The organism is Telluria sp. LT2P34, from assembly GCF_059685915.1.
In genome coordinates this window covers 113,110-169,660 of record NZ_JCASIN010000006.1, presented here as the reverse complement: position 1 = coordinate 169,660, position 56,551 = coordinate 113,110, and the positions used below count along the sequence as shown (strand labels likewise).

Sequence of the window (56,551 nt, the reverse complement as noted above, 5' to 3'; positions counted from 1 at the left end):
TCGACCTGGAGGCGTTGCCGTTTCTGTTCGATCAGGGGTGCGACCATTTCCACCGCCCGCTTGACGACCTCGCCGACCTCGACACGTTCCTTGCGCAATTCCACCTTGCCGCGGGTGATGCGCGACACATCCAGCAAATCGTCCACCAGGCGCGTCAGGTGACTGACCTGGCGCCGGATCACGACCTGCTCGCGCTCGGTGGAGCTGTCGCGCATGCGCATCAGTTCCAGCGCGGTGACGATCGGCGCCAGCGGATTGCGCAGCTCATGCCCCAGCAGCGCCAGGAACTCATCCTTGGCGCTGGCCGCCGCCCGCAGTTCCGTGTTCAGCCGTTCGACCTGGTCGCGCGCCTCGACCTGCACGGTGATATCGACGGCAATCACCATCAGCCCGTAGACCTTGCCCTCCAGGGTGCGCAGAGGCGACAGGTTATAGGTGAAGTAACGGTCGTCGAGGGCGCCGCCGTTGCGATGGATCTGGACCAGGGTCGGCAGCGAGATGAACGGTTCGCCGGCGCGGTAGGTTTCCTTGAATTTTTCATGGACGGGCGAGCCGCGCAGTTCGGGAAACACCTCGACGAAAGGCTTGCCGACCATCGCCTCGGCCGTGCGTCCGCTGACCATCGCGTAGATCGCATTGACCAGGTGATACTCAAGGTCCTCGCCGACCATCACGGCGGCGCCCACGGGAGCGTCGAGCAGCAGCCGGTCACGTTCGGCCTCGACGATCAGGCGGCGCGCTTCGCTGTCGATGCGGTGGCGCGCCGCCGCGACCAGCAGCGTGCATTGTTCCAGGAACAGGCGGTAAGCGCCGTCCAGCGGCAGCTTCGGCGACAGCTCGTAGGCGACGGCGAGGTCGACATCGACACCGACCTCGTGCGCGGCAATCTGCATCCGCGTGGCTGTTTCCGATCCCGGGGCGGCGCCCGCTTTCAAGGGCAGCGGCGCGAGGGCGGCGCCAGGCAAGTCGTGCGGATTGGCGTGCACCGCCGACGCCAGCGCAGCAGCCAGCGCTGCGTCGGAATCGACGCCCGCGGTCAGCTGGCGCAGCAAATTCAGGGTCTCCTGGCGCCGGGCGGCGAGCACGCGTGCGGTGGTCTCGGTCGAGATCACCAGCACTCCGCGGATGGTGCCGGCGTCGTCCCGGGTGGGCGTGAACGAGTAAGTCCAGTAGGTTTCTTCGACGCGCCCGTTGCGGCCGATATCGACCGGAAAATCCTCATAGCCCGTCGAGGGTTGCCCGGCCAGCACCAGCTCCACCTGCGGGCCGATCGCCGCCCAGCTGAGTTCCCAGTCCTCGCGCGCCGGCTGCCCGAGCGCGGAGCGGCGCCCCCTGGTTTCAAGCCGTGGCGCGTAGGCGTCGTTATAGATCTGGCGCAGGTCGCTGCCCCACCAGACCACCATCGCCTGGGCCGAATCGAGCATCAGGCTGACGATCGTCTTCAGGCTAGCGGGCCAACCCGCCATCGGGCCGAGCGGCGTCGCCGCCCAGTCGTGGTTTTCGATGAGAGAGCGCATCCTGCCTCCTTCAAGGGAAGGCCGGGAAGCAGCGCCGCTGTCGGATTCAATGGCAGGCAGGTGCGGGGAAAGGGGCATCGTGACGGTTTTTCAAACTGAATTGCGCGCTGACGCCGGCGGTAATGCCGGGCAATCGCGACTAATTGTACCTTTCCCTCAAGATTTACGAGAAACGCCAGCCACGAGCTGCCAACGAAGCGCCCGCCTTCAGAACAAAGCCAGCTGCCCCGCCCCCTTCGCGCTCTTCTTCCCTAGCGCCGCCGGCACCACCAGCCGGCGCCGGAACTGCGTCGTATCGAGCCGCTCGAAACGGCCTTCCAGCCGGCCCAGGCCAAGCTTCTCGACGGTTTTATGGAAGCGCTGGCGGATCAGGTCGGCCCAGACGCCCTCCCCGTGCATGCGTTTCGCAAAATCGCTGTCGTAGTCTTTGCCGCCGCGCATTTCGCGCACCCGGTTCATGACCCGCGCCGCCCGTTCCGGGAAATGGGTTTCCAGCCACTCCTGGAACAGCGGGTTGACTTCGAAGGGCAGGCGCAGCACCGAGTAATGGGCGCTGACGGCGCCGGCGTCGCGCGCCGCCTCCAGGATGCGTTCGATTTCCGGTTCGGTAACGAACGGGATGATCGGCGCCACGCTGACGCTGACCGGGATGCCGGCGTCGGTCAGGGTGCGGATGGTGCGCAGACGCCGGGCCGGCGCGGCGGCGCGCGGCTCGAGGGTGCGCGAGATGTCGGAGTCGAGCGTGGTCAGCGTGATCGCCGCGCAGGCCTGGCGTTTGGCTGCCATGGGCGCGAGCAGGTCGATGTCGCGCTCGATCAGCGAGGACTTGGTGATCATGCCGACCGGGTGCTGGCATTCGCTCAATACCTCGAGCACCTGGCGCGTCAGGCGGTACTCGCGCTCGCAGGGCTGGTAGGCGTCGGTATTGACGCCGATGGCGATGTGCTCGGGCTTGTACGACGGGTGCGCCAGTTCGCGCCGCAGCAGTTCGGCCGCGTTGACCTTGGCGAACAGGCGGCTTTCGAAGTCGAGCCCGGGCGAGAGGCCGAGATAGCTGTGGCTCGGGCGCGCGAAACAATAAATGCAGCCGTGCTCGCAGCCCCGGTAGGGATTGAGCGACACCTTGAACGGAATGTCGGGCGAGGCGTTGCGCGACAGGATGCTTTTTGCGAATTCGTCGCTGACCTGGGTCTTGAAGGCGGGCGTGTCCAGACCCGCGTCCACGCTCCAACCGTCGTCGAAGCCTTCGCGCCCGTGCACTTCATGGCGGCCCTGGATGTTCGACACCGCGCCGCGGCCCTTGCGCGCGGCGAGCGGACGCGGCGGCAACATCGGCTGCCCGGCACTGTATTCCCGGTCAATTGTTCGCTGTAGCTGATCCATGGCGCACCTGTACTGTATATTTATACAGTAGTGTACGCGCCTATTCCGGCGAATTCAAGCGCGGCACGCGTGCGGCCTGCTCGTCCACGAATCCGTCGAAGGCCTCGAACAGGGGCCGCAAGCGCGCCACATCGCCCTCGATTTGCCCCAGCGCATGGGCGCTTGCCTCGAGAGTGGAGAGCTGGTCGGGGGCATGCGCCTTGCGGATGCGGTAGGTCGAGGGCGGCATGTCGCGCAGGGCGAGGCGGGGCAAGCGCTGCAGCGCGGGATTCAGATACAGCATCTTGCGACTTTTGCGCCACGTTGCATCAAGCACGACGAGGCGCAAGCCGGTGGAAGGCGGCAAGCACGGTGCAGCCGGCGCATCGGCGTCTTCCGGGTAGAGCAGCACGGGGACACGGCCGTCCGCATGCAGCAGGGTCTCCAGCGCCGCCGGATCGAACGCTTCTCCCACCGCCAGCACGCTGCCCGCCACGCACAGGTGCAGCAGGCGCGCGCTGTTCTTCGCATTGGCGACCTCGAGCGGGTGCTGCAGGATCAACAAGGCCGCATCAAGCCGCACCGGCCTCACCCAGCGGCAGATGCAGGCCGACTGCGCGCGCAGGCAGGCGGCGCAGGTGGCGCGGCGGGGAGTCGGGAAAAGCGTCATCGGGGAAGGCAGGGAAAGGCGCGATTGTAGCAGCCGGTTTTTTCCCGTCGCGCCCTGCCCTCGCAGCCGCCCGAGCTGTCTCGACAATACCACGCGTTTTCCGCCTTGCCCTTCCACCAATATTGTCGCTTCAAAAACAGGAAAAGCGGGCTCGACGAGGCGTCGGCGCCTGTTCCTTATCGATGTGAATAAGCATCTTGACCACACGCGAAAATTAACTTGGGGAGTTGCCGATTCGGATATTGCTCTGCGGTTTATACGTGCCTAGAATAAATTATTCCATGCAGCAATTCTGTCGCAGTTGGCCAATTGGCCGGCAGGCACTCCAGAGTCTCCCATGTTTAGAGTTCGCCCAACGCTCCGCACCTGTTTCGCCGCCCTGCTGGCCAGCCTGGCCATGCTGCCCCGTGTCGCCATCGAGCAAGAGCTGCAGCTCGACCACCGGATGAACGAACGCATCGTCCAGGTTCCGGCGGCCGAGGGCCAGGCGATGCTCGAGACGACCGTGTTCCAGCCGAACGGGCCGGGGCCCTTCCCGCTGCTCATCATCAACCACGGCAAGGATCCGGGCCGCCCGAGTTCGCAGTCGCGCGACCGCTTCTATCACATGGCCAGCGCCTTCGTGAAGCGCGGGTATGCGGTGATGGTGCCGATGCGCCAGGGTTTCGCCAACTCGACCGGCCGCTACCGCGACCGTGGCTGCAACATGACCGCGAATGGCTACCTGCAAGCCGACGACATCCGCTCGACGCTGGAGTACGCACGCACCCAGCGATGGGTCGATGCCGGGCATGTGGTGGTGGCCGGCCAGTCGTATGGCGGCCTGGCGACGATGGCGCTCGGCACCCAGGAACTGGCGGGCGTCAGGGGCCTGATCAATTTTGCCGGCGGCCTGCGCGACGACAGCGACCGCTGTGCCTGGCGCTCGGCGCTGGTGTCGGCCTTTGCCGAGTATGGCGCCAAGAGCCGTATTCCGAGCCTGTGGATGTACGGCGAGAACGATTCGCTCTTCGGCCCGGACCTGGCGAACCGCCTGCTCGAGGCCTACCAGCAGGCCGGCGGCCGCGCGCGCCTGGTCGAATTCCCTTCGTTCAAGCGCGACGCCCACGGCATGCTCGCCAGCCGCGACGGCGAGAAAGTCTGGCTGGCCGACACCATGCAATTTCTGAACAGCATCGGCATGCCGACCGCCGTCCTGCACACGGTGCCGGCGCCGCCGACGCCGCCGCGTACCGAGTTCGCGCTCCTCGAGGACGTCGACGCGGTGCCCTTCCTGTCGGAAAACGGCCGCCTCGCCTACGCCGATTACCTGACCAAGATGACGCCGCGCGCCTTCGCGGTCTCGCCCAGCGGCGCCTGGACCTGGGCCGAGGAAGGCGAAGCGCCCGAAGCGCGGGCGCTGGCCACCTGCTCGGCCAAGAGCAGCGAGCCGTGCAAGCTGTATTCGATCGACGATTACGTGGTCTGGAACGGCAGCCGCATCGATGCCGCCGAGAAGGCCAGCATGACCGCCTCGATCGCGGCGCCGGCGGATGCGAACGCCCCGGGTGCGGTCGGCAGCACCGTGCCGGCGGCGCCTGCGGCTTCCAAGGCACACTAATTCGATACGTCAAGCCGTCAGCGCACCATTCTAGTGCGCTGACGGCGTGTTTTACGCGTATATCCGACATTGCGCAAACCCGAAGCAGGCCTGCGCTCCGACAATAAGAAGCCCGCCACCCCTCGGAGTGTTCTTCATGCCGCAGCCGCTACGGATCCTGAGCGCCATGCTTGCGCTGCTGCTGGCGCTGCTGCCGGCACTGTGGCCGACCTCCGCGCGCGCCGCCAACAACGATCCCATCCTGCTGGTGCACGGCTTTCTCGGCTTCGGTCCCGACCAGTTTCCGCGCAGCGGCTTCCTGTACTGGGGCGGCTATGCCAATATCGCCACCCACTTGCAGCTCTACAAGGGCCCGCGCACCGTCTTCACCGCCACCGTCGGCTCGATCGCCACCAACCGCGAGCGCGCCGCCGAACTGTATGCGCAGATCAAGGGCGGCTGCGTCGACTATGGGCTCAGCCATGCGTCTGGGGAGATCAAATGCTGGGCCGCCGACCCGGCCAGCAACCCGCTCGGCCACCCGCTTGCGCTGTATCCGGCCTGGGACGCGCGCCGCCCGCTGCACATGATCGGCCACAGCCAGGGCGGGACGACCATCCGGGCCCTGATCGAACTGCTGGAACACGGCGCGCCCGGCGAAGGCGATGGCGACTTGTACCGCGGCGGCAAGGTCGGCTGGGTGCGCAGCGCCACCACCATTTCCAGCCCGCACAACGGCACCACCCTGCGCGACGCCGTGCTCGACATCCTGCCCCAGCTGAGTTCGCCCCTGCGCGACTGGCTCGAGCACGACCTGCGCAACTGGGAAATGGCGCCCGACGGCGCGCGCAGCTTCAACGCCTGGGCGCGCACTTCGCCGCATGTCTATTATTTTTCGGTCGGCACGCTGGCGACCGAGGCCGGCGCCTGGTGCTGCAACGGCACCGACCGGGCCATCGCCCCGATCCAGAGCGCGCGCTACCAGTATCCGCGCGCCGACATGTTCGCCTATTACAAGGCCTATGCCGGCGAATGGATCCTACCGTCGATGTTCCAGCACGGCATCGGCGGCTACACCCAGAATGCGCCTGGCCGCGTGCGCATCGACAGCGAATGGTTCGCCAACGACGGCGTCGTCAACACGGCCAGCATGCGCGCACCGCATGGGCATCCGGTGCGCGACTTCGACGGCACCCCGGTCAGGGGCGCCTGGAATTTCCTCGGGAATTACCGCGGCTACGACCACTTCGACGTCCTGAACTGGCCGAACAAGGGGCCGTCCGCCAATCCGATTTACGACCGCATCAGCGACATCCTGTTTGCGCTGTAGCGCGCCGATGCGCGCAGAAACGCCAGGCTCCGGCGCTTGACGTTTCTGCCTGCGCTGTCAGCGCTGTGCCAGCGTCGTGGAACTGGTCAGCACGACCTGGGCCAGGCCAGCGCCGGGTACATAGCTCATCAACATGTCCTCGCCCTCGCTGCCGCGGTTGAACTCCATGGCAACCGTGCCGTCTGGCGAGGCGAACTTGTAGGGAGCGACCGACAGCAGGCGCAATGGTTGCGCGTTGTCGATACTGGCGTCGATGTGACGCGTGCCGGTACGCACGCGCAGGTGCCAGCCGTTCGACATGGCATACGATCCGCCGATTTTTTCAGCCTGGAAATCCCTGATCCGGACCGTTCCGGCAGCGGCCGTCACCTGGACGGTCGACATCGATGGATCTTCGGCCTGGCGAGTGGGCATGGTCTGGGCGGCCGCGCTGGAGGCCAGCAGCAGCGCGCAGGCGGGAAACAGCAGGGTTGAGGGGCGCATGATCATTCCTTCACAAAGCGGGAAAGGCCAGCGGCCGGCGTCAAGCCTGACCTGCGCAATGCGCGGCCGCCGGGCTGCCGCAATGCCGGCGCTGCGCGGGACAGGCGGCGTGCATGGCGGATAACTCAGTCTAGGGCGGCGCCACCGGGTCACAAGGGCCGCCGGCGGTGCATCACGAAACAATCTCAATTCGCCCGGAGTCAGAACGACGCGCAATGAGGGCGCGCCGGCAGCCTATTGCAGGCGGATCGCCATGTCGAAGATCCAGGTGCGGCGAATTTCGATGACATCGTACTGGCGCGCCAGCGCCGGGGGGAAGGCGCCATACGGGGCCTGGCTGGCGATCACCTTGCGCACCGCTTCGTCGATCGCCGGCACGCCGCTCGACACAACGAAGCTCACCTTTTCCACCGAGCCGTCGGCCCGGATCGCCATCGTCACGATCGGCGCCGTGTGCGCCTGTTTCACCGCTTCGCGCACCGTGTCGAAGGTCATGTTCAGTTCGATCTTGCGGCTCATGGCCTGCGCGTACAGGACCAGGTCGGCGTTCGGATCGGCGCGGCCGAACAGCCAGCCGCGGCGCAGGGTGCTGGCCGTGGGTTGCTGCGCCGCTTCCTTGTCGAGTTGCCTGCCGATGGCGCGCAGCCGCTCCTCACGCTGGGCGGCTTCCTGTCGGGCCGTTTCCTGTTTTGCCGCCGCCTGCCGCTCTGCTTCCTGGTTGGCTGCATCCCTGCGCGCTGCTTCCTGGCGGGCTGCTTCCTGGCGGGCTGCTTCCTGCTGCGCCTGGCGCGCCGATTCGCGCTGGGCGGCATCGCGCTGGGCCGCTTCGCGCTGAGCCGATTCGCGTTGCGCAGCTTCCCGCTGCGCGGCTTCTCGTTGCGCCACTTCGCGCTGGGCGGCATCCCGCTGCGCCGCTTCACGTTGGCTTGCTTCCCTGCGGGCTGCGTCCAGCCGCGCGGCCTCGGCACGCTGCGCCTCCTGGCGGCTCGCCTCGAGCTGGGCCTGACGTGCCTGATCCTGACGTGCCTGATCCTGGCGTACCGTTTCGGCGCGTGCGAGTTCCTGGCGGGCGGCGTCGTCCTGCGCCTGCCGCGCCTGTTCCAGGCGTGCAGCCTCCTTCTGTGCAGCGTCGCGCTGGGCGGCCTGCCGCTCTGCGGCTTCTCGCTGCGCCAGCTCGGCGCGCGCGGCTTCCTGGCGCACTTGCTCCTGCCGCGTCGCTTCCTGCGCTTGTGCCATCAATTCCGCCTGACGCAGGCGTTCCGCGCTCTGCGCCTCGCGTTCGAGCATGATTTTCTCGAGCGCCCTCGCCGCCTGTTCCTGCTCGATCTGCGCCCGCTGCTTCGCCACGGTATCCCCGGGCGCGCCCGGCACCAATGCATCAGGGGCCAGCACAGGCGGCGCAGGCGCCGTCACGGCCGGCGCCGGTGGGGATGCGGGCGCCGGCGCTGGGGGAGGAGCCGGCGCAGCCACTGGCGCGGGCGCCGGTACTGGCGCGGCGACGGGTGGAGGCGCGGCGACCGGGGCAGGCGCGGGCGCGGGCTCAGGTGGCGGCGCCGTCCGGAAGCCGCTCGACGGTCCGGTGTCTTGCTGGCGGCGGGCGGCGACGACCGGCGTGGCGCGGGTCGCAGGCGGAGCCGTCAGGGCTGGCGCTGGCACTGGCATTGGCGCCGGCGCCAGCACGATGTTCAGGTCGTCAGCGCCAAGACGCCTTTCTTTCCAGGGCAGGTTCAGCCCCGGCAAGCCGAACGAATGTCCGCCCAGGCTCACGCTCAACAGCAGGCCGTGCGCCAGCAAGGAAACCAGTAGCGCGGTGTGCAGGCGCGAAGGCGCACGCTGAAAATACGCGGCGGCGCTCAAGAGCCGGGGCCTTTATGCAATGGCAGTTGCCGCAGCTGGGCATCCCAGGCCTGCAACTGCGCCACAGTCGCGGTCGCGCCGCCGCAGACGATCGCCAGCACATTGTCGAAGCCGCCGAGGCGCTCGCCGGCCTCATACCCCAGCGCCAGCGCCGCGCCGCAGGCAGGCTCGACCACGATGCGGTGGTCGTCCATGAAGCGCAGGCAAGCCGCGACCGCCTCGGCATCGCTGACGACGCTCGAGGTGATCGGATGTTCGCCGGCCAGTGCAAACGCGTGGTCCGATACCTTGCGCGCGCCGAGCGAGGTGGCGATGCTGGCGATGCCGGGCAGTTCGATGCGTTCGCCGGCCGCCAGCGACTGCGCGTATGAATCCGCCCCCAGCGTCTCGACGGCGATCACCGGCACCTCGTTCCAGCCCTGGCGCCGCAGGCCGGCGACCACGCCGCTGAGCAAGCCGCCGCCACCGACCGCCAGCACCACGCAATCGGGCCGCAGGCCGCTGGCCGCGACTTCGTCGATCATGCCGGCATGGCCTTCCCACAGCAGCGGATCGTCGAAGGGATGGATGAAGGCGTCGGTGGGTTCCAGCAGGGACTGCGCGTGGGCGTTCGCTTCCTGGAACGACAGCCCGTGCACCAGTACGCCGGCGCCTTCGCGCGCGAGCAGTTCGCGCGCACGTTCGCTCGTCGTTTCGGGCACCACCACCAGTACCGGCACACCGAGGCGGCGGCCGGCATAGGAGGCTGCCAGCCCGGCATTGCCGCCGCTTGAGGACACGATGCGGCGCGCGCCGGCCGCCACGCGCGTCGCGCAGGCGTGGCCGATCCCGCGCAGCTTGAACGAGCCGCTCGGCTGCAGGGCCTCCATTTTCAGCCAGACGCGCTGGCCCGGGCGGCAGGCAAAGGCGAGCGACTCGATCAGGGGGGTCTCGATGAAGAGGGGGGTACCGGGCTGCATTCGTGCGTCCCCGTCAGGCCGCCGTGCGCAGCGCGCGCGCCAGGTCCGACAGGCGGTAGGGCTTGTTCACGAAGGCGAAGTCGTGCAGGTTGGCGGGATCGAGCTTCAGGGCCGGCAGTGGATAGCCCGACGCGAGGATGATCTTCACCTCCGGATAATTTTCCCGAGTAAAGGTAGCCAGCTCGACGCCGTTCATGCCGTCGGGCATGATGATGTCGGTGAACAGGATGTCGATGTCGTGGCTGGCCAGCAGGTTCAGCGCTTCCTTGGCATTGGCGGCGGTCACGACTTCATAGCCCATGCTGATGTACAGCGCCGAGGCCACGTCCATCAGGTCGGGTTCGTCCTCGACGATCAGCACCAGCTCGCTGGCCTCGTGCGGGTCGGCCTGCTCCTGTCCCGGCGCGGCCGGCAGGAAGATGCTGATCGCCGTGCCTTCGCCGGGCGCCGTGCCGATCACGACCTCGCCGCCCGACTGCTTGATGAAACCGTACACCTGCGACAGGCCCAGGCCGGTGCCCTTGCCGACTTCCTTGGTCGTATAGAACGGCTCGAAGGCGCGCATGGCGGTTTCGGGCGACATGCCGGTGCCGGTGTCGGTGACGGTCACGCGCACGTAGGCCCCCGGCGCCAGCCCGCGCACTTCGTGGGTGACCAGGTCGACGTTGGCCGTTTCGATCTGCACGCTGCCGCCTTCGGGCATGGCGTCGCGCGCATTCACCACCAGGTTCAGCAGGGCCGACTCGAAACGCGCACTGTCGATGACGGTGTTGCGGATGTGCGGGTCGAGCCGCAGCGCGAAGTCGATGGAAGCGTTGACGCCGCGCCGCAGCACCGATTCAAAGCCGGAAATGAGTCGGTTCACGCTGCGCGTCTCGGCCTGTAGCGGCTGCTGGCGCGCAAACGCCAGCAGTTGCTGGGTGAGCGTGGCGCCGCGGTCGATGGCGCGCCGCATGCTGTCGAGCGTCTTGCCGTCGGTGCCGACCCCGCGTTTCAAGGCAATCACCTCCAGGCCGCTGGCCAGCACCGACAGCAGGTTGTTGAAGTCGTGCGCGATGCCGCCGGTGAGCTGGCCGATCGATTCCATCTTCTGCGACTGGAACAGCGCCGCATTCGCTTCGGCCAGCGCATCGGCGGCGGCCTTCTTCTCGGTCAGGTCGCGCGTGATTTTCGCAAAGCCGATCAGGTTGCCATGGTCGTCGCGGATGGCGTCGATCACGACGTGGGCCCAGAAGCGCGTGCCGTCCTTGCGCAGGCGCCAGCCTTCGGCCTCGTAGCGGCCCTCGCTCTCGGCGGTAGCGAGCGCACGCCGCGGCAGGCCGTCGACCCGGTCTTCCTCGGTATAGAAGCGCGAGAAATGCTGGCCCACGATTTCGTCGGCCATATAGCCCTTGATGCGTTCGGCGCCGACGTTCCAGTTGCTGACCTCGCCCTGGGGCGAAAGCATGTAGATGGCATAGTCGGTGACGCCCTGCACCAGCAGGCGGAAGCGCTCTTCGCTGGCGCGCAAGGCCCGCTCCGCCTCGTGCCTGGCCGTGATGTCGCGCGTGATCTTGCCGTAGCCGAGCAGGGAATGATGTTCGTCGTAGATCGGGTCGATCACGACATGGGCCCAGAAGCGGGTGCCGTCCTTGCGCATGCGCCAGCCTTCGGCTTCGTACTTGCCCTCGGCCAGCGCGGTGGCCAGGGCGCGTGCCGGCAGGTTCGTTTCGCGGTCTTCGGGCGTATAGAATTGCGAGAAATGCCGCCCCAGGATTTCCGGCGCCTTGTAGCCCTTGAAGCGCTGGGCGCCGGCGTTCCAGCTGCTGACATGGCCGTCGGTATCGAGCATGTAGATCGCATAGTCGCTGATGCCCGAGATCAGGTAGTGGAAGCGCTGTTCTTCGGTCAGCTCTGGTCTGGCTTCTACGCGGTAGTTCATGGCAATAAGCGGTCGTGTGGCGGATAACACTTCATCATAACTCCAAAGTCGCCAGGCAGACCACGCGTCTGTTTCTCATGCGCACCAAGCCTTTCCCGAGGCGTCAAGCACCGATCGGCCCAAATACCTGACAATCCGTTCTCGACGGCGCGGCCCGGTTTTGCACTGCGCCGGCGGCCTGCTTTCGGGCTAAAATGTCGCCTTTGAAACCCAGCCGTTTCGACGCCTGCGCACCATGATTCCTGTTCCATCCGCACCGCTCGACCTGTCCAGTTGCGACAGCGAACCGATCCGCACGCCTGGCAGCATCCAGCCGCACGGGTTCCTGCTGACCCTGTCGCAAGCAGCGGGCGGCGCGGCGCCCGTCCTGCAGGCCAGTGCCAACCTGGGCGACATTGCCGGCATCAGGGCGGGGGCCGCGATCGGCCTGTCGCTGGCGGACGTACTTGGTAGCACCGGGGCAGCGCAACTCGAGGCGGAAATGGCGGCCCATCCGCTGGGCGAGCGTCCGCAGTACATCGACACCGTCGCCAGCGCCGACGGCCGCCGCTTCGACGTGCTCGGCCACCTGTGGGATGGCCTCCTCATCCTCGAGTTCGAGCCCGTGGAGCGCGCCGGCCCGCCCGACTTCCGCCACCTGTACGCGCAACTCGGCGACTTCCTCCTGAAGATCGACCAGACCCAGACGGTCGAATCGATCGCCGCGCTGGCGGCGCACCATGTGCGCATGGTGACCGGTTTCGGCCGCGTGATGGTCTACCAGTTCGACCGCGACGGCCACGGCCACGTGCTGGCCGAGTCGAAGGAAGACGCCTACCACTCCTATATGAACCAGCGCTTCCCGGCCTCGGACATCCCGGTGCAGGCGCGCGAGCTGTATGCGCTGTCGCGCATCCGCCTGATCCAGGACGCGAACTATGTGCCGGCGCCGCTGGTGCCGCCCGCAAATCCGGTCACCGGGCAGCGCAACGACCTGTCGTTTGCCGCCCTGCGCAGCGTCTCGCCGGTGCACCTGGAATACATGCGCAATATGGGGACCATGGCCTCGATGTCGGTGTCGCTGATGGTCAAGGGCCGGCTCTGGGGCCTGGTCTCCTGCCACAACGAGGCGCCCTGCCCGCTGCCTTTCGAGAAGCGCAGTGCCTGCGAGCAGCTGGGCCAGGTGCTGGCGCTGTGCATCGAGTCGCGCGAAGATGCCGGCGACCTGCAATTCCGGCTCGAGGTGCGGCGCATGATGGTCGCGATGCTGGGCAACCTGACCAAGGGCGCCGACATCATCGACAACATGGGCTCGGTCTTCCCCGAGTTGCTGCGCTTCGCCCGCGCCGGCGGGGTCGCCATCGTCGCCGACGAGCGCGTGCTGGCCTACGGCGACACGCCCGAGGTGCCGGCCATCGAGGCGCTCGTGTCCTGGCTCGAGCTGCAGGGCCATGGCGGCGAGGTGTTCCATACCGACGGGTTGTCAAACCTGTATCCGGCCGGCGAGGCCATCACGCGCAACGCCAGCGGCGTGCTGGCGATGTCGATCTCGCGCGTCCACAGGCATTACCTGCTGTGGTTCCGCCCCGAGGTGGTGCATACCATCGAGTGGGCCGGCAACCCCCACGAAAAGGAAGCGATGACGCCCGCTGGCCTGCCCACGCAGCTGAGCCCGCGCACCTCGTTCGCCACCTGGCGCGAGACCATCCACGGCGTGAGCCTGCCATGGCACGCGGCCGAGATCGAACTGACCGCCGAGTTCCGCTCTGCCCTGCTCGGCATTGCGCTGGAGCGCGCGGAACAGATGGCCGGCCTGGCCGAAGAGCTGGGGCGGGCCAACAAGGAGCTCGAAGCGTTTTCGTATTCGGTCTCGCACGACCTGCGCGCGCCGCTGCGCCACATCGTCGGCTTTTCCGACCTGCTGCTTGAATCGGCCGGCAGCGAAGACACCACCATGCGCCAGCGCTTCCTCACCAACATCAAGGAGTCCGCGCACCTGGCCGGCAAGCTGGTCGACGACCTGCTGAGCTTTTCGCAGATGGGCCGCGCCGCCCTGCGCCCGGTCGAGGTGGACATGTCGCGGCTGGTGGCCTCGTGCATCGACAAGCTCTCGCTCGACACCGCCGGGCGCAACATCGAGTGGGACATCGCGCCGCTGCCACGCATCAAGGCCGACCCGACTTTCCTGCACCTGGCCGTGCAGAACCTGCTCTCGAATGCCGTCAAGTTCACCGGCCAGGTCGACCCCGCAAGGATTCGCGTGTGGTCCGAGCAGGGCGGGCAGGACACCATCTTCCATATCGCCGACAACGGCGCCGGCTTCAACATGGATTACGTCCACAAGCTCTTCGGCGTGTTCCAGCGCCTGCACCGGATGGAAGACTTCCAGGGCACCGGCATTGGTCTTGCCAACGTGCGCCGCATCGTCGAGCGCCATGGCGGACGCACCTGGGCCGAGTCAGTCCAGGGCCAGGGCGCCACCTTCTCTTTCAGTATTCCCCGAAAACTCGCCTTTTAACGGGCCAGGAACAGTCACTATGCTAAAACCCATTCTGCTGGTCGAAGACAACCCGCATGACCTTGAACTGACGCTGGTGGCGCTGGCCAAAAGCCAGCTCGCCAACGAAGTCATCGTCGTGCGCGACGGCGCCGACGCGCTCGACTACCTGCTGCGGCGCGGCGAATTTGCGGAGCGCCAGGAAGGCAACCCTGCCGTCACCCTGCTCGACCTGAAGCTGCCAAAGGTCGACGGGCTGGAAGTGCTGGAAAAAATCCGCGCCACGCCAAGCCTGAAATCGATGCCGGTGGTGATGCTGACCTCGTCGAAAGAGGAACAGGACCTGGTGCGCAGCTACGAGCTGGGCGTGAACGCGTATGTCGTGAAGCCGGTGGATTTCAAGGAATTCGTGCGCGCGATCGCCGATCTCGGGATCTTCTGGGCGGTGCTGAACGAGCCGCCTCCGGGCTCGCACCGCTACGTGCCGCCGGCCTGAACAGCAGTCATTACGCATGGAGTCGGGAGCGGTTCGCCGCCCGCTCCACCCTAGGCCGGCACCACCGGCTCCGGCTTGCCGGCCACTCCCGCGCCACGCGCGCGGCGCAGCAGGTGGCGGATGCGGGCGCTGAGCGCATCGGGATGATAAGGTTTCTGCAGCAGGTGCACCGAGGCGCTGACTTTGCCCTCGTGCGCCAGCACGCCTTCGGCATAGCCCGAGGTATACAGCAGCTGCGCCTGCGGCAGGTGCTCGCGCACCGTTTCACCCAGTTGCAGGCTGCTGACCGGGCCCGGCATCACTACGTCGGAGAACACCAGGTCGATATGGCGCCCGCTTTCGACGAGTGCGATCGCACCGGCCGCGTCGCAGGCTTCCAGCACCTCGTAGCCGAGCGCGGACAGGATCCCGCAGGTGGCATTGCGCACGTCTTCCTCGTCTTCCACCACCAGGATCGTTTCCAGGCCGCCGTAGAGCGGCGCGTCCGTCGCTTTTTCCGGCGCTGGCGCCTCCATGCTGCTCCTGGGCAGGAAAATACGCACGCTGGTGCCGCGGCCCACTTCGCTCTCGAGCACGATGTCGCCGCCGGACTGCTTCACGAAACCGTAGGCCATCGACAGTCCGAGTCCCGTTCCCTGCCCGACCGGCTTGGTGGTGAAGAAGGGTTCGAAAGCGCGCTGCAGCACCTCGGGCGCCATGCCCTTGCCGGTGTCGGCCACTTCGATCATCACGTATTCGCCCGGCGCAATGCCTGGCGGCAGAGGGGCGCCAGGCGTGCCGGCATTGCTTGCCCGGATAAGCAGGGTGCCACTCCCGCCCATCGCGTCGCGCGCGTTGATGGCCAGGTTCAGCAGCACGTTGTTGAGCTGGTGGGGATCCGCGACCGTGCTCCACAGCGCGGGATCGATGTCGGTGACGATGCGCGCGTTCGGGCCCAGCACGCGGCGCATCATGTCATCCATGTCGCGCAGCAGGTGGCCCGGATTGAGCACCACCGCTTGCAGCGGCTGGCGCCGCGCGAAGGCCAGCAGGTGGGCCGACAGCCTGGCGCCGCGCTCGACGCCGGTCAGCGCCATGTCGACGCGGCTGCGTGCGGACTCGTTCAGGCCGCCGACCAGTTTCAGCAGCTGCAGGTTGCCACCGATGATCTGCAGCACGTTGTTGAAGTCATGGGCGACGCCGCCGGTCAGCTGCCCGATCGCGTCCATTTTCTGGGCCTGGTGCAGCGCCGATTCGCTCGCCGCCAGTTGCTGCTGGCTCACGCGCAGCGAAGCAAAGGCGGCATCGCGCTCGCGGCGGGCGACGCAGGCGTCGCTGTGGTACTGGACGCGCGCCACCAGCTCGCGCGGATCGGGCCACTTGACCATGTAGTCGTTGGCGCCGGCGGCGAAGGCCATCGCCTTGACCTCGGGATCGTCTTCCGAAGAAAGCATGATGATGGGGATGTGTTCGGTGTCCGGGCTGGCGCGCATGCGGCGCGTGAACTCGAAGCCGTCGAGCTCGGGCATGCGCAGGTCGACCAGCACCACGGTAACCTGCATCTCGCCAGCCAGGGCAACGGCGCGCGCAGCATCGGACTCGTAGACCAGGGCATGCTTGACACAGGTCTTGAGCGCGTGCTCGATGATTTGCTGTGCAAAAGGCTCGTCGTCGATCAGGAGGATCGAACAGGTGCTGGAATCGTCGTCGATCATCGTATCGAGACCCCATTTAACAGTATCAACGAGGCCATGTTGCATTTGTGAAGCACTAATTCTACACGATGTCCTTTGGAAATCCATCAATTCGCAATCGTGCGCGCCCCGTGGGCCTTGTACTGACAGCCCGCGCCACCACCTCCAATGCATCACGGTTTTTTTCGGACGAAGGCGATGCAGGACACAATTTGCCCGCTATGCGGGCGCGAACTGGGCACGGTCAACATCGACCGCCACCACCTTGTGCCGAAGACCTTCAAGGGCAAGGAGCAGTTTCCGATCCACAAGATCTGCCACCGCAAGATCCACTCGGCATTCACCGAGCGCGAACTGCTGCGCAGCTACCATACCTGGGACGCCCTGCGCGGGCACGAGGAGATCCGCGCCTTCATCGAGTGGGTGGCGCGCAAACCGGCCGATTTCTATACGCGTACGTATACGTCGAACGACAAGAAACGGCGGAAGTAAAACCGCATCAGGCCAGCAAAGCCGCGATCGCATCGCCCATCTGCACCGTCGTCGCCGCCCCGCCCAGGTCCCCCGTGCGCGGGCCTTCGCGCAGCACCTGCTCGATGGCCGCGAGGATTGCATCATGCGCCGCGCGGCAGCCTGGCGGCGCGTCCGGCGCATCGGCCAGGAAGCCCAGCATCATCGCCCCCGACCAGATCATCGCCACCGGGTTGGCAATCCCCTTGCCGGCGATATCCGGCGCCGAACCGTGCACCGGCTCGAACAGCGAGGGGAAATTGCGTTCCGGGTTCAGGTTGGCCGATGGCGCCAGCCCGATCGTGCCGGTGCAGGCCGGCCCGAGATCGGACAGGATGTCGCCGAACAGGTTCGAGGCCACCACCACGTCGAAGCGCTGCGGCTGCAGCACGAAGCGCGCGCACAGGATATCGATGTGCTGCTTGTCGACCGCCACTTCCGGATAGCCCTCGGCCATGGCATCGGCGCGCCCGTCCCACCAGGGCATGCTGATGGCGACGCCGTTCGACTTGGTCGCCACGGTCAGGTGCTTGCGCGCACGCGAGCGCGCAAGCTCGAACGCATACTTCAGCACGCGGTCGGTACCGATGCGGGAAAACACCGATTCCTGGATCACGATCTCGCGCTCGGTACCCGGGAACATGATGCCGCCGAGGTTCGTGTATTCGCCTTCGGTATTTTCACGCACCACGTAAAAATCGATGTCGCCCGGTTTGCGGTTGGCCAGCGGGCAGGGCACGCCCTCGAACAGGCGCACCGGGCGCAGGTTGATGTACTGGTCGAACTCGCGCCGGAATTTCAGCAGCGAGCCCCACAGCGAAATGTGGTCCGGCACCGTCGCCGGCCAGCCGACCGCGCCGAAATAGATCGCGTCCATGCCGGAGAGCTGCTCTTTCCAGTCGGGCGGCATCATGGCGCCGGTTTTCAGGTAGTAGTCGCAGCTGGCCCATTCGACATGGGTGAATTCGAATGTGATGTCGAAACGGCGCGCGGCCGCTTCCAGCACTTTCAATCCTTCAGGGAGGACTTCCTTGCCGATACCGTCGCCGGCGATGGCTGCGATCTTGAATACGCGTGTCATGGAGCACCTGTGGCAAACGAAAACCGATCGTAGCAGGCTTTGATTGACCGTGCAGAACGCAAAAAAGGCCGCGTTTGACCGCGGCCTTTCGATACTGCTTGTTCTGGCTCCCCGACCTGGACTCGAACCAGGGACCTGCGGATTAACAGTCCGTCGCTCTACCAACTGAGCTATCAGGGAATTGAGGCAACATTATAGCGGGCGGATCCGGATTTGGCGAGCCCCGCGAAAAAAAGGCGTGTCCTGCACGCCGTGACGCGCCGCGCTATAGTGCGAAGTCCCGCCGCGCGCCGGCCATCCTGGACTTCGTCATGCCCCCTACCCACGCTCTCGGCACCCCGCTCTCCCCTTCGGCCACGCGCGTCATGCTGCTCGGCTCGGGCGAACTCGGCAAGGAAGTCATCATTTCCCTGCAGCGCCTCGGTGTCGAAACCGTCGCGGTGGACCGCTATCCCGACGCGCCCGGCCACCAGGTCGCCCACCGCTCCCACGTGATCGACATGACCGACGCGGCCGCATTGGCGGCATTGATCGAGCGCGAACGGCCGCACCTGGTCATTCCAGAAATCGAGGCGATCGCCACCGACAAGCTGGCCGAGCTGGAAGCGGCCGGCCTGATCACCTGCATTCCGACCGCGCGCGCGGTGCAGCTGACCATGAACCGCGAAGGCATCCGCTGCCTCGCCGCGGAAGAACTCGGCCTGGCGACCTCGCCCTATCGTTTCGCCAGCAGCCTGGCCGAACTCGAACAGGCCTGCGCCGCGGTGGGCTTTCCCTGCGTGGTCAAACCGGTGATGTCGTCCTCGGGCAAGGGCCAGTCAAAGCTCGACAGCGCCGCCGACGTGCGCGCCGCCTGGGAGTACGCGGCCGCCGGCGGGCGGGTCGACGCCGGCCGCGTCATCGCCGAAGGCTTCATCGACTTCGACTACGAAATCACGCTGCTGACGTTACGCTCGCGCGGCGCCGATGGCGCGACCGTCACCGGCTTTTGCGAACCGATCGGCCACAAGCAGGTACAAGGCGATTACGTCGAATCCTGGCAGCCCCATCCCATGACGCCGCTGGCCCTGGAGCGCTCGCGCGCCATTGCGGCGACGGTGACGGCCAGCCTCGGCGGCCTGGGCGTATTCGGGGTCGAATTGTTCGTCAAGGACGACATGGTGTGGTTCTCGGAAGTGAGCCCGCGGCCCCACGATACGGGGATGGTCACGATGGTCACGCAAGTACAAAGCGAATTCGAGCTGCATGCCAAAGCCGTGCTGGGCCTGCCGGTCGATACGTCCCTGCGCACCCCCGGCGCCTCGGCCGTGATTTATGGCCAGCTCGATGCAAAGGGAATTGCCTTCGAGGGGGTGGCCGAGGCATTGTCGATCCCCGGCACCGACATTCGCCTGTTCGGCAAGCCGGAATCGTTTGCACGCAGGCGCATGGGCGTGGCGCTGGCCAGCGCGGCCGATATCGATACGGCACGGCAACGTGCACGCGAGGCGGCGGCCAAGGTGCGGCCGGTAGCGGGACGGGAATAAAATGAAAAAGGCCGCGTTTGAACGCGGCCTTTCGATACTGCTTGTTCTGGCTCCCCGACCTGGACTCGAACCAGGGACCTGCGGATTAACAGTCCGTCGCTCTACCAACTGAGCTATCAGGGAATTGAGCCTGGCATTATAACTGCTCAGCAATAATGCGCAAGGGGTGGACGGCAGTTGTGCTCGCCCAACGAAGAAAGGAGTACCGGTCACCCGGCACTCCTTTTCGTATTCTGGCTCCCCGACCTGGACTCGAACCAGGGACCTGCGGATTAACAGTCCGTCGCTCTACCAACTGAGCTATCAGGGAATTGTGCTGCAAAGAGCCAAGATTTTAGAGGACTTTGGCGATGGCGTCAACGACGAGATCGATATTCTTCGAGTTCAGCGCGGCGACGCAGATGCGGCCGGTATCGACCGCATAAATCGATTCTTCGCGCAGCTTGCCCACCTGATCCTTGGTCAGGCCCGAATACGAAAACATGCCGACCTGTCGGCGGACAAACGCGAAGTCGCGGCCAGGCGCGCGCTCGGCCAGTTTCTGCACCAGCGCCTCGCGCATCTCCTTGATGCGCACACGCATGCCGGCCAGCTCGGTTTCCCATTCCTGGCGCAGCTCCGGCGTGCTCAATACGGTGGCGACGACCTTGCCTGCGTGCAGCGGCGGGCTCGAGTAATTGGTGCGGATCACGCGCTTGAGTTGCGACAGCAGGCGCGCCGCCTCGTCGGCACTGTCGGCCACGACCGACAGCGCACCGACGCGCTCGCCGTACAGGGAAAACGATTTCGAGAACGAATTCGATACCAGCATTGGACCGCCCGCTTCCACGAAACGAGCGACCACCGCGCCATCTTCCTGGATGCCGGCGCCAAAGCCCTGGTAGGCCATGTCGAGGAAGGGAATCAGGCCGCCTTCCCTGACCGCGGCAATCACCTGCCCCCACTGCTCCTGCGTCAGGTCGGCGCCGGTCGGGTTATGGCAGCAGGCGTGCAGCACGACGATCGAGCCGGGCGCCATGCTGCGCAGCGAGGCCAGCATGCCCTCGAAGTTGACGCCGTGGGTAATGGGATCGTAATAGGTGTAATGGTTGACGATGAAACCGGCGCTCTCGAACAGGGCGCGGTGGTTTTCCCAGCTCGGGTCGCTGATGAATACTTGCGATTGCGGCGAAAACCGCTTGAGGAAATCGGCGCCGATTTTAAGCGCGCCGGTGCCGCCGATGGCCTGGACGGTGACCGCACGCTTCTCTTGAATAACCGCGCTGCCGGCCCCAAATACAAGCTCCTGCACCGCTTTGTCGTACGCCGCCAGCCCTTCGATGGGCAAATAAGTGCGTGGCGACAACTGCTCAATCAATTTCGCTTCGGCCTTCTGGACGCACTGCAGCAAAGGCACCTTGCCGGCATCGTCGTAGTAAACACCGACACCCAGGTTGATCTTCGCCGGGTTGGTGTCGGCGTTGAATGCTTCAGTGATGCCCAGGATCGGGTCGCGTGGCGCCATGTCGATGGCGCCGAAGAGGCTGGCTGAGGCTGTGGAAGTCATCGTGATAAACTGGATTTGTCGGTGGGTTTGCAGCAGTGCACAAACGAATACCCATTTTAGCAAAGGTCTCGAAACATGGCTGATGTATCAATCGCAACCGGTCCGGAACCGACGGTCATCACTTTCCCGAACTCCCCATTCAAGCTGCACCAGCCCTTCGCGCCCGCCGGCGACCAGCCGACGGCGATCGCCGGCCTGGTCGAGGGCATCGACGACGGCCTGATGTACCAGACCCTGCTCGGCGTGACGGGTTCCGGTAAAACCTACACGATGGCCAACGTGATTGCCCGTGCCGGCCGGCCGGCGATCATCTTCGCGCCGAACAAAACCCTGGCCGCCCAGCTGTATTCGGAATTCCGCGAATTCTTTCCGCATAACGCGGTCGAGTATTTCGTGTCCTACTACGATTACTACCAGCCGGAAGCCTATGTGCCGCAGCGCGACCTGTTCATCGAAAAGGACTCGTCGATCAACGAGCACATCGAGCAGATGCGCCTGTCGTGCACCAAATCGCTGATGGAACGGCGCGACGTGGTGATTGTCGCTACCGTCTCGGCCATCTACGGTATCGGTAACCCGAACGAATACCACAAGATGATCCTGACGCTGCGCCACAAGGATAAAGTGGCCCAGCGCGACATCATCGCGCGCCTGATCCAGATGCAATACTCGCGCAACGAGATGGACTTCGGCCGCGGCACCTTCCGCGTGCGCGGCGATACCATCGACATCTTCCCGGCCGAGCACGCCGAACTGGCGATCCGCGTCGAGATGTTCGACGACGAAATCGAGTCGCTGCAACTGTTCGACCCGCTGACCGGCCGCGTGCGCCAGAAAATCCCGCGCTTTACCGTCTATCCGGGTTCGCACTACGTCACGCCGCGCTCGACCGTGCTGCGCGCGGTCGAATCGATCAAGGCCGAACTGAAAGACCGCCTCGAGGAATTCCGCCAGCAAAACAAGCTGATCGAAGAGCAGCGCCTGGAACAGCGCACCCGCTTCGACCTGGAAATGATGGCCGAAATCGGTTTTACTAAAGGCATCGAGAACTATTCGCGCCACCTGTCGGGCGCCATGCCGGGCGAGCCGCCGCCGACCCTGGTCGATTACCTGCCGAAGGACGCGCTGATGTTCATGGACGAGTCGCACGTGCTGGTCGGGCAGCTGTCCGCAATGTACAACGGCGACCGTTCGCGGAAAACCAACCTGGTCGATTACGGCTTCCGCCTGCCCTCGGCGCTGGACAACCGGCCGCTGAAATTCGAGGAATTCGAAGGCAAGATGCGCCAGACGATTTTTGTCTCGGCCACCCCGGCCGAGTACGAAAATTCGCATGCCGACAATGTCGTCGAGCAGGTGGTGCGCCCGACCGGCCTGGTCGACCCGGTCATCATCGTGCGCCCTGCCCTGTCGCAGGTGGACGATGTGATGAGCGAGATTAACGACCGCGTCGCGAAAAACGAGCGCGTCCTGATCACCACGCTGACCAAGCGCATGGCCGAGCAGCTGACGGAATACCTGTCCGACCACGGCATCAAGGTGCGCTACCTGCACAGCGATATCGAAACCGTGGAGCGCGTGGAAATCCTGCGCGACCTGCGCCTGGGCACTTTTGACGTCCTGATCGGCATTAACCTGCTGCGCGAGGGCCTGGACTTGCCGGAAGTGTCGCTGGTGGCGGTGCTGGACGCCGACAAGGAAGGTTTCCTGCGCTCCGAGCGCTCGCTGATCCAGACCATCGGCCGCGCCGCGCGTAACCTGAACGGCGTGGCGATCCTGTACGCCGACCGCATCACCGACTCGATGCGCCGCGCCATCGACGAAACCGAACGCCGCCGCACCAAGCAGATCGCCTTCAACCTCGCCAACGGCATCACCCCGGTGGGCGTGCAGAAGAAGATCAAGGAACTGATCGACGGCGTCTACAGCAATGCCGCGCAAAAGGCGATGCTGGAAGGCGCGCAGGGCCTGGAGAATGCAGCGGCGATCGCCAAGGTCGAGTCGATGAGCGAGAAGCAGATCGGCAAGGAGATCAAGCGCCTCGAGAAGCTCATGGTCGATCACGCGAAGAACCTCGAGTTCGAAAAGGCGGCGCAAGTGCGCGACCAGCTGCATGTGCTCAAGCAGCAGGCCTTCGGGGCGCCGGGGGCGGACAATGTGGTGTCGATGTTGGGGAAATAAGAGGGGCACGGGTGTTCGGGCGGTGACGGGGGTGTTCGTAGGGTGGGCTCCGCCCACGCGGTCTCACCGCCAGCAAACCGGCACGGATGCTCCACCGCTGAGGCTTGAGTGTCCACGAAAAAAAACGGCCCGCGGGCCGTTTCGTGTTTTCGCGTTTCCGATTACTTCACGTCGAGCAGCTCGACGTCGAAAATCAGGTTCGAGTTCGGCGGGATCGGGCCGACGCCGCGGGCGCCGTAGCCGAGTTCCGCGGGAATGATGATGGTGCGCTTGCCGCCGACCTTCATGCCGGCCACGCCCTGGTCCCAGCCCTTGATGACGGCGCCGCCACCGAGCGGGAAGCTGAACGGCTCGCCGCCGACCGAGGAATCGAATTGCTTGCCGCGGCCCTTGGGCGACTTCGGCGCATGCAGCCAGCCGGTGTAGTTGACGGTGACGTTGGCGCCGGCGATGGCTTCCTTGCCTTTGCCGACGACGGTGTCGATTTTCTGGAGCTGCGGCGCGCGTGCGACCGTTGCGGCCGGGGCGGCTGGAGCGGCGGCGGCGGTGCCGGCAGCCAGGAACACGGCCAGGCCGAGTGCGGTGAATGATGATTTCATTGTTTTACCTTGGAAAGATTGAGTCGGCTGTGCGCCGTATATTAGCGCAGCGTGTGCCGGGTGTCGGCAAAAATCTGCATGACCTGGTCGAGGTGGGCCGGTTTCACGAGGTGATGATCGAAACCGGCCTCCTCGGCCAGCCTGCGGTCCTCGATCTGGCCATAACCGGTCAGCGCGATCAGGGTGGCGCCGCGCAGTTCGGGGATGGCGCGCAACTGGCGCGCCAGGGCGTAGCCGTCGGTGTCGGGCAGGCCGATATCGAGCAGCATGATCTGCGGCCGTTCCAGGCGCGCCCGCTGCAGCGCGCCGCGGCCGTCGTATTCGACCGACACCGTATGCCCCTGCACTTCCAGCAGCGTCGCCAGCATCTGGGCGGCGTCCTCGTTGTCGTCGACCACCATCACGCGCAGGGCCGTCGTTTCTGCCGAATCGTCCTCGCCGGCGGCGGCATCGGCGGCAGCGGCAACGTCATCGACCCGCGGCAGCCGGATCTCGAATTCGCTGCCCGAGGCGGGCGCCCTGCTGCGCGCGTCGACCGTGCCGCCATGCAGCGCGACCAGGCTTTTTACCAGCGCGAGACCAATCCCGAGGCCGCCCTGGGAGCGGTCCGGCGTGCGCTCGGCCTGGGTGAACAGTTCGAAGATATACGGCAGCACATCCGGCTCGATTCCGATTCCATTGTCGGTGATGGTGACCACCACCTCATCAACAGGCGCGCAGACGCGCAAGACGATCTGGCCGCCGGCCGGCGTGTACTTGGCGGCGTTGTTGAGGATGTTCGACAGCACCTGCACCAGGCGCGTGCGGTCGCCCAGCACGTGCACCGGTTCGCCCGAGAGCTCCATCGTCAGCGAATGGCGTTTCGATTCGATCAGCGGTCGCACCTGTTCCAGCGCGCCGGCCACGACCACGTTCAGGTCGAGCTCCTCCTTCTCGATAGACACCAGGCCGCGCGTCACGCGCGACACGTCCAGTAAATCATTCACCAGGTCGGTCATGTGCTCGGCCTGGCGCGCGATGATGTCGCTGGCGGTGCGCACCGCCTTGGCGTCGAGGTGGCCGAGTTTCAGCAGATGGGCGGCGGTCGTGATCGGCGCCAGCGGATTGCGCAGCTCGTGCGCCAGCATCGCCAGGAACTGGTCTTTCTGGCGATTCGCCGCGCGCAGTTCGTCCTCGACCTGCTTGCGCACCGTGACGTCGCTGCCCTCGACGAAAATCCCGGCCACGTCGCCCTGTGCGTCGCGGATCGGCTGGTAGACGAAGTCGAGATAGCGCCGCTCGAGCGGCGCGCCCGGTTCGCGCGCCACGTCCAGCGGCAGCGAGTGGCCGACGAAGGGTGCGCCGCTGGTGTAGACCTGGTCGAGCAGCTCGAAGAAGCCCTGCCCTTCGACTTCAGGCAAAGCGACACGCGCGGCTTTGCCAATCAGGTCGCTGCGCCCAATCATTTGCATGTAACTCTTGTTCGTGATCTCGAACACGTGCTCGGGACCTCGCAAGACCGCGATGATCCCCGGCGCCTGCTCGAACAGGGTCACGAGCCGCTTGTTTTCCTCGTCGCGATAGCGTTCGGCCAGCACCTGGCCGGTGACTTCGACGCAGGCGCAGTGCACGCCCGCCACGTCGCCGTTGTCGTCGCGCGCGGGGGAGTAGGAAAAGGTGAACCAGGTCTGTTCGTCGTAGCCGTGGCGATGCATCAGCAGCGGCAGCTTTTCCATATAGGTCGCTTCGCCGCCGAGCGCGTGTTCGATCAGCGGATAGATGTCGGTCCAGATCTCGGACCAGACCTCCTGGAAGGGCGCGCCCAGCGATGCCGGGTGCTTGTCGCCCAGGATGTCGCGATAGGCTTCGTTGTACAGAAAGGCCAGGTCCTTGCCCCAGGCGCAGAACATCGGGAACTTTGAACCCAGCATCAGCGACACGATGGTGCGCAGCGCCGGCGGCCAGCCGGCGGGGTCGCCCAGGGGCGAGCGCGACCAGTCGTGCGAGCGCATCAACGCGCCGACCCCGCCGCCGCCGCTGAGGAAGCGCAGTTCCTGCTGTAGTGTCGCCGCCGCGCCGGGAGTGCTCATCTCAGAGGGTCTTCACGAATTCGCGGATACCGCCGAGCAGCATCTCGATCGACATCGCCGTCAGGATCAGGCCCATCAGGCGCTCGAAGGCCGTCATCACCTGCGGCCCCAGCTTTTTCTGCAGGCGCTCGGCGCTCAGGAAAACGGCCAGCCACACCACGGCGACTGCCGCCAGGGCGGCCACGTGCACCATGGTCTCGGACAGGGTGTTCGCGCTGAACAGCAGCACGGTCGCCAGCGCCGACGGCCCGGCCAGCGCGGGAATCGCCAGCGGCACGATGAAGGGTTCGCCATGCTCGCTCTTGCCGAGCACCCCATCCGGGTGCGGGAAGATCATGCGGATCGCGATGATCAGCAGGATGACGGCGCCGCCGATGCGCAGGGCGACCGGGGACAGGTGCAGCGCGGCCAGGAAGTGCTGGCCGAAGAACATGAAGACCAGGAGCAGCAAAAAGGCGATCGCGCACTCGCGCACGACGATGCGCGGACGGCGCTGGACCGGGGTGTCCTTCAGCGCGGTGGCGAACAGGGGCACGTTGCCGAAGGGGTCAGTGACGAGGATGAGCAGGATGAAGGTCTGGAAAAAACTTTGGGTCATGGTTATTGTTGCTGGTTTCCTGGCTAACGGCTGCTCCAGCGATCTTAACTGATTCGCTTGCAAGCTGCCGATTCGCGCCGCTCAAGAAAAAAGACCAGAACGCGCTGCGTCTGGCCTTCCGTGTACTTCCCGACTGCTCGGGTGTGGATTACTTCTCGAACTTCTTCATCCACGCCGACAGTTGATGCGGACGCAAACCGTCGTAGTCCTCGAAGGGCTGGTGGATCCACGGGTTGTGCGGCAGGTCGTCGATGTGGTAGTCCGGCTTGAAGGCCGAGGTACCCTTGACCCAGATGACAGCCGAACGGACTTCGGTGACATCGGCGTAGTTCTCGGTCAGGTGCTCGCGCACCTTCTGCAGGGTCACGCCGGAGTCGGCCAGGTCGTCGACCAGCAGGATCCGGCCGGCCAGCGGGCCCTTGGTCATCGTCATGTACTTGGCGATGTCGAGGTTGCCCTGCTTGGTGCCGGATTCTTCGCGGTAGGAGCTGGTCGACAGGATCGCCAGCGGTACGTCGAAAATGCGCGAGATCACATCGCCCGGACGCACGCCGCCGCGGGCCAGGCACAGCACCATGTCGAACTTCCAGTTCGAATCGTAGACTTGCAGGGCCAGACGCTCGACCAGGCGGTTGTACTCGTCCCAGGATACCCAGAGGTCTTTGTCGGTTCTTGGAGGGGTGGTCATTTTAAAGTAACTCCTATTATTCTCTTATGCTGCGAACGGGTGGCGCAGGACGATCGTCTCTTCGCGGTCCGGACCGGTCGATACCATGTCGATCGGGATGCCGACCAGTTCTTCGATGCGCTGGATGTAAGCGCGGGCGGCGGCCGGCAGCTCGTCCATCGACTTGGCGCCGACGGTGGTCTCGGTCCAGCCCGGCATCTCTTCGTAGACCGGCTCGCACAGGGCGGCTTCTTCGGCGCCGACCGGGAAGATGTCGACATTGCGGCCGTCGATCTTGTAGCCGGTGCACAGCTTCAGGGTCTCGAGGCCGTCCAGCACGTCGAGCTTGGTCAGGCACATGCCCGAGACGCCATTGATCTGTACCGAGCGGCGCAGCAGCGCGGCGTCGAACCAGCCGCAGCGGCGCGCGCGGCCGGTCACGGTGCCGAATTCATGGCCAACGCGCGACAGGTGCTCGCCGACGCCGGCGTCGGTCGGCAGTTCGGCCGGGAACGGGCCCGAGCCGACACGCGTCGTGTAGGCCTTGGTAATGCCCAGGATGTAGTGCAGCATGTTCGGGCCGACGCCGGCGCCGGCGGCGGCATTGCCGGCCACGCAGTTCGACGAGGTCACGAACGGATAGGTGCCGTGGTCGACGTCGAGCAGCGAACCTTGCGCGCCTTCGAACAGCAGCTTGCCGCCGGCTTTGTGGGCGGCGTACAGGGCGGACGAAACGTCACCGACCATCGGGCGCAGGCGCGGCACCAGGGCCATGGCGTCGTCGAAGGTCTTCTGGAAGTCGATCGCGGTGCCGCCCAGGTAATTGGTCAGCACGAAGTTGTGGTACTCGAGGTTTTCGCGCAGCTTCTCGGCGAAACGGGTCTCGTTGAGCATGTCGGCGATACGGATCGCGCGGCGTGCGACCTTGTCTTCATAGGCCGGGCCGATGCCCTTGCCGGTGGTGCCGATCTTGTTGACGCCACGCTTGGCTTCGCGCGCCACGTCGATGGCGACGTGGTAAGGCAGGATCGCCGGGCAGGCTTCCGAGATCTTCAGGCGCGACACGACTTCGATGCCGGCCGCCTGCAGCTTGTCGATCTCGCGCATCACGTCCGGTACCGAGACGACCACGCCGTTGCCGATGTAGCAGGCCACGCCTTCGCGCATGATGCCCGAAGGGATCAGCTGCAAGGCCGTTTTCTGGCCCTTGATGACCAGCGTATGGCCGGCGTTATGGCCGCCCTGGAAACGGACCACGCCCGCTGCGTGATCGGTCAACCAGTCGACGATCTTGCCCTTGCCTTCATCGCCCCACTGGGTGCCGATGACAACGACGTTCTTTGCCACGTTTGTATTTGACATCACTTAACCTAAGTTTTTGAGAATCCAATTTGCGTCTTCGAGGACGAGCACGCGGTCGCACTCGAACTCGTCCTGAACATTGTCGTGACCCGGCATGGACTGGATCACGACTTCGCCTGCCTTGCGCAGGTCAGCGATTTTTTCGCGCAGCTCCGGGGCATTGCCCCAGGGAGCGCGCACAGAGTGCTTGCGTTCGGCCGTCGGCAGCAGCCTGGCCAGTTCGCGCAGGTCGAGCGAGAAGCCGGTGGCCGGACGCGCGCGCCCGAAGGCTTCGCCCACGTGGTCGTAGCGCCCGCCCCTGGCCACCGCGTTCGGCAGGCCCGGCACATACAGCGCGAACATGACGCCGCTTTCGTACTGGTAGCCGCGCAGGTCGGCCAGGTCGATGGCGACGTCCGCACGGCCGATGGCGCCCGCGGCCAGCGCGGCCAGTTCGGCCAATGCACGCGTGATGCCCGGCAGCGGCGGCAGCACTTCCCTCGCGCGCGCCAGTACGTCGATGTCGCCGTACAGGTTCGGCAGGGCCAGCAGCGCGGCGCGCGTGGACGGCAGGTAGTCGCGGGTCAGCTCGTCCAGGCCTGGCGTGTCCTTGCAACGCAGGAGCGCCGTGATCTGGGTTTCGTCGCGCGCGGCCGCCGGGTCTTCGTTCAGGAGCGCGCGCAGCACGCCGACGTGGGCCATGTCGAGGCGCACGTCGAGAAAGCCGGCCAGCGCAACCGAGGCCAGGGCCAGTTCCTGGATTTCCGCATCGGCCTCGAGTCCGGCATGGCCGTAGATCTCGGCGCCGATCTGGAGCGGCTCGCGCGTGGCGTGCAGGCCCGACGGACGGGTATGCAGCACGCTGCCGGCGTAGCACAGGCGGGTGACCGACTCGCGATTGAGCAGGTGGGCGTCGATGCGCGCGACCTGGGTCGTCATGTCAGCGCGCAGGCCGAGCAGGCGTCCGGATAGCTGGTCGACCAGCTTGAAGGTGCGCAGGTCGGTGTCCTGCCCGGCGCCGGCCAGCAGCGACTCGACGTATTCGAGCATCGGCGGCATCACCAGCTCGTAGCCGTACAGGCGGAAGGTGTCGAGCATCTTGCGGCGCAGGTCTTCGATCTTGCGCGCTTCCGACGGCAGTACGTCGGCGATATTCTCAGGCAAAAGCCAGTTCGGCATGGGCAACAGCTAATTTGTTAGAAATGAAGCAACATGGCGCACGCCTGCATGACGAAGCGCGCGCCGAATCGGCAATTTTACCCGAAAATGGGGCGGGACTGGGGGCGATGATGGTGGATGGGTGGCGATCAAAAAAAAACGCCGCGGATGAGCGCGGCGCTTTCGATGTGCTTCGGTGTTATTTGCTGCCCGGACTCTTGAAATACTTGAAGAACTCCGAATTCGCATCGATCACCATCACGTCGCCCTTGGACTTGAAGCTGGCGCGGTAGGCTTCCAGGGACCGGTAGAACTTGTAGAACTCGGGATTCTTGCCGAAGGCGCCGGCGTAGATGGCGGAGGCCTTGGCGTCGCCCTCGCCCTTGATCTTCTCGGCTTCGCGGAAGGCTTCGGCCAGGATCACGGTGCGCTGGCGGTCGGCGTCGGCGCGGATCTTTTCGCTTTCGGCCGAACCGGTCGAACGCAGCTCGTTCGCCACGCGGACACGCTCGGCGCGCATGCGGTCGTAGACCGACGCGTTGATCTGCTCGATGTAGTCGACACGTTTCAGGCGCACGTCGACGATGCCGACGCCGATCTGCTTGGCCTCGGCCACGACCTTGTTCTGCACCGCCTGCATCACGGCGCCGCGCTCGCCGGAAATCACTTCGCGCACGGTGCGCTTGGTGATTTCGTCGTTCAGGGCTGCCTTGATGATCTGCGACATGCGGTTGGTGGCGGCGCGCTCGTCGCCGCTGAAGCTGACGTAATACAGGCGCGGCTCGACGATGCGCCACTTCACGAAGGCGTCGACCAGGATGTTCTTCTTCTCGGCCGTGATGAAGCGGTCGGCGTCGGGCGTATCCAGGGTCAGGATGCGCTTTTCGAGATAGATCACATTCTGGAACGGCGGCGGCAGCTTGAAGTGCAGGCCCGGTTCGGCGATGACTTCACGCACTTCGCCGAGGGCGAAGACGATGGCGAAGCGGCGCTGGTCGACGACGAAGACGGTCGACGACAGCAGCATCAGGGCAATGAAGCCCGCCACGAAGATGGTTACGAGGCGGTTCATTAACGGCTCTCCCTGTCACGTGAGGTTTCGCGGTTGCGGCTGTCGCGCTGGCGCACCTGCTCGATGGTTTGCATGACTTCCTGCGACGGCGTCGCGGCAGCTCCGGCGCCCGGTTCCTGCGGCAGCTGGATCGCGCCCGAACGGGCGCCGCTGGCGGCGTCGTTTGCCGCCACCTGGGCGATCAGTTTATCGAGCGGCAGGTAGAGCATGTTGGAGCCGGACTTGGCGTCGACCATCACCTTGTTGGTGGTGCTGAAGATGTCCTGCATGGCGTCGATGTACATGCGGTCGCGGGTCACGCCCGGCGCCTTCGAGTACTCGGTCACGACCTGGCTGAAGCGCGCAGCGTTACCGGTGGCGTTTTCGACCACCATCGAGCGGTAGGCTTCGGCGTCCTGCAGCAGGCGGAAGGCGGCGCCGCGGGCACGCGGGATCACGTCGTTGGCATAGGCCTCGCCTTCGTTACGGGCACGGGCGCGGTCCTGGCCGGCCTTGACGGCGTCATCAAAAGCGCTCTGCACCTGCTCCGGCGGCTGCACGGCCTGCATGGTCACGTTGGTGACCAGGGCGCCGAGCTTGTAGCGGTCGACGATCTGCTGGATCATGTTCTGCACGTCGAGCGCGACTTTCTCGCGGCCTTCGTACAGCACGAAGTCCATCTTGTTGCGGCCGACGACTTCGCGGATCGCGGTCTCGGCAACCTGGCGCACGGTCACTTCCTGGTCGCGGTTGTTGAAGACCCAGGCCACCGGATCCTTCAGCGTGTATTGCACGGCGAACTGGATGTCGATGATGTTTTCGTCGTCGGTCAGCATCAGGGCCTCGGCGGCCTGCTTGTTGCGCACGTTGTCGCGGTAGCCGACTTCGGCGGTACGCACCTGCGAGACGTTGACCGTTTCGTGGGACTGGATCGGGGCCGGCCAGCGCCAGTTGAAGCCGGCGCCGGTCGTGTGCGACAGGCGGCCGAAGGTGGTCACCACGCCGACCTGCCCTTCCTGCACGATGAAGGCGCCGGAAGCCAACCAGATCAGCAGGACGATGAAGCCGATGACGGACGCGGTAATGCCCGCGCCACGGCCTTCGCCGCGGTACGGACCACCAGCGTCGCCGCCATTGTTGCCGCGGTTGCCGAACAGGCGGTTCAGGCGCGCATTAAAATCGCGCCACATCTGATCGAGGTCGGGTGGACCCTCACCCGGACGGCGGCCCTCCTGGGCCTTGTGGTCACCCTCTGGGTTCTTGCCCCAGCGGGGATCGTTCAGCGAGAGTTTAACGCCGAAACGTTTCAATAAAGATACAAGCATAGGCTTCTATTCTGGCCCGACATGGGTGGAGGTTGGATTACTTTCGCCGTCTTCCTCAAAGAAGTCGTCCGGCGCTGCATCGTCCTGCTCTTGATTCTTGGGGCTCAAGCCGGGGGCCGCACGGGCTTGCACCGTGGCTGCCTCGACAATCGCTTCGCGCAGCAGGTCCAGGCCTGCGCCGCTCCTGGCGCTGATAAAAACGCGGCTGATTTTATCATATTCATCACGCTCGACCCCGGGCTGGAGGTCGGCCATATCAATCTTGTTCCAGACCAGGATCTGCGGAATATGGTCGGCACCGATTTCGCGCAATACTTCGTTGACCTGTTCGATCTGTTCCATGCGGGTCGGCGAGGAGCCGTCGACCACGTGCAACAGCACGTCGGCGTGGATGGTTTCCTCGAGCGTGGCGCGGAAAGCGGCCACCAGCTGGTGCGGCAGTTCCCGGACAAAACCGACGGTGTCGGAGATGACGACGCTGCCGGTCTGGTCGCCCAGATAGAGGCGGCGGCTGGTCGTGTCCAGGGTGGCGAACAGCTGGTTTGCGACGTACACGCCGGCTTTCGTCAGCGTGTTGAACAGGGTCGACTTGCCGGCGTTGGTATAGCCGACCAGCGAGACCGAGAAAGTATTGTTGCGCCCGCGCTGGCGGCGCTGGGTTTCGTGTTGCTTGCGCAGCTTGGTCAGGCGCGCACGCAGGGCCTTGACGCGCTCGCCGATCAGGCGGCGGTCGGTCTCGAGCTGGGTTTCGCCGGGACCGCGCAGGCCGATACCACCCTTCTGGCGTTCGAGGTGGGTCCAGCCGCGGATCAGGCGCGTGGCCAGGTGCTGCAGCTGAGCAAGCTCCACCTGCAGCTTGCCCTCGTGGCTTTGCGCACGCTGCGCGAAGATGTCGAGGATCAGGCTGGTACGGTCGATGATGCGCATCTCGAGGCGGCGCTCGAGGTTGCGCTGCTGCGCCGGCGACAATGCATGGTTGAAGATGACGAGTTCGGCGCCGGCGGCTTTCGCCGCAACCCCGATTTCATCGGCCTTGCCGCTGCCGACGAAATAGGCCGAATCCGGCGCGCTGCGCTTTGCCGTGATCGTATCGACTGGCTCGGCGCCGGCCGAACTGGCCAACAGGCCCAGCTCTTCAAGGCTTGCCGTGAAATCGACCGCGCCGAAATCGACGCCGACGAGGACGGCGCGCATGGTTGGAGTGCCGGGGGCGTCAGCCATCGGCATTACTCAGCTTCGGATTCGAGGTTGAGGTTGACGGCGCGGGCTGGGACGACGGTGGAAATGGCGTGCTTGTATACCATCTGGGTCACGGTGTTGCGCAGCAGGACGACGTACTGGTCGAACGATTCGATATGACCCTGCAGCTTGATCCCGTTGACCAGGTAGATCGAGACAGGGACGTGCTCTTTGCGCAATGCATTGAGGAATGGGTCTTGTAACAGTTGCCCTTTGTTGCTCATGACAGCTCCGTAATGTTGTTGTAGTTTAAAAAATGGAGGCGAGCGCCCCCTTTTCAAGTGCACGGGGCAAGATTCAGCAGATGCGAACGATGGCCTGAAGGTACTCTAACCTGTTTCCCCGATTTTTGTCGTACCGCTACGCTTCAATTCGGGAGAAACCCGCCGCGCTTAAGCCACTGATAAGTTTGCGGCTAGCCAGCTGCACGGCGGCAGAGCTGATCGCCCTAGTTCTGTTCCCTGGCGAATGGGTTCTTCCCGCTACGCAACTCGATCCGCAGCGGCGTGCCGATCAGGTTGAAGGTTTCGCGGAAATGCTTTTCCAGGTAACGCTTGTAGGGCTCGGTGATGCCGTCGAGGGCATTGCCGTGGATGACGATGATCGGCGGGTTCTGGCCACCCTGGTGGGCGTAGCGCATTTTCGGACGCGAGGTGCCCTTGCGCTTCGGCTCCTGCTTCTCGACCGCCTCCTGCAACGCACGCGTCAGGCGCGGCGTCGACAGGTTGGCGGTGGCGGCGGCGTAGGCCGTGTCGACCGAGGCCATCAGCTGCTTGATGCCGGTGCCCTTCAGCGCGGAGATGAAGCGCGTCTCGGCGAAGCCGAGGAAGTCCAGCTTGCGGTCCATGTCGTTCTTGATTTCGTCGCGCTGGTCTGACGTCAGGCCGTCCCACTTGTTGACGGCGACGACCAGGGCGCGCCCCGACTCGAGGATGAAGCCGGCGATGTGCGCGTCCTGCTCGGAAATATTCTGCTGGGCGTCGAGCATGAGCACGACCACGTTGGCCTCGGTCACCGACTGCAGGGTTTTCACGACCGAGAATTTCTCGATCGCTTCGAACACCTTGCCGCGGCGGCGGATGCCGGCCGTGTCGATCAGCGTATATTGCTTGCCGTCGCGCTCGAACGGCACTTCGATCGAGTCGCGCGTGGTGCCCGGCATGTCGAAGGCGATCACGCGCTGCTCGCCGACCAGGGTATTGATCAGCGTCGACTTGCCGACGTTCGGACGGCCGACGATGGCGATCTTGACGCCGTGGTCCTGGTTTTCCAGCTCGGCTTCGTCGTCGGGACGCGACGCGAAAGCCTGGTCCAGCGCCTCGATGACGAGGTCGGTGACGCCGTCGCCGTGGGCGGCGGAAATGACATACGGGTCGCCCATGCCGAGCTCGTAGAACTCGGCGGTGACGGCCGTGTATTTCATGCCTTCCGACTTGTTCACCACCAGCATGACCTGGCGGCCCGATTTGCGCAGGAAGTCGGTGATGGTCTTGTCGTGCGGGGTCAGGCCCTGGCGGCCGTCGACGATGAAGATGACGACGTCGGCTTCCGCCACCGCCTGCTTCGTCTGGAGGGCCATCTCGTGCATGATGCCTTCCTTGGCCACCGGCTCGAAACCGCCCGTGTCAATCACCAGGAAAGGCCGATCGCCGACCCGCCCTTCGCCGTAGTGGCGGTCGCGCGTCAGGCCAGGCATGTCGGCCACCAACGCGTCGCGCGAACGGGTCAGGCGGTTGAATAGGGTCGACTTCCCGACGTTCGGGCGACCAACGAGTGCAATTACCGGCTTCATGTTTTATTCTATTCGACCGCGATGGCGGTCACAGTTCCATTTTGTGTTTGAAAAATCAGGTTCGAGCCGGCAACCAGAGGCGTACCGCTGATGGCGCTGCCATCGGTCGCGGCGCGCGCGAGGAAAGTACCGTCCTCGCGCGACAGGAAGTGGATGTAACCCTGGTAGTCGCCGACCGCGACCGTACGGCCGTAGGACAGCGGGGTCGACAGGCCGCGGAAGGACAGTTTGTCGTTCTTCCAGGCGCTGACGCCGCCTTCGCGGTCAAAGGCGTGCAGCGCGCCCTTGTCGTCGGCGGCAAACACGAAGCGCTGGTCGACGGCCACGCCCACCAGCGAGGACAGGTCGCGCGTCCAGCGCGGCGTGCCCGTGGCCAGTTCGTAGCAGGCGACGCGGCCCTGGTAGGCCACGGCGCAGACGTCGGTTTCGAACACCACGGGCGCGCCGCCGATGTCGGTCACGCGCTCGAGTTCGGTGGCGCCGCGCGCCGAGCCGACTTCCACTTCCCAGCGCGGCGCGCCGGTGGCGAGCAGGAAGGAACCGAGCTTGCCGGCCGGCTGGGCGACGATCACGTCGCTGTTGTAGACGATCATGCCCGGCGCCGTGCGCAGGGTCAGGGCCGGCGCGACCCGCTGCACGGTCCATTTCTTCTGGCCGGTAGCGGCGTCGATGCCGACGATGCGGTTGTCGATGCTGCGCGCGACGACGATGCCCTGGGATACGGCGGGGCTCGACAGGATCTCGCTCGACAGCTGGCTCTTCCAGAGCGCCTTGCCGTCCATGTCGAAGGCCATCAGGATGCCATCGGCGGCGCCGACGACGATCACGTTGCCGTCGGTGCCGACGCCGGCGGTCAGGCCGCTGCCGGCCTTGATGCGCCACACCTGGCGGCCGTCAGCCGCTTCGACGCGGGCAATGTCGCCGTTGGCGCCGGCCACGATCACGGTATTGCCGACCAAGGCAGGCGAAAAGTGGTAACCCTGCGCCTTGCCGATGTCGAGCTTCCACGCGGTGCGCACGGCCATCGTGCCCTTCAGTTCGACGAGCGGGGCCGGGATGTTGGTCTTGGACTTCGACGCGAAGGGATTGAGCGAGCTCAAGGTCGAGCAGCCCGTCATCAGGGCCAGGACACCGACACCAACCAGCTTACGGGTAATACGCATTTTTCTTTTACCTTGTTCTAAGTCTGTAGAGGACGAGAAGCCCGCGCTCGCCAAAAGGCGGCGCGGGCTGAAGCGGCGCGACTGGCTTAAGCAGCAGCCTTGGGCGCAGCCGGCGCGGCAGGCGCAGTGCCGCCGATGGCTTCGAGCTTGATCCGGACCAGCTGGACACCCGGATGCTTCGGATTCATCGCGGCCAGCGCGGCGACATAGGCCTTGCGTGCGTCGGCAATCTTGTTCTGCGCAACGAGGACGTCGCCCTTGCGGTCGGCGACTTCGGCGGAGAACTGCGGCAGATATTTTGCGTCGAGCAGTTTCATCGCGCCGTCGTAATTCTTTTCGTCGAGCAGCACGCCGGCCAGGCGCAGCTGGGCCACCGACTTGTACTCGTCGTTGCCGTTGTCGACCACCCATTGCAGCTGGACCTTCGCCGTTTTCAGGTCGTTCGCGTCGAAAGCGGTCTTGGCCGCGCCGAGGGCGCTCATCTGGGCATAGCTGGTGCGCTTGAACTTCGACTGCAGGTCGGCGGCAATGCGCTGGGCCCTGGCGTTGTCCTTGGCGGTGACCGCGTCGGTCATTTCGTCGTACAGGGCCGAGGCGCCCACCGACTGGTCGCGCTGGTGCTTGTTCCAGAAGTTGTAGGCGGCGAAAGCGCCGAGCGCCAGGATCAGCACCCAGGTGATCAGGTTGCCGTACTTTGCCCAGAAAGCCTTGAATGAGGCGATCTGTTCTTGTTCTTCGAGGTCGTATGCCATGTCGTTCGTCTAGTAGTTATATTGGTTGAGTCGGTAGTGCCGCTATTACGGATGGTAATGCACGTGCTCGTGGTCGTGGTCGTGCGCGCCGATGATGGCGTCGACCACATGGTCGACCACCTTGTCGAAGTCGACCGTCGCCTGCTGCTGTTCGCCCGTTTCGCCACGTAAGGACTTGACGGCTGCGACATTTTTCGCCACTTCGTCTTCGCCCAGGATCACGGCAAAGGCGGCGCCGCTGCCGTCGGCCTTCTTCATCTGGCTCTTAAAGCTGCCGGCCCCAAGCGGCGTGGCGCAATGTAGCACAACATCCAGGCCGGCATCGCGCAGGCGCTCGGCCAGGATGAAGGCCTGCACTTGCGCTTCCTCGCCCTGGTGCACCATGTAGACGTCGCAGCCGCCGGGCGCCGGAGGTTCGCCCAGGCCCTTCATCAGTTCGATGATGCGCTCGATGCCCATGGCAAAACCGACGCCGGGCGTGGCCTTGCCGCCGAAGGTTTCGATCAGCGGATCGTAACGGCCGCCGGCGCAGATGGTGCCCTGCGAGCCGAGCTCGTCGGTGACCCATTCGAACACGGTGCGGTTGTAGTAATCCAGGCCGCGCACCAGGCGCGGGTTGACGGTGAACTGGACGTTGTTACGGTCGAGCAGGCGCTTGACGCCTTCGAAGTGCGCCAGCGATTCCTCGCCCAGGTAGGACAGCAGCTGCGGCGCGCCGTTCACCATGTCCTGCATGGCAGGGTTCTTGGTGTCGAGGATGCGCAGCGGATTGCTGTGCAGGCGGCGCTTCGCTTCGGCGTCGAGGAGCTCGGCGTGCGCTTCGAAATAGGCGATCAGGTCGGCGCGGTGGCGCAGGCGCTCTTCGGCGTTGCCGATCGAGTTCAGTTCGAGGCGCACTTTCGACAGGCCGAGGTCGTCCCACAGACGGCGGCACAGCATGATCAGCTCGGCATCGATGTCGGGGCCGGCAAAGCCGACCGCTTCCGCGCCGAACTGGAAGAACTGGCGATAACGGCCGCGCTGCGGACGCTCGTGGCGGAACATCGGGCCCTTGTACCAGAGGCGTTTCGGGCCGTCGTAGACCATGTTGTGCTCGATCACCGCGCGCACCACGCCGGCCGTGCCTTCCGGGCGCAGCGTCAGCAGGTCGCCGTTCATCGAATCGGTAAAGGAATACATTTCCTTCTCGACGATGTCAGTGACGGCGCCGATGGCGCGCGCGAACAGGCCGGTTTCCTCGAGGATCGGGGTGACGATCTTCTGGTAGCCATAGCTTTTCAGGATGGTCTCGGCGGTATTTTCGAACAACTCCCACAGCGGTGCATCGGCGGGGAGGATGTCGTTCATGCCTTTGACGGCGACGATTTTTTCTGGTTTGGACATGTCGTTCTTTGAATTTTTCATGGGGCATGGCGCCCCATACGATTACATCGCGATTTCGGTGGTCTTGCCGTAGTTCTTCTTCACATACTCGAGCACGATCGCCTGGAACTCATCCACGATGCGCTCGCCGCGCAGGGTCGCCACTTTCTGGCCGTCGACAAACACCGGCGCCGCCGGCGATTCGCCGGTGCCCGGCAAACTGATGCCGATGTTGGCATGCTTCGATTCGCCCGGTCCGTTGACGATGCAGCCCATGACGGCGACGTTCATTCCCTCAACGCCCGGGTAGGACTTTTTCCATTCCGGCATCGAATCGCGCAGGAAGGTCTGGATGTTGTCGGCCAGTTCCTGGAACACCGTGGACGTCGTGCGGCCGCAGCCCGGGCAGGCGATCACCATCGGCGTGAACTTGCGCAGGCCCATGGTCTGCAGGATTTCCTGCGAAACAACCACTTCCTTGGTGCGGTCGCCGCCCGGCTCGGGCGTGAGCGAGACGCGGATGGTGTCGCCGATGCCTTCCTGCAGCAGCACCGACAGCGCGGCGGTCGAGGCGACGATGCCCTTGCTGCCCATGCCGGCCTCGGTCAGACCCAGGTGCAGCGGGTAATCGCAGCGGCGCGCCAGTTCGCGGTAGACCGCAATCAAATCCTGCACACCGGACACCTTGCACGACAGGATGATCTTGTCGCGCGCCATGCCGATTTCTTCGGCGCGCATGGCATTTTCGATGGCCGAGGTGATCAGGGCTTCGTACATCACGGCCTGGGCGGTGTGCGGATTGGCGCGCGCGGCGTTTTCATCCATGATGCGCGCCAGCAGGTTCTGGTCGAGGCTGCCCCAGTTGACGCCGATGCGTACCGGCTTGTCGTGCTGGATCGCCACTTCGATCATCTGGGCAAATTGAAGGTCGCGCTTGGCGCCCTGCCCCACGTTGCCCGGATTGATGCGGTATTTCGACAGCGCCGCGGCGCATTCCGGGAAGTCGCGCAGCAGGATGTGGCCGTTATAGTGAAAATCGCCGACCAGCGGCACGTCCACTTCCATGCGGTCGAGCTGGGCGCGGATCGCCGGCACGGCGGCGGCGGCTTCCGGCTTGTCGACGGTGATGCGCACCATTTCGGAGCCGGCGCGTGCCAGGTCCCTGATCTGGATCGCCGTGCCGATGGCGTCGGCGGTGTCGGTATTGGTCATCGACTGCACCACCACCGGCGCATCGCCGCCGATCCAGACCTTGCGCTCGCCATGCTGGACCAGCACGCGGCGGCTTGCGCGGCGCGCCATCGATCCGGAAGGAATGGGCAGGTTCATAGAATTCATTGCATTTACTCGTTGTACGTTATTTCAGCTTATTTCAACACGACGCGCGACACGGTCTTGCCCGGCACTGGCGGCAGGGCGACGGCGGCGCCGCGCAGCGTTGCCGACACGCCGGTCGGATTGCCGACGGTCAGGGTGGCGCCGTTCGGAATCTCGACCGTTTCGGTGCTGCCAGCCTTGACCAGGCGCGACAGCAGGGCCTTGCCGCCTTGCGGACGGACCTCGATCCAGGAATCTTCGCGCACGTCCAGCACCAGGGTGTTGGCGCCGGCGGCCGCCGCTGCTGCCGGGGTTGCTGCCGGCGCTGCTGCCGGCGTGGCTGCCGGCGCGGCGACGGCCGGCGTGGTCGCCGGCGGCGTGCCTGATGCGGCCGGCGGTACGGCGGCGGCACCCGTCGTGTCGGCCGGGCCCGGCACCGAGATCAGCGGCACCGAGGGATTGAGTACGGTATCGGGCAGCGGCGCGCCGGCGCCGGGAGCCTCGGCCGGTGCGCTCAGCACCGCCTCGCCGTTCGCGGAGCTGGCTGCCGGGGCATCGCTCCCCGGCAGCGACACCAGGCCGAAGTGCCAGACCGCGAAGCCTGCGGCTGCAACCACCGCCACGCCGGCAATCCAGGCCAGCGGCAGGCTCGAGCGTTTGCCGTGGGTCGGGTAGCGCGAGTGCGAGAACGAGGTCTGGCGGTCGCGGCGCACCGCGCTGCCGGTGCCCTGCGGCAGCGGATCGTCCATCGGGATCATCGCCACCAGCGGCGCCGGGTCGAGGCGCAGGATCTTGGCATAGGCGCGCACGAAACCGCGCGTCACCGCCGGACTCGGCAGGGCCGCGTAATCGCCCTTTTCCATGGCTACCACCTGGCGCACGGCCAGCTTGAGCTGTTCGGCCGCCTGCTCGACGGTCCAGCCCATCGCTTCACGCTGGGCCGCCAGGGTGGCGCCAGGTTCGCGTTGGTTGTCCGGCTTGGCGCCCTGCTCTGCGCGCTCTGAAGTCATATCGTCTCACTCATCAAATGCCCCGCGCTCGTACGCCAGGTATTCGGGCGAGCCGGGGAAGCGCCGCCGCAGCTGCGCGACGAGGCTGGCCTCCATCGAGCGTTCGCCCAGTTTGCGCTGTACCCGCAAGGCGAGCCACAGCGTATCGGCGGACAGGGTATCGAGCTTCGACACTTCTGTCAGGCGGTTAATGAAAAAACCGGCGCGCTGAAAATTGCGCCGCTCGTAGTAAACCCGTCCCAGCCCGGCCAAGGTGGCGGGCAGTTCGGGGTTGTAACGCAGCGCATCGAGCAGATAGCGCTCGGCCGCGTCGTAATTCCTGGTGCGGATGCTGCACATGCCGGCGTTTACCTGCGCGCTGACCGGCGTCTGGTAGGACGGGTTCTTCAAGGCGGCGTCGAACTGGCGCATGGCCTCCGCCGGCCGCTGCGCCGACAGGCACAGGAAGGAGCCGTAGTTATTCGCCAGCTCGGGGTTGCGCGGCGCCAGGCGCAGCGCCTGCTGGTAATTCTCGTCGGCCAGCGCCACCTGCCCCATCGCCGTATAGATCAGCGCGCGCATGCCGTAGGCATCGGCGTAGGTCGGGTCGGCGGCGATCGCCTGCTTGATTTCGTCGAGGGCAATCTCGTACTTGCCCTGCTGGTAATAGCCGACCGCCAGCTGCAGGCGGATCGAAGCGCGCTTTTCCAGCGCGGTCTGGTCCGATGAGGTCTTCAGTTCGGCCGGCCGGTCGCTGGTTGCGGCGCAGGCGCCAAGCAGGCCCGCGACGAACGCGGCCGCGAGGCCAACGCGCACGACCCGGATGATCTTCCCGCCTGCCGCAGCCCCCTTCAAGAAGGGATCTCCACGATGCGCCCGAAATCGGCGCCGAACTTCTTCTGGTACTCGGCCATTTTTTCCATGCGCTGGACCACCCGGGTGCGGTCCTGCACTTCGCCCGCGAGCTGGCCGCAGGCGGCGTCGATGTCGTCGCCGCGGGTCTTGCGCGTGGTGGTGACGATGCCGGCGTCCATCAGCACCTGGGCAAAGGCCTTGATGCGCGGGTTTTTCGAACGGAACAGGCCCGATTCCGGGAAAGGATTGAAGGGAATCAGGTTGAACTTGCAGTTCACGCCGACCTTCGGGTCGGTGACGAGCGCGATCAGTTCGCGCGCGTGCTCGTCGCTGTCGTTGAAGCCGTCGAGCATGCAGTACTCGAAAGTGACGAAGTCGCGCGGCGCAAACTCGAGGTAGCGCTTGCACGCGGCCATCAGCTCGCGCAGCGGGTATTTCTTGTTCAGCGGCACCAGAACATCGCGCAGGGCGTCGTTCGAGGCATGCAGCGAGACCGCCAGCGCCACCGGCGCGTCCTGGGACAGCTTGTCGATATTCGGCACCACGCCCGAGGTCGACAGGGTCACGCGGCGGCGCGACAGGCCGTAGGCGTTATCGTCGAGCATGAGCTTCAGGGCAGTGACAGTCGGCTCGTAGTTCAGCAGCGGCTCGCCCATGCCCATCATGACCACGTTGGTGATCTGGCGTTCGCCCTTCGGACCCGGTTCGATGCCGCGGGTAGCGCGCAGTTCGAACTCGGCCATCCAGAGCTGGCCGATGATCTCGGCCACCGTCAGGTTGCGGTTGAAGCCCTGCTTGCCGGTCGAGCAGAAACGGCAGTTGACGGCGCAGCCGGCCTGGGTCGAGATGCACAGCGTGCCGCGGTTTTCTTCCGGGATGAACACGGTTTCGACGGCATTGCCGTCGCCCACGTCGACCAGCCACTTGCGCGTGCCATCGGTCGACGTGTGGTCGCTGATGGTGGCGGGCGCCGTGACGGTGGCGCGGGTTTTCAGTTTTTCGCGCAGCGACTTGGCCAGATCCGTCATGTCGTCGAAGCTGCTCGCTCCGAACTGGTGGATCCAGCGCTGCAATTGCTTGGCGCGGAACGGCTTCTCACCCAATTCGGCGCAGTAAGCGACGAGTTGCGCGGGATCGAAGTCCAGCAGGTTGGTGAGAGTCGTCATGATTGTCCTGTGTGTTTCAAAATAACCCCGCTCGCCAGGCCCGGGGCATCGGGCGAGCGGTTCTTGATGCGTATTACTGATTACTTCATTTCTGGGAAGAAATAAGCGATTTCCACTTGTGCAGCCTCGACAGCGTCCGAACCGTGGACGGCGTTGGCGTCGATCGAATCGGCGAAGTCGGCGCGGATCGTGCCTTTTTCAGCCTTCTTCGGATCGGTCGCGCCCATCAGGTCGCGGTGCTTCAGGACGGCGTTTTCGCCTTCCAGGGCCTGGATCATGACAGGGCCGGACACCATGAAGTCGACCAGGTCCTTGAAGAAGCCGCGCTCTTTGTGGGCAGCGTAGAAGCCTTCAGCCTGCTCGCGCGACAGTTGGGTCATGCGGGCGGCGACGATCTTCAGGCCAGCGCCTTCGAAGCGGCTGTAGATTTGGCCGATCACGTTTTTTGCAACTGCGTCTGGTTTGATGATCGACAGGGTGCGTTCGATTGCCATGTAAAAACTCCAATAAAAAGAAAGGTTTAAATCGAGAAGAAGGGAACTCAATCAACCTTTGATTTTACCATACCTCTCCCCATATAGCCGATATTGCGGCGAGGGCAGGCAAAGTGCTAGAGTGGCGGCGAAAAACGGCCCTGTCAACGTGGCTGACGACGTGTCACCGCCGCGCTTGCCTGGCAGCTGCCGGTCGCTGGTGGATCAGCCTTATGGATCACTTAAGGCCGGTTTCCCATGCGCCCGCGCCGTGCTATGCTTTGTGTGGCATTATTTATATCCAACCGGAGGCAACATGAACCCTAGTCTGCAAAAGCAACCCGCTTACGACGTGGCCGTAGGCCAGGTCGCGCGCAACAAAGTCCTGCGCAACACCTTCTGGCTGCTTGCGCTGTCGATGATCCCGACCGTGCTCGGCGCCTTTGTCGGCGTGTCGATGCAGCTGCCAATGTTCAGCGGCTTCATGGGCTTCATCATCTTCATGGCGATTGCCTTCGGCTTCATGTACGCGATCGAGAAAACCAAGGAATCGGCGATCGGCGTGTTCGTGCTGCTCGGCTTTACCTTCTTCATGGGCCTGATGTTGACGCCGCTGCTGCGCCATACGCTCGGTTACTCGAACGGCGGCAGCCTGATCATGACCGCCTTCGGCGGCACCGCGGTCGTGTTTGCCGTGATGGCGAGCATCGCCACCACGACCAAGAAGAACCTGTCGGGCATGAGCAGCTGGCTGACGGCCGGCGCCGTCGTCATCCTGCTGGCGATCGTGGCCAACATCTTCCTGCAACTGCCGGTCCTGACGATCGTGATCTCGGTGCTGATGATCGGCGTGTTCTCGGCCTTCATCCTGTACGACGTGAACCGCGTCGTGACCGGTGGCGAGACCAACTACATCACCGCCACGCTGGCGATCTACCTGGACGTGTTCAACGTCTTCACCGCCCTGCTGCGCCTGCTCGGCATCATGGGTGGCGACGACTGATTGTCGTTGCCGGAATAAAAAAGCCGACCTGCGGGTCGGCTTTTTTCGTTCATGCACCCGCGTTCATGCATCCGGCAAGTCGAACACCCCGATCGATTCCACGTGCGAGGTGTGCGGGAACATGTTGACCACGCCGGCCTTTTTCATCACGTAGCCTGCGCGATGCACCAGCACGCCAGCGTCGCGCGCCATGGTCGAGGGGCTGCAGGAAACGTAGACGATGCGCCGCGGCAGGAATTCAGCCCTGCCGGTTTCGCGCAGCTCGGCCAGGGCCTCGGCCAGCGCGATCGCGCCGTCGCGTGGCGGGTCGATCAGCATGCGATCGAAACGGCCCAGCGCGACCAGATGGCCGGCGCTCACTTCGAACAGGTTGCGCGTGAAAAAGCTGGTCTTGGCGGACAAGCCGTTTGCCCTGGCGTTCTCCAGCGCGCGCGTGGTGAGGGTCGTGCTGCCCTCGATGCCGACGACTTCGCGCGCCTGGGTGGCCAGCGGCAAGGTGAAATTGCCGAGGCCGCAGAACAGGTCGGCCACGCGCTCGCCCGGCTTCGCGTCGAGCAGGCCGAGGGCCTTGTGCACCAGGGCGCGGTTGATCTGGTGGTTCACCTGGGTGAAATCGGTCGGCTTGAAGGGCATGCGCACGCCGAATTCGGGCAAGGTGTAGTACAGCTCCGGCGCGAGGGGATAGAACGGGACCACCGAATCGGGCCCCTTCGCCTGCAACCACCACTGGATGCCCCAGGTGTCGGCAAAGGCCTTCAGCAGCTCTTCGTCCTTCTTGTTCAAGGGCGCCATGATGCGCAGCACCAGCGCGGTGCTTTCCTCGCCGACCGCCACTTCGATCTGCGGCACATGGGAATAGATCGACAGCGCGCCGATCAGTTCGCGCAGCGGCACCAGCATGCCGCCCAGGTGCGGCGGCAGGATGTGGCAAAAGGTGATGTCGGCAACGAAGGCGGAGGCGCGCTCGTGGAAGCCCACCAGCACCGTCTCCTTCTTCGCCACCCAGCGTACCGACAGGCGCGCCCGGAAGCGGTAGCCCCAGGTCGGGCCGTGCAGCGGGCGCATGATGTTCTCGGCCTTGACCTTCGAGAGGTGCCACAGGTTGTCTTCCAGCGTGCGCTGCTTCATGGCCACCTGCGCGGTCGGCTCGAGGTGCTGCATCGAGCAGCCGCCGCAATAGCCGAAGTGCTGGCAACGCGGCTCGATGCGCATCGACGAGGCGCGCTTGAGCGTGAGCATGCGCCCCGCTTCCCAATTCTTTTTCTTGCGGGTGACTTCATAACTGACGCGTTCGCCCGGCAGCGCGCCTTCGACGAAGACCACCTTGCCCTGCGAGCCATCGTCGTTCTCGAGGTGGCCGACGCCGCGCGCGTCCGCGTCGAGAGACTTAATTTCGATAAAGGTTTCTTGCATTGAATATGGGCGGGCACATGGCCCATGCAGAATCGTACATGTAGGGTGGGCACCCGCGCCCACGCGACAGCATGAGCAGCGGAAAGCGGATCAGGGGGTAAATTGACGTGACGTCGGCCTGCTACCGACTCACGAGACCGGCGGCATCATAACAAGGAATCACGCACCACGCCACGGGCCGCCATCGCCCGCTTCAGCTTGACCAGCGCTTCCTGCTGAATCTGGCGTACCCGCTCGCGCGTCACGCCCATTTGCTCGGCCAGGGTCTCCAGCGTTGCCGGATCGTCATTGTCCAGGCCGAAGCGGCGCATCACCACCAGGCGCTGCTTTTCCGGCAGCCGCGTGAGCCAGTCGCGCACCAGCACCGTCATTTCGTGCTGTTCGGCGCGCATGTCCGGCGCATCGTCGGCTTCGCCCGGCAGCATGTCCATCAGGCTCGAGCCGGGGTCGTTGTCGAGCGGCGCGTCGAGCGAAGCGGCATGTTCGGACAGGGCCAGGATGTCCTGCACCTCTTCGACCGGGCGTCCGACCAGGCTGGCGATGTCCTCGACGCGCGCATCCTTGCCGTCGTGGTCGCGCGCCTCCAGGTGGTATTTGGCGCGCAGCACGCTGTTCAGTTCGCGCACCATGTGCACCGGCAGGCGCACGGTGCGGGCCTGGTTCATGATGGCGCGCTCGATGCTCTGGCGAATCCACCAGGTGGCGTACGTGGAAAACCGGAAACCGCGTTCGGGTTCGAACTTGTCGATCGCGCGCATCAGGCCGATGTTGCCTTCCTCGATCAGGTCGAGCAGGACCACGCCGCGGTTGATGTAGTGTTTGGCAATCGAGACGACGAGCCGCAGGTTGTGCTCGATCATTTTTTGCCGCGCCTGGAAGTCGCCCGCCTTGGCCAGGGTGGCGTAATGCACTTCCTGGGCGGCCGACAGCAGCGGCCGGGTGCCGATCTGATTCAGGTAATGCTGGGTGGTATCGGTCGAGAGTTCGGCGGCCAGCACCTTCTTGAGTTCGTCGACGCTGTCGACCTCGACACTGGCGCCCGGCATGATTGCGCCGCCCCCGGCGCCGACATCGGCGCCATCGCATGCTGCGACGGCGCCGTATTCGTCGTCCTCGGCCGACGCGCCAACGCCATCGAGTTCATCGGGCGGTTCGTCGGAAACGTCGTGGTCCTGGGATTCTGGCGGCAACGTCATGGCCCTCTCTACGAACGCGTTTTTTCACGCGCTTTAACGGCTGGGCAGGAACCTCGACGGATCGACCGGTTTGCCCTGCTGGCGAATCTCGAAATGCAGCTTCACCGAGTCGGCATCGGAATCGCCCATTTCGGCGATTACCTGGCCCTTGGCCACGTTGTCGCCTTCTTTCACGACAATGGCGCGGTTATGGGCATAGGCCGACAGCAAGCTGTTGCTGTGCTTAACGATGACGAGGTTACCATAACCTCGGATGCCGCTGCCAGCGTACATTACTTTGCCGGCGCCTGCCGCCATGACTTGCTGTCCCGCGCGCCCGGCGATATCGATACCCTTGTTCTTGCCTTCGTCGAAAGTTGCCACGATACGCCCGTCGGATGGCCACATCCAGCTCAATTTTTCGTCGTCGAGGGCGGTCACGGTGGCGCCGATCCGGGGCGCGGCGGCACCCGAGGCGGCGGCAACGGCCGGCGCCGGCGCCGTGGCGGCGGCGTTGGTCGCGGCAACCACGGTCTCGGCCTTGTCGCCGGACTTGCTGTCGCGTGGGGCCTCGGCCACATCGCTGTCGCGCTTGTCGAGGCGTGGCGCGGGTTTGCGCGGCGCGGCCTGGCGATTTTCCGGCGGCATCGGCACCGGCTGGGTCACGACCGCGGAGTTGCGCTCAATACTGCGCTCGGCACGCTCGTTCGGCGCCACGCGCAGCACCTGGCCGACCTTGATGTCGTCCGGGTCGCGCAGGCTGTTCCAGGTAACGAGCTCGCGATAGTCCTGGCCATGGTCGAGTGCGATGCGCAGCAGGGTGTCGCCACGGCGCACGGTGTAGGTGCCTTTGGCATCAGGACGCGGCTGTTCGGCGCGGGCCGGCGCGCGCGACTGCGCGCCCGATCCGACCGGGCGCTCGACGATCGGGACCTGGCGGGTGGAGGTGGTACAGCCGGTAGTAAGGCCGGCAATCAGGCCAAAGGTGAGGGTCAAAACGACTAAGCGGGGTGTTTGTTTCATTCTCATCTACGAAGTATTCGGTCAGGGGCGGCGCTGCGGTGGTGCATCAGTACCCATTCGGTACTGAACTGCTGCTCACCAAATTCATTAAACGATGCCCGGACGCAAGGGGACAAAATGGCAGGCTTCCAGCGTTTCGCTGGCCCACTCGGACTTGCCGGTGCGGGTGATGCGCTGCAGGTGCTGCACCTGGCCACCGACGGGGGCCACCAGGCGCGCGCCGATGGCCAGCTGTTCGAGCAGGGCGCGCGGCACTTCCATTCCGGCCGCGGCAAGGATGATGCCATCGAAAGGGGCAGCCTGCGCGAGCCCGAGCATACCATCTCCGTAGTGCAAGCGCAGATTGGGCAGGCGCAGGGGCCGCAGATTGGCCTTGGCCAGCTCATGCAGGGGCTTGATGCGTTCGATCGAATAGACGTCGCCCGCCAGGCGCGCCAGCACGGCCGCCTGGTAGCCGCAACCGGTACCGATCTCGAGCACGCGCTCCATGCTGCCCCTGCCTTCACGCATCGCCTCGATCATACGGGCGACGATGTAAGGCTGGGAAATCGTCTGGTGGTGGCCGATCGGCAACGAGGCATCGATATACGCCTGGCCGGACAGCGCCGGCTCGATGAACAGGTGGCGCGGCACGGCTTCGAGGGCGGCCAGCACGGCCGGGTCGCGCACGCCCTGCGCCGCGACACGCGCGACCATGGCGCGGCGGATTGCCTCGGTCGCCATCAGGTCGGAGCGTTGGGCCGCCGGAGCGCTGGGCGCGGCAGGCATCGCATAACCGGGCAGCTTTGGCCCGGGTTGCGGGTGTTGCGGCAGCGGCGCGCCGCCGACCGCGCGTGCGGCGTTGCGGGTCGCCGTCTGGGGCGTGGCAACCAGCGCGGGGGTGCCGGGTTTGCGCGCCCCGCCCGTGACCGACGACAGCGGCAGCGGGAAGGTCTTGCGCTCCGGAGTATCGTTCATGCCAGGCCCCGCGTCAGCAGCTCGAGCTGGGGCTTGTGCGTCAGGTCTACCTGCAGCGGCGTGATCGATACCAGCCCGTTGGCGGCGGCGTGAAAATCGGTGCCCTCGCCCGCGTCGCGGCAGGCGCCGGGTGCGCCGATCCAGAAGATTTCGCGCCCGCGCGGGTCTTGCGTGCGGATCACCGGCTCGGCCTGGTGGCGGCGCCCGAGACGGGTCGGCGTCAGCGCGCCCATCGCCTCATAGGGCAGGTTGGGAATGTTTACGTTCAGCAGGTAAGGCGACGCGAGCACGTCGAAGCCGCGCAGCACGACATCGCGCGCCACCCTGGCGGCGGCATCGAGATGCTCCCAGCCATGATTGACTTGTGAAAAGGCAATTGCCGGAATACCGAACAGGAAGGCTTCGGTCGCCGCCGCGACGGTACCGGAATACAAAGTATCGTCGCCCATGTTCTGGCCGTTGTTGATGCCGGAAACCACCAGGTCGGGCAGCGCGTCGAGCATGCCGGTAAGCGCGATGTGGACGCAATCGGTCGGCGTGCCGTTTACATAATAAAAACCGTTGGCGGCGCGGTTGACCGACAGCGGACGGTCGAGTGTCAGCGAGTTCGACGCGCCCGAGCGGTTGCTGTCGGGCGCGACCACAATAATTTCGGCGACGTTCGCCAGGGCCTCGGCCAGGGCGTTGATACCTGGGGCCAGGTAGCCGTCGTCGTTACTGATAAGAATTCGCATCACGCGATTTTACCTGAAGCAACGCTTTCATCGCGTGTCCGGCATAGACAATTTTTGGCCTGCGGGGCACGGCGCCGTTGTCGCGGCACGACGCCGCACCAGCTTGCCCCGCTAACGCAAGGCCAGCGGGCGCCCGCCCGCCGCCTCCAGCAGCGCGCCCTCGAGCGAGGCGACTTCGTCCTCGGCAAAGGCGAGCAAGGCATCCTTGTCGCCATCATCGAGGTAGACCTGCTTGATCAGCGCCACGCCACGCCGCCGCAAGGGCTGCGCGACGGTGGGACGCAGGATGGCCTCGCGCAGGCTGTCGGCGAGTTGGCGCGCTTCGTGCGTCCGCCCGGCGTCGACCAGTTTGCGCAGCTGGCCAAGCCTGTGCTCGATCGCTTCGATCGCCTCGATCGGGGCCGGCGGGCCGAGGGTCACGCGCGGCGCGCGCGCGCCAGGGCCAGCAATGGAAGCCGGCCTTGCGCCGGCCGGCGCGGGCACGGGGCCGGCGCCGGAAGCCGCGCCGGCAGCGGCGGCGGCGATGCCAGGCGCATGCGGCAGGCCGTCGGTGTCGAACAGCCCGGCCGACATGGCGCGCAATTGCTGCAAGCGGTTGCCGCCCTCCTCCACGCTTTGTTCGAGCCGGCGCGCCGCCCCGCTGTGGCCCTGGCTCGACAGGGTCTCGGCGAGCATGCGCTTGCTGCGCAGCGTTTCGTGGTCGTCCATGCCGCGCAAGCGCTCCTGCCGGTTGACGACGTGCTGCTGCAATTGCCTTGCCTCCTCGAGCTCGCCCTGCTGGCTCAGTGTCGAGGCCAGCCGCAGCATCACGCCGAGGGTGTCGGGATGGTCGTCTCCGAGCCGGCGCGCCCGGGCCGCGGCAAGCGACTGCTGCATGTCGCGCACCGCGCCGAGATCACCCTGGGCGGCGAAAATTTCGGCCAGCGCCTCGCGCGCCTGCAGGGTCACCGGCGCATCCGGCCCGAGACGGCGCTCGCGCACCTTCAGCACCAGCTCCTGCAGCTTGCGCGCGTTGCCGAGGTCGCCCATGTCGCGCAGCAGGGCCGCCAGCGAGCCGGTGCAACGCAAGGTGTCTTCGTGCTCGGTGCCGAGCACGCGCTGGCGGCCCTCGAGCACGCGCTCGTACAGCATGCGTGCCCGCGAGTACTCGCCGTGGGCGGCCAGCGTGCGCGCCTGGCCCGCCAGGGCGTCGAGGGTGGCGAAATGGCCCGGGCCATACAGCCGCTCGCAGGCCTCGGTGACCTCTTCACGCAGCGCCAGGGCGCGGGAAAACTGCTCCAGCTGGGCCAGCGTCGATGCCAGGCCGGATTTTGCGGCCAGCGTTTCGGGATGGTCGGCCCCGGCCGCGTGCATGCAGTGTTCCAGCAGAGCCTCGAACTGCTGCTGCGCCTCGGTCAGCCGGCCGCCGTCGCGCAGGATGCCAGCCAGTGCGGCACGGGCGGCGCGGGTGTCGGGATGTTCGTCGCCCAGCAGGCGCACGCGCAGTTGCAGTGCTTCGGACACGCATCCGTGGGCCTGGGCCAGGCGGGAGCCATGGTGGTGCAGCTCGCCCAGGCGCATCAGCTCGCGCGCCAGCAGCGCGGCGTTCGCATCGAGCGCTTCTTTGGGATCAAGCGCTTTCTTTGCATCGAGCGCTTTATTTGCATCGAGCCCTTCCCTGGCATGCAGCGCTCCGTGCGGCCGGACGCCGTGGCGCTCGCCGGCGGCCAGGGCGGCGCGCGCCGCGTCCACCGCGTCCGCCAGGTCGAGTTCGGCGCGCGACTGCCACGGGAAGCGCCCGGCCGCGGCCCAGCCGAGCAGCGCCTCGATGGCGCGCGTTTGCGACAGGCGGTCGGCGTCGCGTTCCGGCGCGGCGCCCAGGTGCTCGGCGGCCCCGGCCGCGACGGCGCCATGCAGCTGCACTTCGTTCAGGTAACTGTCGAGCGAGGGCTGGGACAGGCCGTAGCAGCTGCGCAGCAATTGCTCGAGCACGGCCTGGTAGCCGACGCTGCCCTTGTGCGGGTCGCCGCGGCGCCACAGCATGCGCCGCTCGGCGTCGAGGCTGTCGACGCCGCAAGGCAGCGGATACACCAGCAGCGGATGCTGCGCTTCCTCGTGGCTGCAGCGGTAGTCGATGGCGCGCGTCACGACCCCGGCCAGGCCATCGAGGCTGCGCGCGTTCGGCGTGAACAGGCCGACCAGGCGGTCGGGCAGCAGCGTCGTGCAGACACTCACGCCGGCCGAGCGCCCGCCGCGGCAGTCGATCAGCACATGCCGGAAGTGGCGCGTCAGGTGCCCGGCGAAGGCCCGGAACAGCGCCGGGCAGGCCGCGAACAGCCCGTCCCAGTCCATGCGGTCGGCGCGCTCGCCATAGCTGTCGTCGAAGCAGCCGGCGCGCATCAGGTACAGGGTGCGGCTCTGGTCGACCCGTTCGACATAGGCTTCCCAATCGATCGCCTCGAGCACCAGCCGCGCACGTTCCTCGTGATCGAGGTCGGGACAGCTGCGGCCGAGCGACTCGAGCTGCTCGCGGCAGGCTTCGAAGTATTCGAGCAGGCCTGCACGGCCGGGCTCGGGCCGGGCGCTGTCCGGCCGCGGCATGTCCTGGTCCGGACCCTCGCTCTCGTAGCGCTCGTCGCGGGTGGGAAACAGGTGATGCAGGCCGGGGGCCTCGGTATCCCAGTCGATCATCAGCACCGGCACGGTGGCATTCTGGCGGCTCGCCAGCAGCACCGCGGCGTCGGCCAGCGCGAGGCTGCGCGCGGCGCCGTTTTCGAAGGAATAAAAGGTGGTCACTTCACCGGGGCCGCTGATGGGGGGAAGCGTGATGCGGTTGATTTCCATGGGCTCCTCATTTTTTTGGAAAGGTCAGGTCCGGGACGGCACGCCACTCCGGTGGGACATCAGGGAGCACGAATTGGTTGCAATCATGATCAGCCGGCATGTACATTTTCTGGTACTGGTAATGGGTCGCGATGCGTTTCACGATCCGGTCGATATCGGGCAGGAAATCGCCGTTCGATTTCAGGTCGGCGGTGGCCATCGTGAAGTGCGAAAAATCGACGTAGAAAGTGGAATTCGCAATCTGCGGCGGCAGGCGATCCGGATGCTGGGTCATGATGACCGGAATGATCAGGTGGCTCGGCAAGGTGTACCACTGGCTGCGCTCGGCTTCGAGCTGGCGCATCCCGGCGTATTCGCGCCGGGTGTAGGGGTGCGCTTCGTATTTGGGTGTGTAGATGAGAATCATGCAGACGCTCTCGCACATCGCGCGCGCTATCTTGCGGTCGAGGTCGTCGCCGCCGCCAAGCTGTTCGGTGTCGATGAAGAGTTCGTCTTCGTTGTCGAAATAGGGTTCCAGATAGCAGCGCAACGCATCGGCCAGCGCGCTCTTGAACCGGTTCATCAAGTCGTGTCGCCCGTGGGCATAACTGAAGAAACAGCCGTACCTTATCGCCATTGCCATTTCCCCCATTCAAGGCCCACTAATGCGATGTGCATGCATGACTCTAGCGTTCCAAAACCCCGCCATTTTGCGGGCGCACAAACGCGCCGGCCTCATCACGCGCCATGCGGCGTTTGCGTTCCGTCAGGCATAATTCGGCCGTTTTTAAACATTGCTCATAGGAGATGTCATGAAAGCTATTAGTTGCACGGACTGGGGTCCGCCCGACATGCTGGTGCTGCAGGACTTGCAGGACCTGGTGCCAGGCAGCGGCGAAGTCGTCGTCGACGTGCGCGCGGCCGGCGTGAATTTTCCCGACGTGCTGACGGTGCAGGGCAAATACCAAGTGCGCCCGCCCCTGCCATTCACGCCCGGTAACGAATTCGCCGGCGTGGTGCGCGCCGTCGGCGACGGCGTGCAAGGCTTCGCGCCGGGCGACCGGGTGATCGGCTTCACCCGCACCGGTGCCTTTGCCGAGCAGGCGCTGGCGCCCGCGGACGCCCTGATGCCGATGCCGCCCGAAATGGACTTCGACACCGCCGCTTCCATCACCCTCACCTACGGCACCTCGCACCACGCCGTGGTCGACCGCGGCGCCCTGCAGCCCGGCGAAACGATGCTGGTGCTGGGCGCGGCGGGCGGCGTCGGGCTGGCCGCCATCGAGATCGGCAAGGCCCTGGGGGCGCGCGTGATCGCGGCCGCCTCCAGCGACGACAAGCTGGCCGTGTGCCGCGCCCACGGCGCCGACGTCCTGATCAACTACACGAGCGAGGACCTGCGCGAGGCGCTGAAGGCGGCCACCGGCGGCAAAGGGCCAGACGTGATCTATGATCCCGTGGGCGGCCCCTACAGCGAACCGGCGCTGCGCTCGATTGCCTGGCGCGGGCGGCTGCTGGTGGTGGGTTTCGCGGCCGGCGAGATTCCGAAGCTGCCGTGGAACCTGATGCTGCTGAAAGGCGCATCGGTGGTCGGCGTGTTCTGGGGCGAGTTCGTGCGGCGCGAGCCAGCGAAGAACCTGGCCGCGATGCGCGACATGCTGGGGTGGATGGCCGAGGGCAAGCTCAAGCCGCTGGTGTCGAAGCGCTACGCGCTGGCCGATACGGCGCAGGCCTTGAATGACATGGCCGAGCGCAAGGTCACGGGCAAGGTCGTGATCAATCCGTGATCAATCCGCCGGCTTGAAAAAATCCAGCACTTCCTGCTGCACCCGCGTCCGCTTGAACGGGGGCAGGCTCTGCCAGATGCGGCGGCCGTAGGGCTTGCTGATCAGGCGCGGGTCGCAGATCATCAGCACGCCGCGGTCGTCGACGTCGCGGATCAGGCGGCCGGCGCCCTGCTTGAGAGTAATGATCGCTTCCGGCAGCTGGTGGTGCATGAAGCCGTTCATGCCCTGCTTTTCCATCACTTCAATGCGCGCGGCCAGCACCGGGTCGTCCGGCGGGGCGAAGGGCAGCTTGTCGATGATGACGAGCGAGAGCGCCTCGCCGCGCACGTCGACGCCTTCCCAGAAACTCTGGCTGCCCACCAGCACCGCGTTGCCGGCGTTCCGGAACGAGTCGAGCAGCTCGGTGCGGCCGCGTTCGCCCTGCACGAACAGCGGAAACGCCAGTCCACGCTCGGCGAACTCGGTGCGCAGGCGTTCGGCGACCCGGTTCACCGCGCGAATCGTGGTGCACAGGAAGAAGGTACGCCCGCCCGCGGCCTCGATGATCGGCAAGGCATGGTCGACCACGGCATCGGTATAGCCCATCGAATTCGGTTCCGGCAGCCCGAGCGGCACGTAGAGCACGCCCTGTTCCGCGTAATTGAACGGGCTCGGCCAGGTCATGGCCGGCTCGCCGGTCAGGCCCATCTGTTCCGAGAAATGCTTGAAGTCGTTTTTTACCGCCAGCGTGGCCGAGGTGAAGATCCAGGTGCGCGGGGTGCCCTCGCGCTGGTTCTGGAAAATCGGTGCGATCGACAGCGGCGTGCGGTGCAGTTGCAGCGAGGAAGCAAAGGCCTCGACCCACAGCACGGCCTCGTCGCCCTCCACCACTTTGCCCTTGGCGTCCGGCTTCCAGCCCTCGTAGGCCGCTTTCAGTTCTACGGCGCGCACGCGGCAGGCTTCCAGCGTTTCGGCGCGCTGCGCCTGCTCTTCCAGCACGTCGACCAGGCCGTCGAGTTCTTCCTTGAGCTTGTCGAGCGCGGGGAAAAAGCTTGACGCCGGCGGCACCTGCAGCAGCGACAGGCGCGTGCCGCCCTCGGGGAAAGTCAGGCGCAGGTCACGCGCCGCCTTTTCGACGACGGTGACGACTTTCGCCCAGTCGGGCCCGCGCGCATGCGCCAGGCCTTCGGCCAGCACGTCGCGGCACAGTTCCAGCACCTGCGCGGTCGACACCGACTGGCCGAAGAACAGCGTGGCCGTGTCGGGCAGCTGGTGCGCCTCGTCGAAGATGATGGTGTTGGCCGACGGCAGCAGTTCGGCCACGCCGGTGTCCTTCAGCGCCACGTCGGCAAAGAACAGATGGTGGTTGACCACCACCACGTCTGCTTGCTGCGCCTCCCGGCGTGCCTTCATCACGAAGCAGTCCTGGTAATACTGGCACTCGGCGCCCATGCAGCTGTCGCGCGTCGACGTGACGAGGTTCCAGACCGACGCGGTCTCGGGCACCTTCGCCAGCTCGGCCTTGTCGCCCGAACTGGTCATCTTGATGAAGCGCGAGATTTCGCGCAGGTGGCCGACGTCGTCGCGCGAGGTCAGGCGCCCGTTCTGGAGCGTGCGTTCCAGGTGGTAGTGGCAGACGTAGTTCGAGCGGCCCTTGAGCAGCGCCACCGAGACCGGCGCCTTGAGGGCTTTGCGGATCGTCGGGATATCGCGCAGGAACAGCTGGTCCTGGAGGTTCTTGGTGCCGGTCGAGACGATGGTCTTGCCGCCCCACAGCAGTGCCGGGACCAGGTAGGCGAAGGTCTTGCCGGTGCCGGTGCCGGCTTCGGCCATGAGCACCTTCTGGCCGTCGATCGCGGTGGCGATGGCTTTCGCCATCTCGGTTTGCGCTTCGCGCGGCTTGTAGGTCCCGACCGCGGGCGCAAGCGGGCCGCCGGCGCCGAATAGGCGGTCGAGCTCGGCATCGTACTTGCCAGCGGGGGCCTCGTTCGTTGAATCGGCAGACGCCGGGGCGGCGCCGGGCACAGGAAGGTGATCGGTCAAAATGGGTGCTTTAAATGCGTAACTTGGATGAGCAGCTTGAATGCGAAGGGAGAAGACAGTCAGGCCGGCACGTCCGGCACCAGTTGCATTTTCAAGAGGGTGATATGGTCTTTCAGCTGCAGCTTGCGCTTTTTCAGGCGGCGCAGCTGAAGCTGGTCGGCATGTCCATCGGCGGTCAGCATCGCAATGACCGCGTCCAGGTCGCGGTGCTCCACGTCGAGTTCGATAATACGGCGCTGGATGTCTTGGACATCGGTCATGATGGGGGTTCCAAACGAATTTTCAACAAGGCGGGGCGGCGACTGTGCCGGTATCAGGATGCAGATAGTCCTCTTGCGGCTTGCAACTCTGGGGCTTCTCGGTGCATAGTTTAATCTAGAGCGACGTTGCCGCCAACAAAGATCGGCCCCTGAGCCACGGAAAGCATCAAAGTTTATGAATCTCTTCAAGATTGAAGCCGGTACCGGGCAACACATCGGTAACCGTCCGCGCCAGAACGATCGGGTCGCCCTGCTGACCGGCGCACGTGCGCCGGGCTATGTGCTGGCGGTG

The 56,551-nt window shown here is 65.4% G+C and carries 48 protein-coding genes and 3 tRNA genes (2 of these 51 running past the window's edge); 10 read left to right on the top strand and 41 right to left on the bottom strand.

Annotated elements, in window-relative coordinates; all coding sequences use genetic code 11:
* The 3 genes from AC56KZ_RS16620 to AC56KZ_RS16610 form a co-directional block, all read right to left on the bottom strand.
* Positions 1–1,517 carry the 5' portion of a hybrid sensor histidine kinase/response regulator gene (locus tag AC56KZ_RS16620; RefSeq protein ID WP_497163292.1) on the bottom strand. 775 nt of this gene lie to the left of the window's left edge, so 1,517 of the gene's 2,292 nt are visible here — the first part of the coding sequence; it begins with the start codon at positions 1,515–1,517; the stop codon falls past the left edge of the window.
* Between the two features lie 207 nt (positions 1,518–1,724).
* The gene (locus AC56KZ_RS16615) at positions 1,725–2,849 is read right to left on the bottom strand and encodes a PA0069 family radical SAM protein (RefSeq protein WP_497163291.1); all 1,125 of its coding nucleotides are present in this window, start codon (positions 2,847–2,849) and stop codon (positions 1,725–1,727) included.
* A 91-nt stretch (positions 2,850–2,940) separates the two neighbouring features.
* Complete coding sequence (locus AC56KZ_RS16610) at positions 2,941–3,549, bottom strand: tRNA-uridine aminocarboxypropyltransferase (protein WP_497163290.1); 609 nt, start codon at positions 3,547–3,549, stop codon at positions 2,941–2,943.
* A gap of 337 nt (positions 3,550–3,886) precedes the next feature.
* Between AC56KZ_RS16610 and AC56KZ_RS16605 the strand changes: the two genes are divergently transcribed.
* Both AC56KZ_RS16605 and AC56KZ_RS16600 read left to right on the top strand, forming a co-directional pair.
* Entirely contained in the window at positions 3,887–5,149 is a 1,263-nt protein-coding gene (locus AC56KZ_RS16605; RefSeq protein ID WP_497163289.1) for a dienelactone hydrolase family protein, read from the top strand.
* 136 nt (positions 5,150–5,285) lie between these two features.
* Positions 5,286–6,458, top strand: coding sequence for an esterase/lipase family protein (locus tag AC56KZ_RS16600; protein ID WP_497163288.1), 1,173 nt, complete (start codon positions 5,286–5,288; stop codon positions 6,456–6,458).
* A 57-nt stretch (positions 6,459–6,515) separates the two neighbouring features.
* Here AC56KZ_RS16600 and AC56KZ_RS16595 read toward each other — a convergent pair whose 3' ends face one another.
* The 4 genes from AC56KZ_RS16595 to AC56KZ_RS16580 form a co-directional block, all read right to left on the bottom strand.
* On the bottom strand, positions 6,516–6,941 hold the full coding sequence (locus AC56KZ_RS16595; protein ID WP_497163287.1) for a hypothetical protein: 426 nt from the start codon (positions 6,939–6,941) through the stop codon (positions 6,516–6,518).
* 234 nt (positions 6,942–7,175) lie between these two features.
* A complete protein-coding gene (locus tag AC56KZ_RS16590) occupies positions 7,176–8,798 on the bottom strand; it encodes a TonB C-terminal domain-containing protein (RefSeq protein ID WP_497163286.1) in 1,623 nt (540 codons plus the stop codon).
* Complete coding sequence (locus AC56KZ_RS16585; protein WP_497163285.1) at positions 8,795–9,757, bottom strand: pyridoxal-phosphate dependent enzyme; 963 nt, start codon at positions 9,755–9,757, stop codon at positions 8,795–8,797. Before AC56KZ_RS16585 ends, AC56KZ_RS16590 begins: the two co-directional genes overlap by 4 nt.
* A 13-nt stretch (positions 9,758–9,770) precedes the next feature.
* Positions 9,771–11,678 carry a hybrid sensor histidine kinase/response regulator gene (locus tag AC56KZ_RS16580; RefSeq protein ID WP_497163284.1) on the bottom strand — a complete coding sequence of 636 codons (1,908 nt, stop codon included), beginning with the start codon at positions 11,676–11,678 and terminating at the stop codon, positions 9,771–9,773.
* Positions 11,679–11,913: 235 nt separating this feature from the next.
* Here AC56KZ_RS16580 and AC56KZ_RS16575 point away from each other — a divergent pair, with 235 nt between their 5' ends.
* Both AC56KZ_RS16575 and AC56KZ_RS16570 read left to right on the top strand, forming a co-directional pair.
* Positions 11,914–14,175 (top strand): ATP-binding protein, encoded by a 2,262-nt coding sequence (locus AC56KZ_RS16575; protein ID WP_497163283.1) that lies wholly within the window; start codon positions 11,914–11,916, stop codon positions 14,173–14,175.
* 19 nt (positions 14,176–14,194) lie between these two features.
* A complete protein-coding gene (locus AC56KZ_RS16570) occupies positions 14,195–14,650 on the top strand; it encodes a response regulator (protein ID WP_497163282.1) in 456 nt (151 codons plus the stop codon).
* 50 nt (positions 14,651–14,700) lie between these two features.
* On the opposite strand, the gene AC56KZ_RS16565 is transcribed toward AC56KZ_RS16570, so the two are convergent.
* Positions 14,701–16,344, bottom strand: a complete 1,644-nt coding sequence (locus tag AC56KZ_RS16565) for a response regulator (protein WP_497163281.1) — start codon at positions 16,342–16,344, stop codon at positions 14,701–14,703.
* A gap of 177 nt (positions 16,345–16,521) precedes the next feature.
* On the opposite strand from AC56KZ_RS16565, the gene AC56KZ_RS16560 reads away from it, so the two are divergent.
* The gene (locus AC56KZ_RS16560) at positions 16,522–16,815 is read left to right on the top strand and encodes a hypothetical protein (protein WP_497163280.1); all 294 of its coding nucleotides are present in this window, start codon (positions 16,522–16,524) and stop codon (positions 16,813–16,815) included.
* A 7-nt stretch (positions 16,816–16,822) separates the two neighbouring features.
* Here the strand turns inward: AC56KZ_RS16560 and AC56KZ_RS16555 are convergent, their stop codons facing one another.
* Together AC56KZ_RS16555 and AC56KZ_RS16550 are read right to left on the bottom strand one after the other, a co-directional pair.
* Positions 16,823–17,914 carry a tartrate dehydrogenase gene (locus AC56KZ_RS16555; RefSeq protein WP_497163279.1) on the bottom strand — a complete coding sequence of 364 codons (1,092 nt, stop codon included), beginning with the start codon at positions 17,912–17,914 and terminating at the stop codon, positions 16,823–16,825.
* Between the two features lie 104 nt (positions 17,915–18,018).
* A tRNA-Asn gene (locus AC56KZ_RS16550) sits at positions 18,019–18,094 on the bottom strand.
* Positions 18,095–18,225: 131 nt separating this feature from the next.
* On the opposite strand from AC56KZ_RS16550, the gene purT reads away from it, so the two are divergent.
* On the top strand, positions 18,226–19,440 hold the full coding sequence (purT, locus tag AC56KZ_RS16545; RefSeq protein ID WP_497163278.1) for a formate-dependent phosphoribosylglycinamide formyltransferase: 1,215 nt from the start codon (positions 18,226–18,228) through the stop codon (positions 19,438–19,440).
* A gap of 47 nt (positions 19,441–19,487) precedes the next feature.
* On the opposite strand, the gene AC56KZ_RS16540 is transcribed toward purT, so the two are convergent.
* The 3 genes from AC56KZ_RS16540 to AC56KZ_RS16530 form a co-directional block, all read right to left on the bottom strand.
* Positions 19,488–19,563, bottom strand: a tRNA-Asn gene (locus AC56KZ_RS16540).
* A 111-nt stretch (positions 19,564–19,674) separates the two neighbouring features.
* Positions 19,675–19,750: transfer RNA gene (locus tag AC56KZ_RS16535), tRNA-Asn, on the bottom strand.
* Between the two features lie 24 nt (positions 19,751–19,774).
* A complete protein-coding gene (locus tag AC56KZ_RS16530) occupies positions 19,775–20,986 on the bottom strand; it encodes an amino acid aminotransferase (protein ID WP_497163277.1) in 1,212 nt (403 codons plus the stop codon).
* Between the two features lie 75 nt (positions 20,987–21,061).
* On the opposite strand from AC56KZ_RS16530, the gene uvrB reads away from it, so the two are divergent.
* On the top strand, positions 21,062–23,167 hold the full coding sequence (gene uvrB, locus AC56KZ_RS16525) for an excinuclease ABC subunit UvrB (RefSeq protein ID WP_497163276.1): 2,106 nt from the start codon (positions 21,062–21,064) through the stop codon (positions 23,165–23,167).
* 161 nt (positions 23,168–23,328) lie between these two features.
* Here the strand turns inward: uvrB and AC56KZ_RS16520 are convergent, their stop codons facing one another.
* The 19 genes from AC56KZ_RS16520 to ndk form a co-directional block, all read right to left on the bottom strand.
* A complete protein-coding gene (locus tag AC56KZ_RS16520) occupies positions 23,329–23,766 on the bottom strand; it encodes an FKBP-type peptidyl-prolyl cis-trans isomerase (protein WP_497163275.1) in 438 nt (145 codons plus the stop codon).
* Positions 23,767–23,807: 41 nt separating this feature from the next.
* Positions 23,808–25,835 (bottom strand): hybrid sensor histidine kinase/response regulator, encoded by a 2,028-nt coding sequence (locus tag AC56KZ_RS16515; protein WP_497163274.1) that lies wholly within the window; start codon positions 25,833–25,835, stop codon positions 23,808–23,810.
* 1 nt (position 25,836) lies between these two features.
* Positions 25,837–26,433, bottom strand: a complete 597-nt coding sequence (locus AC56KZ_RS16510; RefSeq protein WP_497163273.1) for a MarC family protein — start codon at positions 26,431–26,433, stop codon at positions 25,837–25,839.
* Positions 26,434–26,581: 148 nt separating this feature from the next.
* Entirely contained in the window at positions 26,582–27,121 is a 540-nt protein-coding gene (locus AC56KZ_RS16505) for a phosphoribosyltransferase (RefSeq protein WP_497163272.1), read from the bottom strand.
* 24 nt (positions 27,122–27,145) lie between these two features.
* Positions 27,146–28,462 (bottom strand): adenylosuccinate synthase, encoded by a 1,317-nt coding sequence (locus tag AC56KZ_RS16500; RefSeq protein ID WP_497163271.1) that lies wholly within the window; start codon positions 28,460–28,462, stop codon positions 27,146–27,148.
* Between the two features lie 3 nt (positions 28,463–28,465).
* Positions 28,466–29,620, bottom strand: coding sequence for an ATP phosphoribosyltransferase regulatory subunit (locus AC56KZ_RS16495; protein ID WP_497163270.1), 1,155 nt, complete (start codon positions 29,618–29,620; stop codon positions 28,466–28,468).
* Positions 29,621–29,798: 178 nt separating this feature from the next.
* Positions 29,799–30,671: a protease modulator HflC gene (gene hflC / locus AC56KZ_RS16490; protein ID WP_497163269.1), complete on the bottom strand. Its 873-nt coding sequence runs from the start codon at positions 30,669–30,671 to the stop codon at positions 29,799–29,801.
* Entirely contained in the window at positions 30,671–31,975 is a 1,305-nt protein-coding gene (gene hflK / locus AC56KZ_RS16485) for an FtsH protease activity modulator HflK (RefSeq protein WP_497163268.1), read from the bottom strand. Before hflK ends, hflC begins: the two co-directional genes overlap by 1 nt.
* 6 nt (positions 31,976–31,981) lie before the next feature.
* Positions 31,982–33,169 (bottom strand): GTPase HflX, encoded by a 1,188-nt coding sequence (gene hflX / locus AC56KZ_RS16480; protein ID WP_497163267.1) that lies wholly within the window; start codon positions 33,167–33,169, stop codon positions 31,982–31,984.
* Positions 33,170–33,201: 32 nt separating this feature from the next.
* Complete coding sequence (hfq, locus tag AC56KZ_RS16475; protein WP_019141241.1) at positions 33,202–33,438, bottom strand: RNA chaperone Hfq; 237 nt, start codon at positions 33,436–33,438, stop codon at positions 33,202–33,204.
* A 224-nt stretch (positions 33,439–33,662) separates the two neighbouring features.
* Positions 33,663–35,006 carry a ribosome biogenesis GTPase Der gene (der, locus tag AC56KZ_RS16470; protein WP_497163266.1) on the bottom strand — a complete coding sequence of 448 codons (1,344 nt, stop codon included), beginning with the start codon at positions 35,004–35,006 and terminating at the stop codon, positions 33,663–33,665.
* An 8-nt stretch (positions 35,007–35,014) separates the two neighbouring features.
* Complete coding sequence (gene bamB / locus AC56KZ_RS16465; protein ID WP_497163265.1) at positions 35,015–36,169, bottom strand: outer membrane protein assembly factor BamB; 1,155 nt, start codon at positions 36,167–36,169, stop codon at positions 35,015–35,017.
* A gap of 86 nt (positions 36,170–36,255) precedes the next feature.
* Positions 36,256–36,921 carry a YfgM family protein gene (locus AC56KZ_RS16460; protein ID WP_497163264.1) on the bottom strand — a complete coding sequence of 222 codons (666 nt, stop codon included), beginning with the start codon at positions 36,919–36,921 and terminating at the stop codon, positions 36,256–36,258.
* Between the two features lie 45 nt (positions 36,922–36,966).
* A complete protein-coding gene (gene hisS, locus AC56KZ_RS16455) occupies positions 36,967–38,304 on the bottom strand; it encodes a histidine--tRNA ligase (protein WP_497163263.1) in 1,338 nt (445 codons plus the stop codon).
* 42 nt (positions 38,305–38,346) lie between these two features.
* Positions 38,347–39,621: a flavodoxin-dependent (E)-4-hydroxy-3-methylbut-2-enyl-diphosphate synthase gene (ispG, locus tag AC56KZ_RS16450; protein ID WP_497163262.1), complete on the bottom strand. Its 1,275-nt coding sequence runs from the start codon at positions 39,619–39,621 to the stop codon at positions 38,347–38,349.
* A gap of 29 nt (positions 39,622–39,650) precedes the next feature.
* Complete coding sequence (locus tag AC56KZ_RS16445) at positions 39,651–40,610, bottom strand: helix-turn-helix domain-containing protein (protein ID WP_497163261.1); 960 nt, start codon at positions 40,608–40,610, stop codon at positions 39,651–39,653.
* 6 nt (positions 40,611–40,616) lie between these two features.
* Positions 40,617–41,444, bottom strand: coding sequence for a type IV pilus biogenesis/stability protein PilW (pilW, locus tag AC56KZ_RS16440; protein ID WP_497163260.1), 828 nt, complete (start codon positions 41,442–41,444; stop codon positions 40,617–40,619).
* On the bottom strand, positions 41,441–42,610 hold the full coding sequence (gene rlmN / locus AC56KZ_RS16435; protein WP_497163259.1) for a dual-specificity RNA methyltransferase RlmN: 1,170 nt from the start codon (positions 42,608–42,610) through the stop codon (positions 41,441–41,443). Before rlmN ends, pilW begins: the two co-directional genes overlap by 4 nt.
* Before the next feature lie 80 nt (positions 42,611–42,690).
* A complete protein-coding gene (gene ndk / locus AC56KZ_RS16430; protein WP_435758156.1) occupies positions 42,691–43,104 on the bottom strand; it encodes a nucleoside-diphosphate kinase in 414 nt (137 codons plus the stop codon).
* A gap of 295 nt (positions 43,105–43,399) precedes the next feature.
* On the opposite strand from ndk, the gene AC56KZ_RS16425 reads away from it, so the two are divergent.
* Positions 43,400–44,086 (top strand): Bax inhibitor-1/YccA family protein, encoded by a 687-nt coding sequence (locus AC56KZ_RS16425; RefSeq protein WP_497163258.1) that lies wholly within the window; start codon positions 43,400–43,402, stop codon positions 44,084–44,086.
* Between the two features lie 63 nt (positions 44,087–44,149).
* Here the strand turns inward: AC56KZ_RS16425 and rlmD are convergent, their stop codons facing one another.
* From rlmD to AC56KZ_RS16390, 7 genes are all read right to left on the bottom strand, one after another.
* Positions 44,150–45,499 carry a 23S rRNA (uracil(1939)-C(5))-methyltransferase RlmD gene (rlmD, locus tag AC56KZ_RS16420; protein ID WP_497163257.1) on the bottom strand — a complete coding sequence of 450 codons (1,350 nt, stop codon included), beginning with the start codon at positions 45,497–45,499 and terminating at the stop codon, positions 44,150–44,152.
* Between the two features lie 146 nt (positions 45,500–45,645).
* On the bottom strand, positions 45,646–46,695 hold the full coding sequence (rpoS, locus tag AC56KZ_RS16415; RefSeq protein WP_497163256.1) for an RNA polymerase sigma factor RpoS: 1,050 nt from the start codon (positions 46,693–46,695) through the stop codon (positions 45,646–45,648).
* 33 nt (positions 46,696–46,728) lie between these two features.
* Positions 46,729–47,697, bottom strand: coding sequence for a peptidoglycan DD-metalloendopeptidase family protein (locus AC56KZ_RS16410; RefSeq protein WP_497163255.1), 969 nt, complete (start codon positions 47,695–47,697; stop codon positions 46,729–46,731).
* Positions 47,698–47,784: 87 nt separating this feature from the next.
* Positions 47,785–48,654 (bottom strand): protein-L-isoaspartate(D-aspartate) O-methyltransferase, encoded by an 870-nt coding sequence (locus AC56KZ_RS16405; RefSeq protein ID WP_497163254.1) that lies wholly within the window; start codon positions 48,652–48,654, stop codon positions 47,785–47,787.
* On the bottom strand, positions 48,651–49,388 hold the full coding sequence (gene surE / locus AC56KZ_RS16400) for a 5'/3'-nucleotidase SurE (protein ID WP_497163412.1): 738 nt from the start codon (positions 49,386–49,388) through the stop codon (positions 48,651–48,653). The genes AC56KZ_RS16405 and surE overlap by 4 nt, the downstream gene beginning before the upstream one ends.
* 111 nt (positions 49,389–49,499) lie before the next feature.
* A complete protein-coding gene (locus AC56KZ_RS16395) occupies positions 49,500–52,211 on the bottom strand; it encodes a tetratricopeptide repeat protein (protein WP_497163253.1) in 2,712 nt (903 codons plus the stop codon).
* A 7-nt stretch (positions 52,212–52,218) separates the two neighbouring features.
* Complete coding sequence (locus tag AC56KZ_RS16390; RefSeq protein ID WP_497163252.1) at positions 52,219–52,827, bottom strand: toll/interleukin-1 receptor domain-containing protein; 609 nt, start codon at positions 52,825–52,827, stop codon at positions 52,219–52,221.
* A 175-nt stretch (positions 52,828–53,002) separates the two neighbouring features.
* Here AC56KZ_RS16390 and AC56KZ_RS16385 point away from each other — a divergent pair, with 175 nt between their 5' ends.
* On the top strand, positions 53,003–53,977 hold the full coding sequence (locus tag AC56KZ_RS16385) for an NADPH:quinone oxidoreductase family protein (RefSeq protein ID WP_497163251.1): 975 nt from the start codon (positions 53,003–53,005) through the stop codon (positions 53,975–53,977).
* Here AC56KZ_RS16385 and yoaA read toward each other — a convergent pair whose 3' ends face one another.
* Together yoaA and AC56KZ_RS16375 are read right to left on the bottom strand one after the other, a co-directional pair.
* Positions 53,978–55,999: a DNA repair helicase YoaA gene (gene yoaA, locus AC56KZ_RS16380; protein ID WP_497163250.1), complete on the bottom strand. Its 2,022-nt coding sequence runs from the start codon at positions 55,997–55,999 to the stop codon at positions 53,978–53,980.
* Positions 56,000–56,058: 59 nt separating this feature from the next.
* Positions 56,059–56,259: a YdcH family protein gene (locus AC56KZ_RS16375; RefSeq protein ID WP_056333185.1), complete on the bottom strand. Its 201-nt coding sequence runs from the start codon at positions 56,257–56,259 to the stop codon at positions 56,059–56,061.
* A gap of 175 nt (positions 56,260–56,434) precedes the next feature.
* Here AC56KZ_RS16375 and AC56KZ_RS16370 point away from each other — a divergent pair, with 175 nt between their 5' ends.
* A protein-coding gene (locus tag AC56KZ_RS16370; RefSeq protein ID WP_497163249.1) for a PP2C family protein-serine/threonine phosphatase crosses the window boundary here: on the top strand, positions 56,435–56,551 show its start. It continues 690 nt past the right edge of the window; 117 of the gene's 807 nt are visible here — the first part of the coding sequence; the start codon lies at positions 56,435–56,437; the stop codon falls past the right edge of the window.

Excerpts from the sequence above, each read along its gene's own strand:
- AC56KZ_RS16405 (WP_497163254.1), bottom strand. The coding sequence starts at position 48,654 with ATGAACGATACTCCGGAGCGCAAGACCTTCCCGCTGCCGCTGTCGTCG.
- AC56KZ_RS16410 (WP_497163255.1), bottom strand. The coding sequence starts at position 47,697 with ATGAAACAAACACCCCGCTTAGTCGTTTTGACCCTCACCTTTGGCCTG.
- AC56KZ_RS16585 (WP_497163285.1), bottom strand. The coding sequence starts at position 9,757 with ATGCAGCCCGGTACCCCCCTCTTCATCGAGACCCCCCTGATCGAGTCG.
- AC56KZ_RS16375 (WP_056333185.1), bottom strand. The coding sequence starts at position 56,259 with ATGACCGATGTCCAAGACATCCAGCGCCGTATTATCGAACTCGACGTG.
- hflK (WP_497163268.1), bottom strand. The coding sequence starts at position 31,975 with ATGCTTGTATCTTTATTGAAACGTTTCGGCGTTAAACTCTCGCTGAAC.
- AC56KZ_RS16530 (WP_497163277.1), bottom strand. The coding sequence starts at position 20,986 with ATGACTTCCACAGCCTCAGCCAGCCTCTTCGGCGCCATCGACATGGCG.
- uvrB (WP_497163276.1), top strand. The coding sequence starts at position 21,062 with ATGGCTGATGTATCAATCGCAACCGGTCCGGAACCGACGGTCATCACT.
- rlmN (WP_497163259.1), bottom strand. The coding sequence starts at position 42,610 with ATGACGACTCTCACCAACCTGCTGGACTTCGATCCCGCGCAACTCGTC.
- rpoS (WP_497163256.1), bottom strand. The coding sequence starts at position 46,695 with ATGACGTTGCCGCCAGAATCCCAGGACCACGACGTTTCCGACGAACCG.
- AC56KZ_RS16555 (WP_497163279.1), bottom strand. The coding sequence starts at position 17,914 with ATGACACGCGTATTCAAGATCGCAGCCATCGCCGGCGACGGTATCGGC.
- AC56KZ_RS16565 (WP_497163281.1), bottom strand. The coding sequence starts at position 16,344 with ATGATCGACGACGATTCCAGCACCTGTTCGATCCTCCTGATCGACGAC.
- AC56KZ_RS16395 (WP_497163253.1), bottom strand. The coding sequence starts at position 52,211 with ATGGAAATCAACCGCATCACGCTTCCCCCCATCAGCGGCCCCGGTGAA.
- hflC (WP_497163269.1), bottom strand. The coding sequence starts at position 30,671 with ATGAACCGCCTCGTAACCATCTTCGTGGCGGGCTTCATTGCCCTGATG.
- purT (WP_497163278.1), top strand. The coding sequence starts at position 18,226 with ATGCCCCCTACCCACGCTCTCGGCACCCCGCTCTCCCCTTCGGCCACG.
- der (WP_497163266.1), bottom strand. The coding sequence starts at position 35,006 with ATGAAGCCGGTAATTGCACTCGTTGGTCGCCCGAACGTCGGGAAGTCG.
- rlmD (WP_497163257.1), bottom strand. The coding sequence starts at position 45,499 with ATGCAAGAAACCTTTATCGAAATTAAGTCTCTCGACGCGGACGCGCGC.
- AC56KZ_RS16460 (WP_497163264.1), bottom strand. The coding sequence starts at position 36,921 with ATGGCATACGACCTCGAAGAACAAGAACAGATCGCCTCATTCAAGGCT.
- AC56KZ_RS16520 (WP_497163275.1), bottom strand. The coding sequence starts at position 23,766 with ATGAAATCATCATTCACCGCACTCGGCCTGGCCGTGTTCCTGGCTGCC.
- AC56KZ_RS16560 (WP_497163280.1), top strand. The coding sequence starts at position 16,522 with ATGCAGGACACAATTTGCCCGCTATGCGGGCGCGAACTGGGCACGGTC.
- AC56KZ_RS16610 (WP_497163290.1), bottom strand. The coding sequence starts at position 3,549 with ATGACGCTTTTCCCGACTCCCCGCCGCGCCACCTGCGCCGCCTGCCTG.
- AC56KZ_RS16500 (WP_497163271.1), bottom strand. The coding sequence starts at position 28,462 with ATGTCAAATACAAACGTGGCAAAGAACGTCGTTGTCATCGGCACCCAG.
- hfq (WP_019141241.1), bottom strand. The coding sequence starts at position 33,438 with ATGAGCAACAAAGGGCAACTGTTACAAGACCCATTCCTCAATGCATTG.
- AC56KZ_RS16580 (WP_497163284.1), bottom strand. The coding sequence starts at position 11,678 with ATGAACTACCGCGTAGAAGCCAGACCAGAGCTGACCGAAGAACAGCGC.
- AC56KZ_RS16605 (WP_497163289.1), top strand. The coding sequence starts at position 3,887 with ATGTTTAGAGTTCGCCCAACGCTCCGCACCTGTTTCGCCGCCCTGCTG.
- AC56KZ_RS16390 (WP_497163252.1), bottom strand. The coding sequence starts at position 52,827 with ATGGCGATAAGGTACGGCTGTTTCTTCAGTTATGCCCACGGGCGACAC.
- AC56KZ_RS16385 (WP_497163251.1), top strand. The coding sequence starts at position 53,003 with ATGAAAGCTATTAGTTGCACGGACTGGGGTCCGCCCGACATGCTGGTG.
- AC56KZ_RS16445 (WP_497163261.1), bottom strand. The coding sequence starts at position 40,610 with ATGACTTCAGAGCGCGCAGAGCAGGGCGCCAAGCCGGACAACCAACGC.
- AC56KZ_RS16595 (WP_497163287.1), bottom strand. The coding sequence starts at position 6,941 with ATGCGCCCCTCAACCCTGCTGTTTCCCGCCTGCGCGCTGCTGCTGGCC.
- ispG (WP_497163262.1), bottom strand. The coding sequence starts at position 39,621 with ATGAATTCTATGAACCTGCCCATTCCTTCCGGATCGATGGCGCGCCGC.
- AC56KZ_RS16495 (WP_497163270.1), bottom strand. The coding sequence starts at position 29,620 with ATGCCGAACTGGCTTTTGCCTGAGAATATCGCCGACGTACTGCCGTCG.
- hflX (WP_497163267.1), bottom strand. The coding sequence starts at position 33,169 with ATGCGCGCCGTCCTCGTCGGCGTCGATTTCGGCGCGGTCGATTTCACG.
- AC56KZ_RS16615 (WP_497163291.1), bottom strand. The coding sequence starts at position 2,849 with ATGTTGCCGCCGCGTCCGCTCGCCGCGCGCAAGGGCCGCGGCGCGGTG.
- ndk (WP_435758156.1), bottom strand. The coding sequence starts at position 43,104 with ATGGCAATCGAACGCACCCTGTCGATCATCAAACCAGACGCAGTTGCA.
- AC56KZ_RS16575 (WP_497163283.1), top strand. The coding sequence starts at position 11,914 with ATGATTCCTGTTCCATCCGCACCGCTCGACCTGTCCAGTTGCGACAGC.
- AC56KZ_RS16425 (WP_497163258.1), top strand. The coding sequence starts at position 43,400 with ATGAACCCTAGTCTGCAAAAGCAACCCGCTTACGACGTGGCCGTAGGC.
- hisS (WP_497163263.1), bottom strand. The coding sequence starts at position 38,304 with ATGTCCAAACCAGAAAAAATCGTCGCCGTCAAAGGCATGAACGACATC.
- AC56KZ_RS16570 (WP_497163282.1), top strand. The coding sequence starts at position 14,195 with ATGCTAAAACCCATTCTGCTGGTCGAAGACAACCCGCATGACCTTGAA.
- AC56KZ_RS16510 (WP_497163273.1), bottom strand. The coding sequence starts at position 26,433 with ATGACCCAAAGTTTTTTCCAGACCTTCATCCTGCTCATCCTCGTCACT.
- AC56KZ_RS16515 (WP_497163274.1), bottom strand. The coding sequence starts at position 25,835 with ATGAGCACTCCCGGCGCGGCGGCGACACTACAGCAGGAACTGCGCTTC.
- bamB (WP_497163265.1), bottom strand. The coding sequence starts at position 36,169 with ATGCGTATTACCCGTAAGCTGGTTGGTGTCGGTGTCCTGGCCCTGATG.
- AC56KZ_RS16505 (WP_497163272.1), bottom strand. The coding sequence starts at position 27,121 with ATGACCACCCCTCCAAGAACCGACAAAGACCTCTGGGTATCCTGGGAC.
- AC56KZ_RS16600 (WP_497163288.1), top strand. The coding sequence starts at position 5,286 with ATGCCGCAGCCGCTACGGATCCTGAGCGCCATGCTTGCGCTGCTGCTG.
- surE (WP_497163412.1), bottom strand. The coding sequence starts at position 49,388 with ATGCGAATTCTTATCAGTAACGACGACGGCTACCTGGCCCCAGGTATC.